Annotated in this window: 55 protein-coding genes (1 of these 55 only partly in view); 37 read left to right on the plus strand and 18 right to left on the minus strand. The window is 58.4% G+C overall.

The genetic code is table 11. The features are described 5' to 3' along the window. The 4 genes from AB4P96_RS09020 to AB4P96_RS09035 form a co-directional block, all read right to left on the minus strand. Positions 1-371: the 5' portion of a hypothetical protein gene (locus AB4P96_RS09020; RefSeq protein ID WP_098467248.1), read on the minus strand. 61 nt of this gene lie to the left of the window's left edge; the window shows 371 of its 432 coding nt (coding positions 1-371); it begins with the start codon at positions 369-371; its stop codon lies beyond the left edge, outside the window. Then, the gene (locus tag AB4P96_RS09025) at positions 368-784 is read right to left on the minus strand and encodes a DUF5681 domain-containing protein (RefSeq protein WP_395600692.1); all 417 of its coding nucleotides are present in this window, start codon (positions 782-784) and stop codon (positions 368-370) included. Before AB4P96_RS09025 ends, AB4P96_RS09020 begins: the two co-directional genes overlap by 4 nt. 2,666 nt (positions 785-3,450) lie before the next feature. After that, the gene (locus AB4P96_RS09030; RefSeq protein ID WP_395600693.1) at positions 3,451-4,305 is read right to left on the minus strand and encodes a GIY-YIG nuclease family protein; all 855 of its coding nucleotides are present in this window, start codon (positions 4,303-4,305) and stop codon (positions 3,451-3,453) included. Positions 4,306-4,413: 108 nt separating this feature from the next. Beyond that, the gene (locus AB4P96_RS09035; RefSeq protein WP_395600694.1) at positions 4,414-5,448 is read right to left on the minus strand and encodes a hypothetical protein; all 1,035 of its coding nucleotides are present in this window, start codon (positions 5,446-5,448) and stop codon (positions 4,414-4,416) included. 601 nt (positions 5,449-6,049) lie between these two features. Here AB4P96_RS09035 and AB4P96_RS09040 point away from each other — a divergent pair. Next, positions 6,050-6,415, plus strand: coding sequence for a hypothetical protein (locus tag AB4P96_RS09040; RefSeq protein WP_395600695.1), 366 nt, complete (start codon positions 6,050-6,052; stop codon positions 6,413-6,415). 477 nt (positions 6,416-6,892) lie between these two features. Here the strand turns inward: AB4P96_RS09040 and AB4P96_RS09045 are convergent, their stop codons facing one another. From AB4P96_RS09045 to AB4P96_RS09055, 3 genes are all read right to left on the minus strand, one after another. Beyond that, on the minus strand, positions 6,893-7,297 hold the full coding sequence (locus AB4P96_RS09045; RefSeq protein WP_071490530.1) for a hypothetical protein: 405 nt from the start codon (positions 7,295-7,297) through the stop codon (positions 6,893-6,895). 64 nt (positions 7,298-7,361) lie between these two features. Next, positions 7,362-7,598, minus strand: a complete 237-nt coding sequence (locus AB4P96_RS09050; RefSeq protein WP_172312926.1) for a helix-turn-helix domain-containing protein — start codon at positions 7,596-7,598, stop codon at positions 7,362-7,364. A 136-nt stretch (positions 7,599-7,734) separates the two neighbouring features. Further along, on the minus strand, positions 7,735-7,935 hold the full coding sequence (locus AB4P96_RS09055) for a helix-turn-helix domain-containing protein (protein ID WP_161776283.1): 201 nt from the start codon (positions 7,933-7,935) through the stop codon (positions 7,735-7,737). A 162-nt stretch (positions 7,936-8,097) separates the two neighbouring features. Here AB4P96_RS09055 and AB4P96_RS09060 point away from each other — a divergent pair, with 162 nt between their 5' ends. Next, the gene (locus AB4P96_RS09060; RefSeq protein ID WP_071490527.1) at positions 8,098-8,595 is read left to right on the plus strand and encodes a hypothetical protein; all 498 of its coding nucleotides are present in this window, start codon (positions 8,098-8,100) and stop codon (positions 8,593-8,595) included. On the opposite strand, the gene AB4P96_RS09065 is transcribed toward AB4P96_RS09060, so the two are convergent. Then, positions 8,592-9,803: a tyrosine-type recombinase/integrase gene (locus AB4P96_RS09065; protein WP_395600696.1), complete on the minus strand. Its 1,212-nt coding sequence runs from the start codon at positions 9,801-9,803 to the stop codon at positions 8,592-8,594. The two genes, AB4P96_RS09060 and AB4P96_RS09065, sit on opposite strands and share 4 nt — an antisense overlap. A gap of 451 nt (positions 9,804-10,254) precedes the next feature. Here AB4P96_RS09065 and AB4P96_RS09070 point away from each other — a divergent pair, with 451 nt between their 5' ends. Further along, the gene (locus tag AB4P96_RS09070; RefSeq protein WP_017138393.1) at positions 10,255-11,646 is read left to right on the plus strand and encodes an MFS transporter; all 1,392 of its coding nucleotides are present in this window, start codon (positions 10,255-10,257) and stop codon (positions 11,644-11,646) included. A 61-nt stretch (positions 11,647-11,707) separates the two neighbouring features. On the opposite strand, the gene AB4P96_RS09075 is transcribed toward AB4P96_RS09070, so the two are convergent. The 4 genes from AB4P96_RS09075 to flgA form a co-directional block, all read right to left on the minus strand. Beyond that, positions 11,708-12,457: a flagellar brake protein gene (locus AB4P96_RS09075; protein WP_017138392.1), complete on the minus strand. Its 750-nt coding sequence runs from the start codon at positions 12,455-12,457 to the stop codon at positions 11,708-11,710. Positions 12,458-12,553: 96 nt separating this feature from the next. Beyond that, positions 12,554-13,024, minus strand: a complete 471-nt coding sequence (locus AB4P96_RS09080; RefSeq protein WP_017138391.1) for a flagella synthesis protein FlgN — start codon at positions 13,022-13,024, stop codon at positions 12,554-12,556. Positions 13,025-13,072: 48 nt separating this feature from the next. Beyond that, a complete protein-coding gene (flgM, locus tag AB4P96_RS09085) occupies positions 13,073-13,399 on the minus strand; it encodes a flagellar biosynthesis anti-sigma factor FlgM (protein WP_017138390.1) in 327 nt (108 codons plus the stop codon). Between the two features lie 159 nt (positions 13,400-13,558). After that, the gene (flgA, locus tag AB4P96_RS09090) at positions 13,559-14,317 is read right to left on the minus strand and encodes a flagellar basal body P-ring formation chaperone FlgA (protein WP_026013793.1); all 759 of its coding nucleotides are present in this window, start codon (positions 14,315-14,317) and stop codon (positions 13,559-13,561) included. A 95-nt stretch (positions 14,318-14,412) separates the two neighbouring features. Here flgA and AB4P96_RS09095 point away from each other — a divergent pair, with 95 nt between their 5' ends. Together AB4P96_RS09095 and cheR are read left to right on the plus strand one after the other, a co-directional pair. Further along, positions 14,413-15,345, plus strand: a complete 933-nt coding sequence (locus AB4P96_RS09095; RefSeq protein WP_017138388.1) for a chemotaxis protein CheV — start codon at positions 14,413-14,415, stop codon at positions 15,343-15,345. Positions 15,346-15,389: 44 nt separating this feature from the next. After that, complete coding sequence (gene cheR / locus AB4P96_RS09100; protein ID WP_017138387.1) at positions 15,390-16,217, plus strand: protein-glutamate O-methyltransferase CheR; 828 nt, start codon at positions 15,390-15,392, stop codon at positions 16,215-16,217. Positions 16,218-16,305: 88 nt separating this feature from the next. Here the strand turns inward: cheR and AB4P96_RS09105 are convergent, their stop codons facing one another. Continuing rightward, complete coding sequence (locus AB4P96_RS09105) at positions 16,306-17,085, minus strand: hypothetical protein (RefSeq protein ID WP_170039839.1); 780 nt, start codon at positions 17,083-17,085, stop codon at positions 16,306-16,308. Between the two features lie 325 nt (positions 17,086-17,410). Here AB4P96_RS09105 and flgB point away from each other — a divergent pair, with 325 nt between their 5' ends. The 5 genes from flgB to AB4P96_RS09130 all read left to right on the plus strand — a co-directional run bounded on the left by flgB (position 17,411) and on the right by AB4P96_RS09130 (position 21,651). Beyond that, entirely contained in the window at positions 17,411-17,818 is a 408-nt protein-coding gene (gene flgB, locus AB4P96_RS09110) for a flagellar basal body rod protein FlgB (protein ID WP_003214246.1), read from the plus strand. Positions 17,819-17,821: 3 nt separating this feature from the next. Further along, positions 17,822-18,274: a flagellar basal body rod protein FlgC gene (gene flgC, locus AB4P96_RS09115; RefSeq protein ID WP_017138385.1), complete on the plus strand. Its 453-nt coding sequence runs from the start codon at positions 17,822-17,824 to the stop codon at positions 18,272-18,274. Positions 18,275-18,290: 16 nt separating this feature from the next. Then, positions 18,291-19,022: a flagellar hook assembly protein FlgD gene (gene flgD / locus AB4P96_RS09120; protein WP_017138384.1), complete on the plus strand. Its 732-nt coding sequence runs from the start codon at positions 18,291-18,293 to the stop codon at positions 19,020-19,022. A gap of 31 nt (positions 19,023-19,053) precedes the next feature. Continuing rightward, the gene (gene flgE, locus AB4P96_RS09125) at positions 19,054-20,364 is read left to right on the plus strand and encodes a flagellar hook protein FlgE (protein WP_017138383.1); all 1,311 of its coding nucleotides are present in this window, start codon (positions 19,054-19,056) and stop codon (positions 20,362-20,364) included. Positions 20,365-20,550: 186 nt separating this feature from the next. Further along, positions 20,551-21,651: a hypothetical protein gene (locus AB4P96_RS09130; RefSeq protein ID WP_395600697.1), complete on the plus strand. Its 1,101-nt coding sequence runs from the start codon at positions 20,551-20,553 to the stop codon at positions 21,649-21,651. An 84-nt stretch (positions 21,652-21,735) separates the two neighbouring features. On the opposite strand, the gene AB4P96_RS09135 is transcribed toward AB4P96_RS09130, so the two are convergent. After that, positions 21,736-24,630, minus strand: a complete 2,895-nt coding sequence (locus AB4P96_RS09135; RefSeq protein WP_099548171.1) for a ribonucleoside-diphosphate reductase subunit alpha — start codon at positions 24,628-24,630, stop codon at positions 21,736-21,738. Positions 24,631-25,346: 716 nt separating this feature from the next. Here AB4P96_RS09135 and AB4P96_RS09140 point away from each other — a divergent pair. Continuing rightward, positions 25,347-26,072: a response regulator gene (locus tag AB4P96_RS09140; protein ID WP_017138381.1), complete on the plus strand. Its 726-nt coding sequence runs from the start codon at positions 25,347-25,349 to the stop codon at positions 26,070-26,072. Next, complete coding sequence (locus AB4P96_RS09145; RefSeq protein WP_017138380.1) at positions 26,069-27,679, plus strand: ATP-binding protein; 1,611 nt, start codon at positions 26,069-26,071, stop codon at positions 27,677-27,679. Before AB4P96_RS09140 ends, AB4P96_RS09145 begins: the two co-directional genes overlap by 4 nt. A gap of 89 nt (positions 27,680-27,768) precedes the next feature. Here AB4P96_RS09145 and AB4P96_RS09150 read toward each other — a convergent pair whose 3' ends face one another. Further along, positions 27,769-28,485 (minus strand): 4'-phosphopantetheinyl transferase, encoded by a 717-nt coding sequence (locus tag AB4P96_RS09150; protein WP_017138379.1) that lies wholly within the window; start codon positions 28,483-28,485, stop codon positions 27,769-27,771. Between the two features lie 138 nt (positions 28,486-28,623). On the opposite strand from AB4P96_RS09150, the gene AB4P96_RS09155 reads away from it, so the two are divergent. The 3 genes from AB4P96_RS09155 to AB4P96_RS09165 are packed head-to-tail and all read left to right on the plus strand — an operon-like array spanning position 28,624 to position 30,971. After that, the gene (locus tag AB4P96_RS09155) at positions 28,624-28,932 is read left to right on the plus strand and encodes a hypothetical protein (RefSeq protein WP_236460480.1); all 309 of its coding nucleotides are present in this window, start codon (positions 28,624-28,626) and stop codon (positions 28,930-28,932) included. Positions 28,933-28,950: 18 nt separating this feature from the next. Next, positions 28,951-29,628 (plus strand): response regulator, encoded by a 678-nt coding sequence (locus AB4P96_RS09160; protein ID WP_017138377.1) that lies wholly within the window; start codon positions 28,951-28,953, stop codon positions 29,626-29,628. Beyond that, positions 29,625-30,971 carry an ATP-binding protein gene (locus AB4P96_RS09165; RefSeq protein ID WP_138451490.1) on the plus strand — a complete coding sequence of 449 codons (1,347 nt, stop codon included), beginning with the start codon at positions 29,625-29,627 and terminating at the stop codon, positions 30,969-30,971. The genes AB4P96_RS09160 and AB4P96_RS09165 overlap by 4 nt, the downstream gene beginning before the upstream one ends. 360 nt (positions 30,972-31,331) lie before the next feature. On the opposite strand, the gene AB4P96_RS09170 is transcribed toward AB4P96_RS09165, so the two are convergent. Further along, positions 31,332-32,330: an AraC family transcriptional regulator gene (locus AB4P96_RS09170; protein WP_395600698.1), complete on the minus strand. Its 999-nt coding sequence runs from the start codon at positions 32,328-32,330 to the stop codon at positions 31,332-31,334. Between the two features lie 338 nt (positions 32,331-32,668). Between AB4P96_RS09170 and AB4P96_RS09175 the strand changes: the two genes are divergently transcribed. The 3 genes from AB4P96_RS09175 (at position 32,669) to AB4P96_RS09185 (ending at position 35,712) form a co-directional block, all read left to right on the plus strand. Beyond that, positions 32,669-34,000 (plus strand): dicarboxylate/amino acid:cation symporter, encoded by a 1,332-nt coding sequence (locus AB4P96_RS09175; protein WP_017138374.1) that lies wholly within the window; start codon positions 32,669-32,671, stop codon positions 33,998-34,000. A 138-nt stretch (positions 34,001-34,138) separates the two neighbouring features. After that, the gene (locus AB4P96_RS09180; RefSeq protein ID WP_017138373.1) at positions 34,139-35,125 is read left to right on the plus strand and encodes an XdhC family protein; all 987 of its coding nucleotides are present in this window, start codon (positions 34,139-34,141) and stop codon (positions 35,123-35,125) included. Continuing rightward, positions 35,125-35,712 carry an NTP transferase domain-containing protein gene (locus AB4P96_RS09185; RefSeq protein WP_395600699.1) on the plus strand — a complete coding sequence of 196 codons (588 nt, stop codon included), beginning with the start codon at positions 35,125-35,127 and terminating at the stop codon, positions 35,710-35,712. The genes AB4P96_RS09180 and AB4P96_RS09185 overlap by 1 nt, the downstream gene beginning before the upstream one ends. Positions 35,713-35,885: 173 nt before the next feature. On the opposite strand, the gene rne is transcribed toward AB4P96_RS09185, so the two are convergent. After that, positions 35,886-39,062 (minus strand): ribonuclease E, encoded by a 3,177-nt coding sequence (gene rne, locus AB4P96_RS09190; protein ID WP_170039847.1) that lies wholly within the window; start codon positions 39,060-39,062, stop codon positions 35,886-35,888. Positions 39,063-39,818: 756 nt separating this feature from the next. Here rne and rluC point away from each other — a divergent pair. Genes rluC through AB4P96_RS09205 form a run of 3 tightly spaced genes read left to right on the plus strand, consistent with a single transcriptional unit; the run spans position 39,819 to position 42,432 of the window. Beyond that, on the plus strand, positions 39,819-40,778 hold the full coding sequence (gene rluC / locus AB4P96_RS09195; RefSeq protein WP_056861649.1) for a 23S rRNA pseudouridine(955/2504/2580) synthase RluC: 960 nt from the start codon (positions 39,819-39,821) through the stop codon (positions 40,776-40,778). After that, positions 40,765-41,424, plus strand: coding sequence for an HAD-IA family hydrolase (locus AB4P96_RS09200; RefSeq protein ID WP_017138370.1), 660 nt, complete (start codon positions 40,765-40,767; stop codon positions 41,422-41,424). Before rluC ends, AB4P96_RS09200 begins: the two co-directional genes overlap by 14 nt. A 24-nt stretch (positions 41,425-41,448) precedes the next feature. Beyond that, positions 41,449-42,432, plus strand: a complete 984-nt coding sequence (locus tag AB4P96_RS09205) for a S49 family peptidase (protein WP_395600700.1) — start codon at positions 41,449-41,451, stop codon at positions 42,430-42,432. Between the two features lie 133 nt (positions 42,433-42,565). Here the strand turns inward: AB4P96_RS09205 and AB4P96_RS09210 are convergent, their stop codons facing one another. After that, positions 42,566-43,144 carry a nucleoside triphosphate pyrophosphatase gene (locus AB4P96_RS09210; RefSeq protein WP_017138368.1) on the minus strand — a complete coding sequence of 193 codons (579 nt, stop codon included), beginning with the start codon at positions 43,142-43,144 and terminating at the stop codon, positions 42,566-42,568. Positions 43,145-43,249: 105 nt separating this feature from the next. On the opposite strand from AB4P96_RS09210, the gene AB4P96_RS09215 reads away from it, so the two are divergent. The 16 genes from AB4P96_RS09215 (at position 43,250) to AB4P96_RS09290 (ending at position 56,678) form a co-directional block, all read left to right on the plus strand. Continuing rightward, the gene (locus AB4P96_RS09215; RefSeq protein WP_005790551.1) at positions 43,250-43,780 is read left to right on the plus strand and encodes a YceD family protein; all 531 of its coding nucleotides are present in this window, start codon (positions 43,250-43,252) and stop codon (positions 43,778-43,780) included. Between the two features lie 13 nt (positions 43,781-43,793). Next, the gene (gene rpmF / locus AB4P96_RS09220) at positions 43,794-43,976 is read left to right on the plus strand and encodes a 50S ribosomal protein L32 (protein WP_004371305.1); all 183 of its coding nucleotides are present in this window, start codon (positions 43,794-43,796) and stop codon (positions 43,974-43,976) included. A 4-nt stretch (positions 43,977-43,980) separates the two neighbouring features. Then, positions 43,981-44,991, plus strand: coding sequence for a phosphate acyltransferase PlsX (gene plsX / locus AB4P96_RS09225; protein ID WP_170039849.1), 1,011 nt, complete (start codon positions 43,981-43,983; stop codon positions 44,989-44,991). A gap of 126 nt (positions 44,992-45,117) precedes the next feature. Further along, positions 45,118-46,056, plus strand: coding sequence for an ACP S-malonyltransferase (gene fabD, locus AB4P96_RS09230; RefSeq protein WP_099548165.1), 939 nt, complete (start codon positions 45,118-45,120; stop codon positions 46,054-46,056). A gap of 21 nt (positions 46,057-46,077) precedes the next feature. After that, positions 46,078-46,821: a 3-oxoacyl-ACP reductase FabG gene (fabG, locus tag AB4P96_RS09235; protein ID WP_015885432.1), complete on the plus strand. Its 744-nt coding sequence runs from the start codon at positions 46,078-46,080 to the stop codon at positions 46,819-46,821. Between the two features lie 192 nt (positions 46,822-47,013). Further along, the gene (acpP, locus tag AB4P96_RS09240) at positions 47,014-47,250 is read left to right on the plus strand and encodes an acyl carrier protein (protein WP_016973676.1); all 237 of its coding nucleotides are present in this window, start codon (positions 47,014-47,016) and stop codon (positions 47,248-47,250) included. Between the two features lie 128 nt (positions 47,251-47,378). Then, complete coding sequence (gene fabF / locus AB4P96_RS09245) at positions 47,379-48,623, plus strand: beta-ketoacyl-ACP synthase II (protein ID WP_017138365.1); 1,245 nt, start codon at positions 47,379-47,381, stop codon at positions 48,621-48,623. Further along, the gene (pabC, locus tag AB4P96_RS09250) at positions 48,623-49,438 is read left to right on the plus strand and encodes an aminodeoxychorismate lyase (RefSeq protein ID WP_395600701.1); all 816 of its coding nucleotides are present in this window, start codon (positions 48,623-48,625) and stop codon (positions 49,436-49,438) included. The genes fabF and pabC overlap by 1 nt, the downstream gene beginning before the upstream one ends. Before the next feature lies 1 nt (position 49,439). Continuing rightward, on the plus strand, positions 49,440-50,576 hold the full coding sequence (gene mltG / locus AB4P96_RS09255; protein ID WP_099548163.1) for an endolytic transglycosylase MltG: 1,137 nt from the start codon (positions 49,440-49,442) through the stop codon (positions 50,574-50,576). A 19-nt stretch (positions 50,577-50,595) separates the two neighbouring features. Next, positions 50,596-51,228, plus strand: coding sequence for a dTMP kinase (tmk, locus tag AB4P96_RS09260; protein ID WP_017138363.1), 633 nt, complete (start codon positions 50,596-50,598; stop codon positions 51,226-51,228). Continuing rightward, a complete protein-coding gene (locus AB4P96_RS09265) occupies positions 51,221-52,210 on the plus strand; it encodes a DNA polymerase III subunit delta' (protein ID WP_099548162.1) in 990 nt (329 codons plus the stop codon). The genes tmk and AB4P96_RS09265 overlap by 8 nt, the downstream gene beginning before the upstream one ends. A 63-nt stretch (positions 52,211-52,273) precedes the next feature. Then, the gene (locus tag AB4P96_RS09270) at positions 52,274-53,059 is read left to right on the plus strand and encodes a TatD family hydrolase (protein ID WP_017138361.1); all 786 of its coding nucleotides are present in this window, start codon (positions 52,274-52,276) and stop codon (positions 53,057-53,059) included. Between the two features lie 446 nt (positions 53,060-53,505). Continuing rightward, a complete protein-coding gene (locus tag AB4P96_RS09275) occupies positions 53,506-54,174 on the plus strand; it encodes a TetR/AcrR family transcriptional regulator (protein ID WP_017138360.1) in 669 nt (222 codons plus the stop codon). Positions 54,175-54,314: 140 nt separating this feature from the next. Further along, the gene (locus AB4P96_RS09280; protein WP_017138359.1) at positions 54,315-55,283 is read left to right on the plus strand and encodes a GTP 3',8-cyclase MoaA; all 969 of its coding nucleotides are present in this window, start codon (positions 54,315-54,317) and stop codon (positions 55,281-55,283) included. 209 nt (positions 55,284-55,492) lie between these two features. Next, a complete protein-coding gene (locus AB4P96_RS09285; RefSeq protein ID WP_017138358.1) occupies positions 55,493-56,098 on the plus strand; it encodes a DUF4823 domain-containing protein in 606 nt (201 codons plus the stop codon). A 19-nt stretch (positions 56,099-56,117) separates the two neighbouring features. Continuing rightward, positions 56,118-56,678, plus strand: a complete 561-nt coding sequence (locus AB4P96_RS09290; RefSeq protein ID WP_395600702.1) for a DUF1285 domain-containing protein — start codon at positions 56,118-56,120, stop codon at positions 56,676-56,678. Positions 56,679-56,731 lie beyond the last annotated feature (53 nt).

Below are 56,731 nucleotides of genomic sequence, written 5' to 3' on the forward strand. Positions count from 1 at the left end.
ATGTCCTGCCCGTCTGCCTTTGGCGGGAAAATCCAGGCTCCAGGACTTGGGAATGGCCGCATATCCATCACGCCTACTGGAGCAGGGCGGCGGAGGCTTTCGATTGCTCGGACGTGGAGAATGAACGCCTCTGCCAGATTGGCCGCGTCATAGCTGTTCATGGTGCGCAATGGGAAGTGCATGACCGTCTGTACGCCCTGGACTGGATAGTTGAACGAATGGCCCACTGTCTCGGGGTAATCCATCTCCCCCTCAACCGCGTCAACCCTGCAGTCCACCACCGTCAACATAACGAGCACTGTCTCTTCGTCTTCGGTGCCGATCTTCTCTGCAATTCGCTTGAGCTCGGCCCGCATCCACTTAATGCTCATTGCCGCATTCCCTCCATCTGTTCGCGGAGTTCTGCGACGGCCTTCTGTAGCTCGGCAACCTCGATGACTCGGGCAACAGCGCCTAGCCCCTCGATCAATGCCTTGCCCTGGTCGGGCGGTAGCTCGCCAGCGGCAACTGCGCGAAGGATTGATTTGGCTGCGCTGGGCAGGTCGGTGTCGTCCAGGTCGAAGCACACTGTCTCGGCAGTTGGCTTGATTGGCGGCACCAGGCGCTCAAGGATCAAACGGCAAGCCTGCATATCGCCCTTCTTGGCCGCTGTCAGAACCTTCTTTGTCACGGCGTCTGCACCTTCAGCGAGTCGGGCGCGCAGCTCCTGCGTTTGGCCAGAGCGACCACCGGGATTACCTGACTGCCCCGGCTTCCATTTGCCGGCTTTATCGCGATCAGTCATGCGCTGGGCGATTCCATGGCAATGACCGGTTTGTTTTCAGCGAGCGCTATCAGCAGGGCGGATGCTTGAACGCTTCCGTCGGCGGCGGCTTCGCGAAGGCGACCCCAAGCGGCAGCAACTTCAGAGCGAGTTGGTTTGTGCTGGCGTCCTCGGGCGGGCTTAGCTGTGTTCATAGATGCGGCCTCGAATGGGGTTTGAGTGGCTCAAAAACTCACATTAGGCATGATCTGATCATTTATCCAGTGCTTTTTAGGTGCACCTAAGATGCTACACGGAACGGGATTGAATGGGACTGAAATAGTTGGTTTTTGCAGGATTGGAGAGGAGGATTTTGTTGCATTAAGTCGGTGGTAGCCAAAATGATACAGAGCCGGGTTTCCGGCTCAGTCCGACCTCAGATTGAGGATGGCGCGGGGAGGGCTGACATCCCATTTCGGTAGGTCAAGTTCCCGCGCCACGTTTTGCGAGATATGAAAACGTGGCGCGGATTTGATACATCCATATCTGGATGATCCACCACTGGTGGAATACCCCTCATCGGTAGGATTTGCGAACCACAGAGAAATCCTCGGCAGTTCGTAGCCCAGGCAGAGTGAGAGAATTCCACTTCGGTATGAATGGTTTAACGGTAAGCAAGGATCACATTTGAGCGAAGGTGTTGCTGTCATCGCAACACCTGCTCCAGCCTGCTGTCAGGAGAAGCGGTAGCCAAGCAGACCAAACGGTCCGAGTCGGCTCATTTGGTCTGTCTCACCAGTGTGGATGCGACCGACTCGTCTCACTCGGCAACGCAGGAGTTCTTGCCCTAGCCCCATTTAGAATCTGGCTGCAAGACGATTTTTGTTGCGTGATGTCATATGGCCTGCATTATTATTACGGATCAATCTTGGACGATCGGATGCGGAATTAGATGAATACTGAGCAGGCAGGGGAAGTTGCGGCCGTTGGCGTAGGAGCCGCAACTGGTGCGGGTCTCGGCGCCGCATACGGCGTTGGTGTAATCGGTGTTGCGGCAGCGGAGGCAGCTGCGGCCACAGCGGTTGCTGCAGGAGCATCAGCAGCAGCAACAACGGCAACCATTGCGGCTGCCGGGGGAGGTGCCGTGGCTGCGGGCGGGACAGGTATGGCGGGAGGAGTTGTAGCCATCGCAGGCACAGCGGCGGGTACTGCGATACTTCCCATTGTCGCTTGCGCGGTTGGCGGTGCAGCGATTCTCGGGGGAATTGGCTGGGGCGCTTACAAGCTTGGGCAAAAGCTTCTTAAAGAGTAATCCCACTTCTTCCCGTAGGTGGCGATCCGGCACCAACTTCATACACCAAGCTGCTTAATGAGGTCTCCACCCACGGGGCACTGATTTTTGGCGATGTTTCCATCCTGCAGCGGTCGGCGATGATCCGCGAGATGTGAGCACAACTTAGATACCGGCAAATCTTCCGGCATTTAGTAACGCTCGCATCGTTACCTGAGCGTTGACCGGCCTCCTAAATCGGTCGAAAAGGGCGCACTTCAAACGGCTAAAGGTGAGCAACGATCACATCTGCATGAAGATGCTGCTGTCATCGCAACACCTGTTCCAGCCTGCTGTCAGGAGCGACGGCCGGCAAGCAGACCAAACGGTCCGAATCGGCTCATTTGGTCTGTCTCGACGGGGAGGCAGCGGCTCCATCCTGTGCCTTGCGGCGAAGGTATGGTGATGTTGACCACCCCACCGTCTGTTGTTCGCCACACTCTGTGGCGTTTCCGCCACGCTGAGTGAGACCAAATTGTCTCAGTGAGATCAATCCGTCTCACAGCGGGCGTCATGTTCAACTCTGAACGGATAGACGCTCAGGCGGTCCTATTTGTATAGGAAGGCCCGCTCGCACAATGTCTTGGCAATCAACCAGTAGTCGGGTCGTGGTATTCACCTGTTGACTTGATTCAAGATGAGTCGGAAGCTCCCGACTCCTGTGGGTGTGGTGAGCGAAAGCGGATTCACAACCAGCCTGACGAATGGCAAGTGCGAAATTCTACCTATCAGCTAGCATCCCATTGCTGGTCTCATTCCCCTAGGCGGGGTTGCATCATGGAAAACATGACACATACGAAGAGCTCCAAAGAAAACGTCTCATTAGACGTAGAGCGCATGAAAACAGCGCGCAATATGCCTCGTTATGTCATCCCTCAGGGCCTTACTGGGGAGCAGATTCGAGAACATATCTTGGCCGCAGCGAAGCGTGCTGAAGCCAACTTGGGTACTCATGAAGGATGATTGCCATTGCCTTACTCTGCCTCCTACAACGATCTGTTTGCTCTGGAATTCCAGAATTATCCTGAAGATCAACAGAACGCTGTAGTGAGCTTTGTTACGACGTTCATGTCTGTTGGCTTGAGAGATTTTCGCAATTATCCTGGAAAAATTTCTCATTCCTGGAAGGGGCTTGATCCGAAACATCCTGATTTTACCTACACAAGCTCAAATCATCTCTGGCATTATCATCTCGGTTTGCCAAACTATACTACTTCCATTAGTGGGCAATACCTGACTAGCGATATTGTTCTTCATTTTGAGTGGCCTCACAAAGGCGACTCTATCCATCTTGTGGATACTTGCTACCACTACTTGAAGAATAAGTTTTATATACCTGCCCCGAAATATCTAGTGAAGTCCCCATAATTAGCTTTATTTATTTAAGGCTTTCTGTTGCCCAGGCGGGGCGTTTTCTTGTAACTAACAACGGCTTTGGCTTGAGCTCATATGCTTGTAGGAGCCGCTTGGCTGATTTACGGGTTAAGTGTTTTAAGGTTATATCAGCTAAGACCTCTGCCGTTGTTGATGTGGATCGAAGCAAGAGCAAGGTAAATGCTTCAAGCTTGAAGTCATCACTGGCAATCTCAACCTCTTCAATTGTGAGGTAGGCTTTTGTGATGTGCTCCCAAATACAAAGCTCGCGTTCAGGTGTGCGGTCTCTCGTAAAATCTTCTACCCACTCGTGCAGTGCGGTAGGGTAGATGTTGGAAAGTAGCATTGCCACTACTTTTATCCGGTCCACTTGCTCGGGGGTTAACTTACTGACTCCTGGTGGGCTCTGTCTTAGTTTATGAAGCTCGATTTTTACTGATTTTAAACTGTCTTCAGGTAAAGTTATTTTACGCTCAATTTCTTCCGTTGCTTTTCTGTTGGTCTTGTTTTTAACTATTTTTAATATGTAAGGTTTTGGCGGTGTAAGTCCCAGCTTGCTGTTAATGTCTGCGCAAGTTTCATATGCTAATGAAGCTGCTACTGACGGTGCGGATCGAAAGAACTCTCGCCTTCCATTTATCCTAAAGGCCTTAAGGCGTTTGTGAATGGTTGTTTCTGCTAGTTCGCAGTCACCCACTGAGTAGGCAGTGACAATATCGAAAGGTGTTGGCACTCCTGAGGAGCCACTATAAAGCTGCAGTGCTCTCGAGTCGGGCTCTAAAGTGGTTAGTCCAATCTTTACCACGTATGGACCAAAGAGTTCGTTTTGTAGGATGTATATATAACCAGGTGTCGTCATGTGATCTCCGTATCGAACTATTGTTATTTGTCTGCCGTCTTCCGATGGTCCTTGAATTTGCGAAAGGACCGTAATTAAGGTGTCGGAGCACAGGCAAGTCCTATTGTCTTATTTGGGTTTGGGTGCGAGGGAAACTAGTGATTTGGTAACTTCAATAAACTGGTTTTTTTCTAGTTCGACTCTCTTTAGTTCGATAGTAGATTGACCTTTCTCAAGTATGTGGTTTCGTTCGGTTTCGGAAAGTTCTGAAATTACTTTGTGCGATGTATCGTCGCGGTCTAAGAAAAGTGCCGCGTTGAGAGATATGTATTTCAGTTCAAGGTTGGTTAGCTCGTTCTGATAGTATTTGGAGTCGACTAGATTGGATTTGTGAAGGCGTAAGAAAAAATACGCTAAAATCTCAATGGAAATTATTAGTGAGAATCTTGACGCGTAATGGATTGCGATTGCATAGTCGCTAGCTCCAGCTGCTGGTACGCTATCAAAAAATTTCGAGTAGGTTCCAAACGCGCCGGGAAAAACAAATCCAGCTAACCCTAAAATACCTAGGATAGCTAAACATACACCTGTCGTAAGGTAGACAACTCCGCGAAATCCCAGTTTACTGATTTCATACCTGATTCTATTTAAGTTGCTGTTTCTTGAATTGTTGATTATTGAATTGATCTGGTCTCGGCTATGATCTTTTTCAGCCATCTCTTGGAGGATTTCAAGTAACTTTGGATGAGCGTCCCTGATGGCCCTTTCAATCGCGGATGCGTTTGCGGTTTCAGTTTTTTTAGAGTTGATTTTTTGCAGGTTCTCGAATTTATTTTCTAGATCTGCAATTTTTTTATCTTGAGTTTTCCCTGTTTCTGCATGCTGTTTAATGAGGTTTGGATCTTGCTCGAAAAGTTTTCTATCTTTGAAGCCTGTTTGCAAATACCAAAAAAGTACGGAAATAAAGCTTGCTGCGAGAAGTATCGGATAAGTGTACCCAGCAGCTGTTATTTTGAAAGTCTCAACAGCGTGAAAAGGTATATCTACATATGCCTTCAGTATTAAACCCAAGGCTAGCGGTATGAACGTAAAGGAGTAGCGTACTCTTAGTATCTTATCTATCTGGATCTTCTTTTTTATTTCAGCTGAGCTATCGACAGTCATATTTAGCCATCCTTGATTTTTGAGGGCATTATGCCATCAAGAAGAATTTTATGCAGATCCCTTTAACCTTGGTTTCGCTATGAGCTTCTGATCGACCTTGATCACATCAAGCTCAAATCTGCATGGCACATCAGTGGCTTCGACCCAACGTTCTGCGATTATTTGATATCCTTGCCTTGCGTTACCGGTAATGGTGTGCCAGCATGAGTTTCTGTTACCGGTAACTTTGAGGGCCAGATGATAGACAAGACCGAAAGCCCCAACACGCTGCGTCAGCGCGCATTCAAAGAGCGGCAACGCGCAGCTGGCTACAGGAACACTACGATATGGATTCACACAGAGACAGAGGAGGAGGGTAAACAGGCTGCTCGAGACGGCAAGCCACTCAGGCCGATGGAGTCGAAAGACCCCTTAAGCTGGGCGGCAGGCTGGATCAGCGAGATGGGTAATCAGTAACCGGCGGAATATTTCGCCATTTGATCGGCTGAGAAATTAGCCGGTCAGGCCGATGGCTCAGATTTGGGCCATCTCAGAATAGGTGCCAAGCCGCTGCGCTAACAGCGGCCTGGCGATCACACGACGAAGCTTAGAGGCACACGTCATGCAACTTTACCAAAATATCAGTAACGCCCTGAAAGGCCAAGATAAGTCCGAATTTGAAGGGGAGGGCTCGGCACGCATTGAGGCGGAAGACTCTAGTGTTTTACACCTGCCACTCTTCACCGAGAAGCAACGAACCTTAGTGGTTGAGCTCATTTTCGCAGAGCGGCGTTACGCTACCCGGTGGTGGACGCACCTGAGCGAGATGCGGCGGCGTCAGGAGCTACCTGAGTGGGTTGCGGCGGGCATTGGCACTTATGATGAGCATGACCTTCTGCTTGAGAGTAGAAAGGCCGTCAATCAGGCTCTGTTCGGCTCGGATGACTTGGGCGGCGATCAGCAATACCGCGCGGTGGTGTTGGAGTAGGACTGATAGCAACGAAACCTTTGCAGCATCAAGGGCACTACCCCGAAACAGGGTGGTGCCCTTTTTTCATTTGTTGGCCGTTGGTGCCTTCTCGGCGAGATAGATAAGGTCTTTCCTCACTTCCTCGGCGCACGGTCTGCACATTCCGAGCATCGTCCAAGGTCGCCAGTCGAGAACAAGGAAAGTGAAGCCTCCGATGCGCTTACATTTCCCTGCATAACCATGAGTGCAGCGGGCCTGCTGGTAGGTCGTTGGTCCCATCTTAATAACCCCTGGTGGTGGTAATTTATAAAGGGTGGGATTTTTTCCGTTTACGTACTCCTCTGGAGGCCCCGGTTTCATTGAAAGGTACTGGGAAAAAATCCCAGTACTGCACAATTTCAGCAAAATAACCGGACGCAACCGGACAATGAGGGGGTGATGACTGGGAAAAATTCCCAGTACTAGGCGGAAAAATTCCCACCGAAAAACTCGAAATCAGATGAACTTGAAGCGCGGTGGCCCAGGGGAAATCTCGAGCTCCTTCCCTGGGCAGTCGTCAATCGCTGCCCACGTGACCGCATACAGCGCGCAACGGGCCATTCCCTGCTCTCTGCCGCCCTTACGGCTCTCCCTTGTGCGAACGATCAGTCCGGCTTCCATAAGCTCAGAGAGGGCTGAGGCAAGCGTCTTCGCATCCATAGGCTTACCCTTGGCCATCATTGAGGCAGTGCAGGACAGATCCCCGTTATTGCGGCCGTTGTAGTTCCTGGCCAACTTGATCAGCACCGTTACCGCCTTGGTCGACAGATTGTCGAAGGCGTCGCTGACCAAGAGCCGATAGGGAAGCGCCAAAACTCGGCCGCCGCCAAAATCGACTTTGTAGGATTTCTTTCTGGCCATTCAGCGGCTCACAGGCAGGTGCGAGCGCTTGCCCCACAACTGGGGAAAGCGCTGCATATCTGGTTTAGGACGCTTCGCGCATGAGGATGTACTTGGCCACACGATGTGGCGGGCGGCCTGGCTCGGTGGACTGATGCGTCCAATAGGTACGAATCTCGTTGCCTTTCTTTCTGAGGCGGCGGATCGTATTTGGAGGCTGGACTATATCCAGGTCCCTAGCGGCTTCGATGGTCGATACAGGGCCGTTTCTCAGCGCCTCAATCATCTTGCGGTCTTGCTCTGTCGAAGAATGGCGTGTCATAGTTTGGCCTTCACGTTGGTGCTATCCAGTGTGTTTTCGTTAAGGCGGTGCTCGAACACCGCCTTAACGCTCTCTCTATCATTCAGTTCTCTTGATTCACTCCTTTCCGGTCCTCTTTCCTGGGGCATCGCGCTAATCACCGGGCACCTTCCTTCGCTGCTCGTTCGATCCAAACCTTAAGTTCGGTCATCAGAATCAAGCGACGTCTACCAAGCTTGAAGGTTTTGATTTCTCCCTTTGCTATCAACTCATACACACCCGATCGCGAATATCCGACGATCCGAGCTGCGTCTTCGACGCTAACGGACAAGGCTGCTGGTTGTTCTGCTGCAAGCATTTTGGTTCTCCATCGGCCATTGGAATTAAGTGGCCGTGGACCAATCCTATTCCTTGAGAATACTGTACGTCAACTGGTGCTATATGATTTGTATGAACGTATGGACTCGCTCGGACGTACGGATTAGGATTGTCGCTCGATTTATGGCTCGGAGATTTTGAAATGGCCAAGAACAAACCTAACCAAGGATCGCGGAAGACCGAAACACTGACCCTCCGGTTAGATCCAAAGGTCAAATTCACGATCGATGTCATTTCTCGAGTAAAGCGGCAGTCAATTACTGGCGTGGTAGAAGCAGCAGTCGAAGCGTTAGTTTTCGATCTTGATGTTCCATTCCATGATGGTGGGAACACGGAGAATTGGTCGGTTGCTAATGCCGTAACAGAAGTGTGGTCGACTGATGAAAGTGAGCGCTTTGTAAATCTCTGCTATCACCTGCCTAATCTCCTCACATATGAGGAGCAGCGTATCTGGGAGACGATTAAGGCATCCCCTGTTTTCCTAGACAAAGGGCCCGCAAAAATTGGCACTCACTGGCAAGTCGAGGGGGTAGGTCGCCTTGATCGGGCGCAAATTCGAATATTCTGGAGCGACCTTCTCGAGCACGTGGAGGAAAACAAAGAAAGCCGCACCATCGTACCCTTTGAGCCGCCTCTCTAAATCAGCTCTACTGCGGCGGCCTTGGTGCCTGGCGCCAAGTGCGCGTAGCGCAGCGTCATTTTGATATCGGCGTGCCCCAGCAGATCCCGTACCGTGTTGAGCGGTACGCCGGCCATTACAAGGCGTGAAGCGAAGTCGTGACGCATATCGTGCCAGCGGAATCCGTCAATTTGCGCCCGTTCAAGTAACTTGAGCCAGGCGCTTTTGACGTCCTCAAAGCGACCGCCGCCCTGACCTGGGAACACATACGGCGACTTGCTCACCTGCTCCTTCCAGGCTTCCAGCACACCAATGGTCTCCTTGTTCATCGGGATGTGACGCGTATCGCTTGTTTTGGTGGTGGCCCCGGCGACTGTGATTGTCTTCGTGTCGAAGTTCACCGCTGACCATTTCAGGTCGAATAGCTCCCCGCGTCTCATGCCGGTATTCAACGATACCAACACCATTGGCTTCAGATGATCGGTGAAGGGTAGTTGCAGGAGGCTTGGCAGTGGTTCTCTGTGGCGGTCCGTCCGCCAGGTGTTCGCACTCTCGCGCTCGACTCTCATTTCATCCTGTCGAGCGTCCAGGGTGTCGCGTAGACGCTTGGTCTCGTCAGCAGCAAGGTAGCGAATCACCCCCTTTGAATCGACTTTGAGCTGTTTCAGCTTGGCCAGCGGGTGTGTATCGATGTACTCCCACTCAACGGCACGACTGAAAACACCACTGATTGAGCCCATTTTTCTATTCACCGTCGAGGCCTTGTTGCCGGCCTGCATCCATCCGGTGCGGATCTGCTCCAGATCTCGTCCGGTGATCGCGTCCAGGCGCTGGGCCATGATTGGGGCGAAGTTATTACTGAGGGTGTGCTGCGTCTTCTCGTGGCCTTTGTGATGAGCCTTGAACCACGGCATATAGGTGTCTTCAATGAAGTCGCGCAAGGAGGGCAGGGTGGCGCCCCTTCGGCCTTGAGTGACCGCCAGAGGTTCTCCATGTGCTCGGGCTTCTGCGAGGTACTGAGTGGCCTCTGTGCGCGCTAGATCAAGCGTGAGAATGCCGACACGGCCTAAAGTCTTCTTTCGGCCGCGGGCCCAGGTGACGACGTAAGACTTTGCACCTGCCGCAGTAACTCGCACGAATAGGCCGCCGACGGTGGTATCGTGAACTTCATATTCGTGGCCAGTGACCTGCAGTGATCCCAGCAGTTTGGCAGTTAGCTTCTCTTTCAATTTGTTCCCATGGGTGCATGGTGGGTGCAAAAAGAACTATACGGGGTCGTTTTTACGGACACAACCGGACGCTAGGGCCAATAAACGCTGGGCTTCCTCAGTGGTGGCTAGGCTATATATAACCCTCCTAAGGGGAAGGTTGGCCGTTCGAACCGGCCCTGGGACACCATCTTCAAAAGCCCTGCACAGGTTGTCCTGGCAGGGCTTTTTTGTGCGTGCCTGCAACACCGGTCGAACCTTGCCGCCTGTCAGGGTTCACAGCAGGTGCGCAGTGTGTTTCTCGTCGCTTTTGTACGTTGCATATGTACCTTGCATGCGGCCAGGCAGCGTCTGAACGATTAAGCAAAATATTCCCCGGAAAACGGCCCGCTGCGTCTGTCCGCTCCCGGCAACCCCGGACTATCATGCTGATAGCCCTGTCCCTCACTGCAAGGAGCCGCTCGGAACGCCGATGCGCCAGATCTGGAAATCTTTTCGAGCCCTTTATTTCGCCTCCTTGATGATGTTGATCGGGTCCGGCCTGCTCAGCACTTACCTTGCCTTGCGTCTGGCAGCCGACCACGTCGACAGCCTGTGGGTGGGTGCGCTGATGGCGGCCAACTACTTCGGCCTGGTGCTGGGCGGCAAGATCGGGCATCGCCTGATTGCCCGCGTCGGGCATATTCGCGCGTATGCCACCTGTGCCGGGATTGTCGGCGCGGCGGTGTTGGGCCACGGCCTCATCAACTGGCTGCCGGCCTGGATTGTGCTGCGGATGATCGTGGGCCTGGGGATGATGTGCCAGTACATGGTTATCGAAAGCTGGCTCAATGAGCAGGCGGACGCCAAGCAGCGCGGCGTGGTGTTCAGCGGCTACATGATCGCCTCCTATCTCGGGTTGGTATTGGGTCAGTTGATCCTGGTCATGCACCCGCAGCTTGGCCTCGAATTGCTCATGCTGGTGGCGCTGTGCTTTGCCTTGTGCCTGGTGCCGGTGGCCATGACCCGACGCATTCACCCGGCGCCGCTGCACCCTGCGCCTATGGAGCCGCGCTTCTTTATCAAGCGTGTGCCGCAGTCGCTGAGTACGGTGCTGGGCGCGGGGCTGATCGTTGGCTCGTTCTACGGCCTGGCGCCGTTGTATGCCTCGCAGCAAGGCTTGAGCACCGAGCAGGTCGGTCTGTTCATGGGTAGCTGCATCTTTGCCGGTCTGTTGGTGCAGTGGCCATTGGGTTGGTTGTCGGACCGCTATGATCGTGCCTTGCTGATTCGCTGTTTTGCCTTGTGCCTGGCGGTGGCGGCGTTGCCATTGGCCGTGATGACCCAAGTGCCGCTGGAAGTGCTGTTTGTGGCTGGCTTCCTGTGTTCGCTGGTGCAGTTCTGCCTGTATCCGTTGGCTGTGGCGTTCTCCAATGACCATGTGGAAGGTGATCGCCGCGTGTCGCTGACGGCCATGTTGCTGGTGACCTACGGCATCGGAGCGAGTGTCGGGCCGCTGTTGGCGGGTGTGGTGATGAAGCTGTTCGGCAGCCACATGCTGTACGCCTTTTTCAGCCTGTGTGCATTGGTCCTGGTGTGGCGGATCCGGCCGAAGGCGGTGACTAACCTGCATCAGGTGGACGATGCGCCGCTGCATCACGTGGCGATGCCCGACAGCATGTCCAGCTCGCCGCTGGTGGCCTGCCTTGACCCGCGGGTGGATGAAGCGGTGGTGCAGGAGCAAATGCAGAGCGTGGTGCCCGACCCGGAACCTGAAATCGAAACTGACCCGCAACAACCCGCGGATGAACCGGCTTTTGAAGGGCCGCCGGAGCCTCTGGGGCCGGACGAGCATCCCCACGACTTGAGCAGGGCACGCCCCTGAAAGCAAAAACGGGCAGATCCCATCAGGATCTGCCCGTTTTTATTGATACGGCCTTTAAGGCTTAAAGGTCGTCGTCTTTGTCAAAGCGCCGCGCTTCACGCTGCAACTGATACACAAAACGTTCAACCTGGCGCTGAACCAAGCCGCTCATGTTATGGAAGCGCACGCCGGCGAAGGTGGTGTTGATCTTGTCTTCGACGTGCAGGTAACGCAGCTCCACCGAGGTGGTCATGCTGCCAAAGGGCAGGGCGGCGATAAAGCGGTCATAGACCTGGCCCAGCTGCAGGCGATCGGAAATGTCGCCTTCAAAACGCAGCTTGCAGCCGGTGGCGGAGATGTCCAGCAGTTTGCCGCTGATCGGTGCCTTGAGCTTTTCGCCACCCAGCTCGATGCTTACCAGTTGGGCCAGTTTCAACGCTGCCCGAAAGGCATTGCGACGTTGATGGTAGACCACCTCGTCGGGCATGCTGCCGGTGTAGATGCGGTGGCCGCCTTTTTCACTGATGGTCAGTGTGCCGTTGCTTTCCCAGGCGACACGCACACCGTCATGGAAACCTTCAATGCGGAACGGTTCGCCGTTCTCAAGGTAGCGTTCACCGTCGCGGGGGATCATTTCGTCCAGGGCGAGCGTTTTGCTGTCCCGATCTATATCCACCAGATAGCTTTGGAACCGCTGGCTGCGTTCATGGAAAGTGATGATCAGCGGGTCATGGCTTTCTTGCAGCATTCGCAACGTGCTGGCGATTTCCAGAGGCGTGGTGAGCACCTTGGGTGGCTGCGGAGCATCTTCCGCATTAAGGGCGTTGAACACGGTTCTTCCATCTCCAGGCAAAATACGACTACACGCAAGAACCGGCATTTTGCCAGCATGTAGCGCGCCTTGGATAGGGCGCGCTGTAAACCGGTGTCAGGCTTGGCTGCGGGTGCTTGGCTTGACCAGGCGCGAGGTCGACCCTTGGGCGTTGTACAGCGCCGGAGGCTCTCCGCCGTGGAGTATGCGCAACTGGTTGGCGGTCGTAGCCTGCTGCAGCTGGATCGACTGGCCGTTGAGCAGGTTGGCTTCCTGGCACTGGGCCAGCAATTGATTGAGTGCGGTGCTCTGCGCCAGCAACTGATCGCCTACCGAGGAGTGGCTGGCCAGTTGTGCCAGGCCATCATGATCAGCCGGCAGGCCCAGGCTGATGAGAATTTCGCTGCGCTTCTTGCCATGCTGCTCCAGCAGCACGATCAGCGACTGTTTGCGCGCCAGGATTTCCTCCAGCAAGCGCATGTCCCGGCCATAGAGGGCCAGGGATTCTTCTTTGAGCAGCTCGAGCAGAAGTTGCGTCGGCGCCAGATCATCAATGATCAGTTCAAGCAAATGTTCGTCGTGGTGCATGGCTGGCCTTGGGTTTTAAGCGTCCACAAGCCCTGCGCAGGCCTTTGCCTAGCGCTCGGCTTCGAAGTTAAGCAGCTTGCTGGCTACACGGTTGCTGTCGACCTTATAGCTGCCATCAGCGATTGCCTGTTTCAATTCGGCCACGCGGGCTTTATTGACAACCGGTTGATCGCGCAGCGAGTCAGTGACCTTCTGCAACTGTTGAGCCTCATTGCTCAGGTGTACCGATTCCCCGCTCTGGCTGGCGCTGGCCTGTTCTGCCTTGGCGGCAGGTGCTGGCTGGGACTTGGCTTCTACGCCGTCCTTTGCCCCGCTGGTGCGCGTATTGCCCGGCAAAGCCTGGGTGTTATTTAAACGACTGAAATCAATGACCATGTTAAAAAAACCTCTGGGTATTTGGACGCTTGCCATGTTTTCGGCCATACCCGGACAAACTTTAGGCCCGATTGACAATAAACCTGTACAGGTCGACATCCCACGCACAGTGTAGGAAAACCTGGCGTTTCACACCAGTGATCTCACAGCGGTGATCTTCTATAGCGCCACCTCAACCTGGCCCGGCGCGGTCACCTGCGCCTTGATCACACGGTTGGAATTGAGGTTCTTGACCCGGATCTGCTCGCTCATCCCGCCGTTGGACAGCGCCTCCCCCGGCATTTTTACCATCAGCCCGCCGCTACTGGCGGAAATCACCACCTGGTCGCCCTTGCGAATCACCTCAGCCTGTTCCAGATGCACCAGCGTAATGACCTGGTCGGTGACCATTGGTCGGGTAAGTTTCTGCCCGATGGCTTGGTCCACAGCGGTGAGGTAACCCTGGTTGATCAGGCTGATGTCGCGTTCACGCAGGGCCACGTCTTCAAAACCAATGATTCCGGTACGTTTGAGCGGGCGCGTGACGACCACTACGTCGCGGAACAGTTTGACTTGTGCCGGCACAAACACGGTCCAGGGTGAGGCGCCCTCGCAGCGCACTTTTACCGTCACGCGGCCGATGGGCTGGGCCGGGCTTTCGAGGCTGGCCGTCAATTCCTTGTCGCACATAGGCATGCGCAGGCGCGGGTCCAGTTGGTTGACCTGGATTTCGTAACGCCCCGGCGTTTGGGTGGTCGCCAGATAATCTTCTACAGTGAACTCAAGAAAGCCTTGGGTGACGCCGATAAGGAGATCAGGCAAGGTGACATTATCTGCGCGAGCCGTGGTGCCCGAGCCCAAGGCAAGCAAAGCCATCGTTGCGCAGAGCAATCTGCGATACCGTGGGATGCGTCGGAAAACTGTCGTTTTAAGGTTCATAGACCAATAAATAGCAAAGCCCGTGCCGTTTAGTGTTGGGTGAGCGTCGTTGCCCTTGTAGGTATAGCCAAAGGTTTTAGCGTAGGAGTCAAGGCATGGCAGGAGTAATGGACTCAGTAAACCAGCGCACACAGCTGGTAGGGCAGAATCGCCTGGAACTGTTGCTTTTCCGCCTGGACGGCAAGCAGCTGTACGGCATCAATGTGTTTAAAGTGCGGGAAGTGCTGCAGTGCCCCAAGCTGACCATATTGCCTAAATCCAGCCCGGTGGTCTGCGGCGTAGCGAATATCCGAGGCGCGACCATCCCGATTCTCGACCTGGCCATGGCCACCGGTTCCTCGGGGTTGCAGGACCGCGAAAGCCCCTTTGTGATCATCACCGAATACAACACCAAGACCCAGGGTTTCCTGGTGCGCTCGGTGGAGCGCATCGTCAATATGAACTGGGAGGAGATCCATCCGCCGCCCAAGGGCACCGGGCGCGATCACTACCTCACGGCAGTGACGCGGGTCGACAACCAGTTGGTCGAAATCATCGACGTGGAAAAGATCCTCGCCGAAGTCGCACCCACCTCGGAAACCATTTCGGTTGGCGTGGTAGACGCCGAAACCGCACACAAGGCGGTGTCGCTGCGTGTGCTGACGGTGGATGACTCCTCGGTGGCGCGCAAGCAAGTCAGCCGCTGCCTGCAAACGGTCGGCGTGGAAGTGGTGGCCTTGAACGATGGTCGCCAAGCCCTGGATTACCTGCGCAAGCTGGTGGACGAAGGCAAGAAGCCGGAAGAAGAGTTCCTGATGATGATCTCCGACATTGAAATGCCGGAAATGGACGGCTATACCCTCACGGCCGAGATACGTAACGATCCACGCATGCAAAAATTGCATATCATCCTGCATACTTCATTGTCGGGCGTATTCAATCAGGCGATGGTCAAGAAGGTCGGTGCTGATGACTTCCTGGCCAAATTCCGCCCTGATGACCTGGCATCCCGGGTAGTCGACCGGATCAAGGCAGCAGATCACGGCTAGGGGGATTTCCTCCTGGCGGTCACACGATTTAAGAGGCGGTATCATTGTCTACGGGTAATTTGGATTTCGAACAGTTCCGGGTCTTCCTGGAAAAAGCCTGTGGCATATTGCTCGGTGAAAACAAGCAGTACCTGGTATCCAGCCGTCTCAATAAACTGATGGAGCAGCAGGGCATCAAGTCGCTGGGCGAGTTGGTGCAGCGCATCCAGGGCCAGCCGCGCAGTGGGCTTAAGGAAATGGTGGTTGATGCCATGACCACCAACGAAACCTTGTGGTTTCGTGATACTTACCCCTTTGAAGTGCTCAAGAACAAAGTGCTGCCGGAGGCCATCAAGGCCAGTCCCGGCCAGCGCTTGCGTATTTGGTCGGCCGCCTGTTCGTCGGGGCAGGAGCCGTACTCGATCTCGATGTCCATCGATGAGTTCGAGCGCACGAACATGGGCCAATTGAAGGCCGGCGCGCAAATTGTCGCCACCGATTTGTCCGGCACCATGCTCACCAACTGCAAGACCGGCGAGTACGACAGCCTGGCCCTGGGCCGCGGTTTGTCCCAGGAACGCTTGCAACGTTTCTTCGACCCCAAAGGGGCAGGACGCTGGGCGGTCAAGGCGCCGATCAAGAGCCGGGTGGAATTTCGCTCGTTCAACCTGCTCGACAGCTATGCCAGCCTGGGCAAGTTCGACATGGTGTTCTGCCGCAATGTGTTGATCTACTTCTCGGCAGAGGTGAAGAAAGACATCCTGTTGCGTATTCACGGTACGCTCAAGCGTGGTGGTTATTTGTTCCTGGGTGCATCCGAAGCACTCAACGGCCTGCCGGATCATTACCAGATGGTGCAGTGCAGCCCCGGGATCATTTATCAGGCCAAATAAAGGTGGCTTGAGCATAAAAAAAACGGGAAGCCCCGCAAAGGCTTCCCGTTTTTTATGCGCGCCAAGCGCCAGTTTTTACGGGCGGTGGTCAGGGTTTGGGTGTCATTCGGATATTGCCCAAGAATAGAAGATGGTTCCTGCTGGGGATGGTCTCGTTGAAAATACCCAAATGCACGGTGCCGGTACTGCTTGCGGTAAATGTCCCGGTTCCGGTTTGTGTTGATGCGTTGGTTATGTTTTGTACGTTGGCGCCGATTCGGCTGCCGTTAACCGTCAGGTACAGCGTCGAGCCATCTCCGGCGGCTGTACCACCCAGGACGTCAAAGCTGACATCGTAGATGCGCCCAGCGATGACCGATACGGGTTGGGTGATGATGTGAGCCTTGGTTACCTGGCTGCTGGGCAGGTCAACGACCACGCTGCCGTTGACGATGTGCAGCACCCTGCCTGCATAAACTGACTGAGGTACCCAGCCTTGGAAGGTGCCATCGGCGAAATCCCACACTGTGCCAGGAACAGGCACAACGATGCCGCCGGCATCGATGGACACGGTTGCGTTCGGCGCAAAGTACACGTCGCTGCCACGTCGAACGCGTAATATTAAAACAACATTGGTCCCTGACTTACCGACAATGATTGAACGGTGAGTCAGAAAGTTGAGCCCGGCCTCGTCTTTCTCCACCTCAAAGCTCAGGTTGTACGTTCTGCCTCTTTCGCCGATCAAATTTGCGTTGACGAAATCACCCTGCTTGACGGCAAAGGGGCAAAACAATTCAACAGCATTGCCGATCAGCAGTCTGGTCGAGAGGTTTGGAATGGGTAGCGCGTTGTCCTGCAGGACGAATCTGAGGGGGGGAATAGTCAGCATGGTGTGCCTCTGCTTTATGCATGTAGGGGGTCACCCGATGAGGCACGCAAAGACGTAGGCGCAACAACTGTCAGAAATGACAGTGCAGACGAGCGGTCAAGGTATCTGGCGCACTGGGGCAGCCTGTTGAAGGATTGCCACCGGGTGTAAAAGCGGCAACCGCCATTGCCGCTTTACTGGCGCCACGCGGAAGCCCATTGCCGCTTTTCTGGCATTGCCGCCGGCAAACCTTGCGCAAACCCTTGTAATACGGGCCTTCGGCGAATTGGCATGGGCCTTGCTATAACCCAGATACGAAAAGCAGGTCAGCCTAAAGGTTTCCGCCATGAGCATCAGCTTCGATAAAGCGCTCGGTATCCACGAACAAGCCCTGGGCTTTCGCGCCCAACGTGCCGAAGTCCTGGCCAACAACATTGCCAACGCCGACACCCCGAACTACAAGGCTCGGGATTTGGACTTCTCCGCCGTGCTCGCCGCACAGCAGGACAAGACCAAGAACGGCACCTTTGCCTTGAACATGACTAACAGCCGTCATATCGAAGCGCAAGGCCTGGGCAATGGTGACGAGTCGCTGCTGTATCGCACGCCGATGCAGCCGTCGATCGACCAGAACACCGTCGACGCCCAGCTGGAGCAATCGGCCTACGCCGAGAACTCGGTGAACTTTCAGGCCAGCTTCACCCTGCTTAACAGCAAATTCAAAGGGCTGATGTCAGCCCTGCGCGGAGAGTAAGCCATGTCCCTCGCCAGTGTTTTCAATATTGCCGGCAGTGGCATGAGCGCGCAGACCACGCGTTTGAACACCGTCGCCAGTAACATCGCCAACGCCGAGACCGTGTCTTCGAGCATTGACCAGACCTACCGCGCCCGTCACCCGGTGTTCGCCACCATGTTCCAGGGTGGCCAGGCCGGCCAGAGCGGCAGCGGTGATTCGCTGTTCCAGAACCAGGATGCGGCGGGCCAAGGCGTGCAGGTGCTCGGCGTGGTCGAAGACCAGAGCAACCTGGAAGCCCGCTACGAGCCTAACCATCCGGCCGCGAACGAAAAGGGTTACGTGTACTACCCCAACGTCAACGTGGTCGAGGAAATGGCCGACATGATTTCCGCCAGCCGCTCGTTCCAGACCAACGCGGAAATGATGAACACCGCCAAAACCATGATGCAGAAGGTCCTGACCCTGGGTCAGTGATAAGGGGCGCCAAATAATGGCCATTGTTGATACCACTTCTACACCCAACACGGCGGTTCAGGACCTGTTCAACTCCAAGGTCAAGACTGCCACAGACAACAGCGGCCTTGATGGTGCCGCCAAGGCGGCCACGGGCAACCAGGCGCTGGGCAAGGATGCGTTCCTGCAACTGCTGGTGACCCAGCTGAAAAACCAGAATCCGCTGTCGCCTCAGGACAACGGCGCGTTCGTGGCGCAGCTGGCGCAGTTCAGCAGCCTGGAAGGCATCAACACCCTGAACGACTCGGTGAATGCGATCTCCAGCAACTTCAGCTCTTCGCAAGCGTTGCAGGCCTCGTCACTGGTCGGGCGTTCGATCATCACCCAGACCGACAAGGCCATGGTTGATACCAGCAAGAGCATGACCGGCTCGGTGGCGGTGACGGCAGCGACAGGCAACGTCTCGGTAAAAATCACCGACAAAGACGGCAACGTGGTGCGCACTATCGACATGGGCGCCCAAAGCGCCGGCAATTCAAGCTTTATATGGGATGGCAAGAACGACAAAGGTGAAGTCGCCCCCGCCGGCACTTATACCTTCGCGGCCAGCACCAAGAATGACAAAGGCGACTCGGTTGCCCTGTTGACGTCGCTGCCGGCAACGGTCACCAGCGTGACGTTGAGCAAGACCGGCGGCGAAATGCTGCTCAACCTTGCAGGCGGCATGGGCAGCGTCAAGCTGTCGCAAATTCAGACTATCGGTACATAGAGCCGGCTAAATACGGCAGAAGGAGAGAAACATGTCTTTTAACATCGGCCTTAGCGGCCTCTATGCGGCCAACAAACAACTGGACGTGACGGGCAACAACATTGCCAACGTTGCGACCACCGGTTTCAAATCGTCCCGTGCGGAGTTTTCCGACATCTACGCGGCGTCCAAACTGGGCACTGGCCAGAACAGTGTCGGCAGCGGCGTGAACCTGGCGGCGGTGTCCCAGCAATTCACCCAAGGTGACGTCAACAACACCGGCGGCTTGCTGGACATGGCGATCCAGGGCGGTGGCTTCTTCGTGCAGAAGGGCAGTGACGGTTCGCTGGAATACACCCGTAGCGGCACCTTCCGTTCGGACAAAGACGGCTACATCACCAACAACACCGGCACCTCGCGCCTGCAAGGCTACGCCGCGGACGCCGATGGCAACATCATCAAGGGCGCGCTGACCGACCTGCAATTGAACCTGTCGAACCTGCCGCCCAAGGCGTCCACCAAAGTGGACTCCACCAGTAACCTGAACTCTTCCTCGCCGGTGATTGATCAGGCGGCGCACCCGTTCGATCCAACCGAGTCCAGCTCGTTCAGTACCCAGTACAACACTACGCTGTACGACACTCAGGGTAACGCGCACCCGATGGTGCAGTACCTGGTCAAAACGGATTCCAATACCTGGAAGTCCTACACCCTGATCGACGGCCGTAACCCAGACGGTTCGGCACCTACCGGCACAGGCTCGACGCCACCGGTGGCATCGACGTTGAGCTTTGACGGTGCTGGCAAACTCACCGGGATTGTCACCGGGGGCACCTCCAGTACTACCTTGCAGCTGACTGGCTGGGTGCCGGGTACAGTGACCAATGGCGTGTGGACCAAAAACGGCGCGAATGCCAACCCTGGCGGTATTGCCATCAACATGGGCAACATCACCCAGTACAACTCGGCCACCTACCGTAACCCACCGGTCACCGATGGCTATGCCACCGGCCAGATCACCGGTCTGAATATCGACGGTAACGGCGTGCTGTTCGCCACCTTCAGCAACCAGCAGAGCAAGGCCATCGGTCAGCTCTCCCTGGCCAGCTTCAACAACGAGCAGGGTCTGCAGCCGTCGGGTGGCACCACTTGGAAAGAGACCTTCGCCTCGGGCCAGCCGGGTTATGACGCCCCGCAATCCGGCACCTTGGGTTCGATCGTGTCCAAGTCCCTGGAAAACTCCAACGTCAACCTGACCAACGAGCTGGTGGACCTGATCAAGGCCCAGAGCAACTACCAGGCGAACGCCAAGACCATCTCCACCCAGAGCACCATCATGCAGACCATTATTCAGATGACCTGATGCGGTTGGCCTGACACTGCTGTGAATGAAAGCCCCTCTAGCGAGGGGCTTTTTTTTGCCTGCTATTTGGATCAGCAACCATTCCCACCCTTTGCTCAATTGCGAGCTGACAGGCCTTTGTGGAACCGACCTCGCCGTTCTTTCCACTTATCGGACTTAAAGGTGCTGGATCTTAGGGGGCGGGGTATGTGGAATTTGTCGGTGTCTGGCCCTGGGGCTGGAAGTGTGCGTTATGACGTTAGTGGCGCGGGGCAAAACCTGTGGGGCGCTAACCCTACAGAGGAAAAAAAGGATGACGTAGAGGCCGATAAAAAAACCGTCGCCCAGATGCTCAAACAGCTGGATGACGCCGAAAAGGGCAACAAGAACCAAACTGCCCAGGACTTGCGGGACAAGCTCAATGAAAAGCGCAAAGCGCTGGGGGAGGAGAAGTTCAAGGAGATCCTTGAGCAGTTGAAGAAGGACGCGTCCACCGATTTGCTCGCGTTGTTGAAGAGGCTGTTTCCGGATTTATTTGCGGATGAGCCGTCTCCAGCGCCAGCTCCTGGACCGTCACCAGGTGGTGGTGGTGGTGGTGGTGGTGGTGGTGGTGGTGGTGGTGGTGGTGGCAGGGTAAATCCGAAGAATTTCGGCGGTAGCGAACCCATGAGTAATCTACCGATTACCGACGGTTCCAAGCATTTCAACTACAAGCCAGATGCAAGCAACCCAGGTAAAAAGCCGGACAATATCTGGAGTGGTTTCAGCCAAGGCCCTGACGGCAATTGCGTCACCGTTTCCGCGATAAAGGGAGCGATGATGAAGTTTGGTCAAAAACCTACCGACGTCTTCAAGGATGTGAAGGAGACGGGAGGGGGTTACTACGTAAAAATGCGAGACGGTTTCGAGCTTACTTTATCTAAGGGTGAGTTAAGGCATGCAGCCGCTTACGCGCAGTTCAAGGGCGATAATCCGGGCATGATTACCGACGCAAACTTCATGTATGCCGCGAGCGCCAAGCGGGCTCAAATGGAGGGCAATGGCTACGATGACAACCCCAATGCTGCAAAACAGAGTTTCGCTCATGCGATGCAAAGTTTGAACAATGGCGAAATGGGTTGGGAAGCGCTGGACCGGCTTGGCCTGAAAGACCTCTATAGGCGGTCTTCGAGTTCCGAGCTGGCAAGTGGCAAGCTGGGTGTTGTGGATTATGGCCACCATTCAATGGCGGTGATTGGCGGGCGCATTGAATTGTGGGGTGGGCGCGGTGAAGGGCCTCAGGAAGGCAACGCCTACGCATTCGTGTAGCGCAAAAAAAACCGATAAACCCAAATGCATTCAGGTTTATCGGTTTTTTACATCCCGGGCGTTCAAGCCCGGGACTCACTCAGCTTATTGGCAAGCTTCGCAATCCGGCTCATCAATCGCGCAAGCCTTTGGCACGGGTGCCGGGCCGGCTGGAGCAGCCAGCACCGAATCATCACCGTGGTTGCCGCTGGAAACAGCGTTGAGCTTACCGGTGTTGATGGTCGACTTCTCGGTGCTGGTCGCGGCCAGGGCACGGAGGTAGTAAGTGGTTTTCAGGCCACGGTACCAGGCCATGCGGTAGGTCACGTCGAGCTTCTTGCCCGATGCACCGGCGATGTACAGGTTCAGCGACTGAGCCTGGTCAATCCACTTCTGGCGACGACTGGCGGCGTCGACGATCCACTTGGTGTCCACTTCGAAGGCCGTCGCGTAGAGCTCTTTGAGTTCTTGCGGGATGCGCTCGATCTGCTGCACCGAACCGTCGTAGTACTTCAGGTCGTTGATCATGACCGAGTCCCACAGGCCGCGGGCCTTGAGGTCACGAACCAGGTACGGGTTGATCACGGTGAATTCGCCCGACAGGTTCGATTTCACATACAGGTTCTGGTAGGTCGGTTCGATCGACTGCGACACGCCAGTGATGTTGGCGATGGTTGCGGTCGGTGCGATGGCCATGATGTTGGAGTTACGAATGCCTTTCTGCACACGGGCACGTACCGGCGCCCAGTCCAGGGTTTCGTTCAGGTCAACGTCGATGTACTTCTGGCCACGCTGCTCAATCAGGATCTGTTGCGAATCCAGCGGCAGGATGCCTTTGGACCACAGCGAGCCCTGGAACGTCTCGTAGGCGCCGCGCTCGTCGGCCAGGTCGCAGGAAGCCTGGATCGCGTAGTAGCTGACCGCTTCCATGGACTTGTCGGCGAACTCGACGGCAGCGTCCGAACCGTAAGGAATGTGCTGCAGGTACAGCGCGTCCTGGAAGCCCATGATGCCCAGGCCGACCGGACGGTGCTTGAAGTTGGAGTTCTGCGCTTGTGGCACCGAGTAGTAGTTGATGTCGATAACGTTATCGAGCATGCGAACGGCGGTGTTGACGGTGCGTTCCAGCTTGGCGGTGTCCAGCTTGCCGTTGACGATGTGGTTCGGCAGGTTGATCGAGCCCAGGTTGCAAACGGCGATCTCGTCCTTGTTGGTGTTCAAGGTGATCTCGGTGCACAGGTTCGAGCTGTGGACCACGCCCACGTGCTGCTGCGGGCTGCGCAGGTTGCACGGGTCTTTGAAGGTCAGCCATGGGTGACCGGTTTCAAACAGCATGGACAGCATTTTGCGCCACAGGTCTTTGGCCTGGATGGTCTTGAACAGCTTGATCTTGCCTGGGTACTGGGACAGGGCTTCGTAGTACTCGTAACGCTCTTCGAAGGCCTTGCCGGTCAGGTCGTGCAGGTCCGGCACTTCGGACGGCGAGAACAGGGTCCACGGGCCGTCATCGAAGACGCGCTTCATGAACAGGTCAGGGATCCAGTTGGCGGTGTTCATGTCGTGGGTACGACGACGGTCATCACCGGTGTTCTTGCGCAGCTCGATGAACTCTTCAATGTCCATGTGCCAGGTTTCCAGGTAGGCACATACAGCGCCTTTGCGCTTGCCACCCTGGTTCACGGCTACAGCGGTGTCGTTCACTACTTTGAGGAACGGTACAACGCCTTGGGACTTGCCGTTGGTGCCCTTGATGTACGAACCCAGTGCACGCACCGGCGTCCAGTCGTTACCCAGGCCGCCGGCGAATTTGGACAACATGGCGTTGTCGTGGATCGCGTGGTAGATGCCCGACAGGTCATCCGGCACGGTGGTCAGGTAGCAGCTCGACAGCTGTGGACGCAGGGTGCCGGCGTTGAACAGGGTTGGGGTCGACGACATGTAGTCGAAGGACGACAACAGGTTGTAGAACTCAATCGCGCGGTCTTCTTTTTGCTTCTCTTCAATCGCCAGGCCCATGGCCACACGCATGAAGAACACTTGCGGCAATTCGAAGCGGATACCGTCCTTGTGGATGAAGTAACGGTCGTACAGGGTTTGCAGGCCCAGGTAAGTGAACTGCTGGTCGCGTTCGTGGTTGATCGCCTTGCCGAGTTTTTCCAGGTCGAAGGTGGCCAGGATCGGGTTCAGCAATTCGAATTCGATACCCTTGGCGATGTAGGCCGGCAGGGCCTTGGCGTACAGGTCAGCCATTTCGTGGTGGGTGGCGCTGTCGGCCACGCCCAGGAAGCCCAGGCCTTCGGCACGCAGGGTGTCCATCAGCAGGCGCGCGGTCACGAACGAGTAGTTTGGCTCACGCTCAACCAGGGTACGGGCGGTCATCACCAGGGCGGTGTTGACGTCGGTCAGGGCCACGCCGTCGTACAGGTTCTTCAGGGTTTCGCGCTGGATCAGGTCACCGTCGACTTCTTCCAGGCCTTCGCAGGCCTCGGTGATGATGGTGTTCAGGCGGCCCAGGTCCAGCGGAGCAAAGCTGCCGTCGGCCAGGGTGATGCGGATCGATGGGTGAGCTTGCACGGCCGATTCTTCAGCCGGGGAGCGCACGGCACGTTCCTTGGAGCGGGCGTCACGGTAGATCACGTAGTCGCGTGCAACTTTCTGCTCGCCGGCACGCATCAGGGCCAGTTCGACCTGGTCCTGGATTTCTTCGATGTGGATGGTGCCGCCCGACGGCATGCGACGTTTGAAGGTCGCGGTAACCTGTTCGGTCAGGCGGGCAACGGTGTCGTGGATGCGCGACGAGGCAGCAGCGGTGCCGCCTTCAACTGCAAGAAACGCTTTGGTGATGGCGACGGTGATTTTGTCATCGGTATAAGGAACGACAGTGCCGTTACGCTTGATCACACGCAGTTGGCCAGGTGCAGTGGCGGACAGATCCAGGTTCGAATCAGCGGCCTGCGGCACGGAGCCTTGCGGGTTCTCGCGAGTTGTGTCGGTTTGCATGGGGGGTTGTCTCCACATTCTATATTTATTTGGGCACCATCACGGTGCCCACCGTTCCGTCCTGAAGCACTTACAACAGGCCTGGGCCTGGCATAACAACTTCGGGACAGGAGGAAGGGAGCTATTCGCGCCGCTTCCATGCCGAAGTCTTCGGTTCGGGGCTTGAAAGAGCCCTTGGCCGTATTCCTGCCGGGTGACAGTTGCTCGCTGCAAGCACTGCAACACCCGTACCGTTTTCTGCCAATCGGGCTGGAAAACGGTTGCCATCCGCGTGCGCGGTTTGGGCTTTTAAAAAATGCTTTGGTTCAACCAAACAGGAGCAAGAAAGCGCTTGAGTTTCTTGTCTGATTTGTGTTTGGTTTTTTGCTTAAAACCCTACATGTAGGGTTTTTTTAGCGCCGAGGTACAAGATAATGCGTTTTGGGGGGCTTAGCAACGCACTACCTGTGGATAACGCTGTGGGTAAAATGTGTATGAAACGTGGAACACCCGTGTAGGCCGCAGTACTGCTGGATTACGCCGTTTGTCACCGAATATTCCAAGGCAAAAACCGTCTGTTGGTTTTTTGAGGGCGCGAACCCTATCACAAAAAAACGCGATCACCGAATGGATTTCCCGGCTTGTGTTTAAGGGTTGGCCCATGGCTACAATCGGCCTTCATATAGAGGCAGCAGTGTGTTTGCTGCACATGACAATAATGAGAACCGAGGTAGCGCATGGAGCAAGAAGCCTGGCAGATATTGATCGTCGAGGACGACGAGCGACTGGCCGAGTTGACCCGTGATTACCTGGAGAGCAACGGCTTGCAGGTGTCGGTGGAAAGCGACGGCGCCCAGGCGGCGGCGCGCATTGTCGCCGAACAACCGGACCTCGTGATCCTCGACCTGATGCTGCCCGGCGAAGACGGCCTGAGCATCTGCCGCAAAGTCCGCGAGCGCTATGACGGCGTGATCCTGATGCTCACCGCCCGCACCGATGACATGGACCAGGTGCAGGGCCTGGACATGGGCGCCGACGACTACGTGTGCAAACCCGTGCGCCCGCGCTTGTTGCTGGCGCGTATCCAGGCATTGTTGCGGCGCAGCGAGCCGGCACTACCCGCCGCCGTGGAAAGCCAGCGGCGCCTGCAATTCGGCCCGCTGGTGGTGGACAACGCCCTGCGCGAAGCCTGGCTGCATGAGGGCGGCATCGAGCTGACCAGTGCCGAGTTCGACCTGCTGTGGCTGCTGGTGGCGAATGCCGGGCGTATCCTGTCCCGCGAAGAAATCTTTATTGCCTTGCGCGGGATTGGCTACGACGGCCAGGACCGCTCTATTGATGTGCGCATCTCGCGTATTCGACCCAAGATTGGCGACGACCCGATTCACCCGCGTCTGATCAAAACCATTCGCAGCAAAGGCTACTTGTTCGTCCCCGAAGCTGCCGCCGACATGCCGCTGTGAACTCGATCTTCCTGCGCATCTACGGCGGCATGTGCGCGGCGCTGATCCTGGTGGCGTTGCTTGGCGTGCTGGCCCTGCACCTGCTCAATGAAGTGCGCAGCGGCCAGTACCGTGAGCGCCTGGCCCACGGCACCTTTGCGCTGATGGGCGACAACCTGCAACCGATGAGCGCGATCGAGCGCCAGCGCGCCCTGGCGGTGTGGGAGCGCTTGCTCGGCATTCCCCTGGAACTGCGTCCGTTGGCGGACGCGCAGTTGGACCTGACCCAGCGCAACCGCCTGCAACGCGGCCAGGTGCTGGTGGAGCAGACCGGCCCGCATGCCGCGCGCGTGCTGCGCCTGGTCAGTGAACAGTCGCAGCTTGTGCTCACCGGTGAAGTGCAGCAGATCAGCGAGCAGCTGGCGCGTGCGACGATTTACCTGTTGGCTGACGAACTGGTGCGTTTCCCGGTGGCCGAGCAGCCGCAACGCCTGGCGGACATAAAAGAGGCCAAGGGCTTTGGTTTTGAGATGCACCTGATGACGCTGGATCAGGCGGATATGGATGATGACCAGCGCCGCCGGGTTGCGGAAGGCGACACGGTGATGGCCCTGGGCAAGGGCGGCGACTCCATCCGCGTATTCGCCGGCATGGTCGGCACGCCGTGGGTGCTGGAAATCGGCCCCTTGTATCAAATGAACCCGTACCCGCCGCAGTGGCTGATCCTGATCGCGTTGATCAGCCTCACGCTGATCGGTTTGATCGTCTATTTATTGGTGCGCCAGCTTGAGCGCCGCCTCAAAGGTCTGGAGGCGGCGGCCACGCGCATTGCCAAAGGCAACCTGGAAGTGCGCGTACCGGCCCGTGGCGCCGATTCGGTAGGGCGTTTGGCCGCCGCCTTTAATGGCATGGCCGAGCACTTGCAGCAATTGCTGGCGATCCAGCGCGAACTGGTGCGCGCCGTCTCCCACGAATTGCGCACCCCGGTGGCGCGCCTGCGTTTCGGCCTGGAGATGATCGGCGACGCCGCCACCCCAGAGGCGCGGCGTAAATATATGGACGGCATGGACAGCGATATCCAGGACCTCGACGGCCTGGTCGACGAAATGCTCACTTACGCCCGCCTGGAGCAAGGCGCGCCGGAACTGAATTTCCAGCGGGTAGACCTCAGCGCCTTGCTCGATCAGGTGATCGGCGAATTATCGCCACTGCGCCCGCAGGTCAGTGTTGCCCGTGGCATCTGCCTGTCTTCGGCACACTGGGACGATGCCTGGGTCGACGCCGAGCCGCGCTACTTGCACCGCGCCCTGCAAAATCTGGTGGGCAATGCCATGCGCCATGCCCAGGGCCGGGTGCTGATCAGCTATCAAGTGGGGCAGGTGCGTTGCCGCATCGATGTGGAAGATGACGGGCCGGGGGTGCCGGAAAGCGCCTGGGAGCGGATCTTTACGCCGTTCCTGCGTTTGGACGACAGCCGCACGCGAGCTTCAGGCGGACATGGTCTGGGTTTGTCGATTGTGCGGCGGATTATCTATTGGCACGGCGGGCGGGCGTTGATCAGCAAGAGCAACAACCTGGGCGGGGCGTGTTTCAGTTTGAGTTGGCCCAGGGATCAGGACAAGACTTAAGACCGCTATCGCAGGCAAGCCAGCTCCCACATTTTGGATGTATTCGCACATCAAAGGTGGGAGCCGGGCTTGCCCGCGATAGCGATCTATCAGGCGCCGACAGCCACCAGACTCAACAACTGCTCCCCCTCCACCGCAAACTGCCCCTCCAATTCAGTGCCATAACACCACTCAGCAGACAGCTCCGTCAGCAACCGCAACCGCACATGGCCTGCCTGGGACCACTCAAGCACCTCGGCGTGCTCAAAGTAGAAACGCTTGTGCACAATCGGATACAGCGCTTTGAACAGGCTCTCCTTGACCGAAAACGTCAGCGTCACCAGCAGGGCATTCTGCTCGCGCGGCCCCAGTGACATGCGCTGCAATTCGTCGGCGGTCAGAATCTCTCCCGCCAAACGTTCCGCTCGCTCCCGTGACAGCACATTTTCGAGGTCCATCCCCAGCCCGCGCCATTGCGCCTTGTGCCCGACAATGGCCGCTGCATGCCCGGTGCTATGGGTGATGGAGCCGCTGATATGCCCAGGCCACACCGGCGCACGGTCGTCACCGATGGCCGGTACGCAATCGAGCTGATCAAGCTGTTGCAACGCCGCCCGTGCGCACAGGCGACCGGCAAGGAACTCCGCCTGGCGTTTGGCCACCGAGCGCTGGATGCTGGCCGGAGGCGGCACGGCGCTGCGCTGGAAGTCATCGGCGAGCAACAAGGCCGGGTCGAATCGCGTGCTCAAGAACACCGTGCCCGGCAGCGGGATGGGCAGTGGCCAATGGGCATCGAGCGGGGTGCAACAAGCGGGTAGAGGCGTCATGCGCGGTATTTTGCGTCAGTTGGCGCGCCGGTGGATAGTCCGTAACGGTTCAGGCCTGGTTCAGAGCCCGTTCAGGGGGAGTTCAGGGGCGCCTGCGTAGTCTGGCTTCAACAGCCAAAACGCGTAGAGGTAAGCCCCATGACTGCGATCAAAAAGCTGATTCTGGCCTTGAGCATGCTCGGCGCCACTGCCGGGGTTCAGGCTTCGGACGGTGCGTTTGCCGCTTTCGGCAGCGAGAAAACCAGGAAATCCAGCAACCTGATCCAGCGTGTGAGCTTCGAAGAGGTGGCTGGCCAGGCGGCGCCGTGGGGCCAGTCTTTGGGCATGACCACGCCGCAACCGGCCTACCGCCCCGGCTACGAACACCTGACGGGCCAATACAATGGCATTAAACTGCGCCCGCAAGACTTGCAGGGCCGCTATGATATCCCCCTGTCGGACAGTTGAATCGCCTTGGAGAGCCTTATGAAATTGCTGGTCGTGGAAGATGAGGCGCTGCTGCGTCATCACCTGTTCACCCGCCTGACCGACAGCGGCCACGTGGTCGAAGCCGTGGCCAATGCCGAGGAAGCCCTTTACCAGACCGGCCAATTCAACCATGACCTGGCGATTATCGACCTGGGCCTGCCCGGCATGGGCGGCCTGGACCTGATCCGCCAACTGCGCAGCCAGGCCAAGACTTTCCCGATCCTGATCCTCACCGCGCGCGGCAACTGGCAAGACAAGGTCGAAGGCCTGGCTGCCGGTGCCGACGATTACGTGGTCAAGCCGTTCCAGTTCGAAGAGCTGGAGGCGCGCATGAACGCCTTGCTGCGCCGCTCCAGCGGGTTCACCCAGTCGACCATCGTCGCCGGGCCTTTGCTGCTCGACCTCAATCGCAAGCAGGCGTCGCTGGATGAGCAACCGTTGGCGCTGACGGCCTACGAGTACCGGATTCTCGAATACCTGATGCGTCACCATCAGCAGGTGGTCGCCAAAGACCGCTTGATGGAACAGCTCTACCCTGATGACGACGAGCGGGATCCGAACGTGATCGAAGTGTTGGTGGGTCGCCTGCGCCGCAAGCTGGAAGGCCCGGCCGGGTTCAAACCGATCGACACCGTGCGTGGCCTGGGCTACCTGTTCAATGAGCGCTGCCGTTGATTCGCTCGCTACGTGTGCGCTTGATGCTCGCGGCCACCACCCTGGCCGTGCTGTTTATGCTGGGCTTGTTGCCCGCCATGCAAGGCGCGTTCAGCCTGGCGCTGCAGGATTCCATCGAGCAGCGCCTGGCCTCGGATGTCACCACGCTGATTTCCGCCGCGCGGGTCGAAAACAACCGCCTGCTGATGCCGGCGCAGTTGCCGGACGAACGCTTCAACCTCACTGACAGTCGCCTGCTCGGTTACATCTACGACCGTGAGGGGCATCTGGTGTGGCGCTCGCGGGCGACCCAGGAAGAAAACATCAACTACAAGCCGCGCTACGACGGGCGCGGTAATGAATTTGCGCGGATTCGCGAAGCCAATGGCCAGGAGTTTTTCGTGTACGACGTCGAGGTCAAGTTGCTGGGCGGCAAGAGCGCGGCGTTCAGTATCGTGGCGCTGCAACCGGTGCGTGAATACCAACTGACCCTCGAAGGCCTGCAGGAAAACCTCTACCTGGGCTTCGGCGCGGCCTTGCTCGTATTGTTGACGCTGTTGTGGCTGGGCCTGACCTGGGGCTTGCAAGCCTTGCGGCGCTTGAGCCAGGAGCTAGACCAGATCGAAGGCGGCACCCGCGAAAGCCTCACCGAGGAACACCCACGCGAACTGTTGCGCCTGACCGGCTCGCTCAACCGTTTGCTCCACAGCGAACGCGAGCAACGGGCGCGCTACCGCGATTCCCTCGACGACCTGGCCCACAGCCTGAAAACCCCGCTGGCGGTGTTGCAGGGCGTGAGCGAAGACATGGCCCAGCGCCCGGAAGAACGCGGCCAGGCCTGGGTGCTGCAATCGCAGATCGAACGCATGAGCCAGCAGATCGGCTACCAATTGCAGCGCGCCAGCCTGCGAAAAAGCGGCCTGGTGCGGCACCAGGTACGCCTGGAGCCGGTGTTGCAAAGCCTGTGCGACACGTTGGACAAGGTTTACCGCGACAAGCGCGTGACCGTGACTTTTGAATTGCCGCCCGAGTGCGATGTGCCGATCGAGAAGGGCGCCTTGCTGGAAATGCTTGGCAACCTGCTGGAAAACGCCTATCGCCTGTGCCTGAGTGAAGTGCGCATCAGCCTGACGGAGAACCTTGAAGGCACTGAGCTGTGCATCGAAGATGACGGCCCTGGCGTACCGCCCGATCAGCGTGCGCGGATTCTGCAAAGGGGCGAGCGGCTGGACCGCCAGCATCCGGGGCAGGGCATTGGCCTGGCGGTGGTCAAGGACATCATTGAAAGCTACAGCGCGCGGTTGACCCTTGGGGATTCGCCTTTGGGTGGCGCGGCGTTCAGGATTCACTTTCCGGCGGCGTGATCTTTATAGGCCGTGCCGGCCTCATCGCAGCATAGGTACCTACACAACCGGTTAACACGAAGTCTGTGGCAGGTGGGCTGTTGTGGCGAGCAGGCTTGTCGAATCGTCGCACCGCCTGCGTTGGGCTGCGAAGCAGACCCAAATCCAGACGCTGAGTTTTTTCAGGAAAATTGCAGTGTTTTTACTGGGGCCGCTTCGCAGCCCAACGCAGGGCAAGCCTGCTCGCCACAGGCGAAAGTAACTGCTTTTAAAAGTTGCGTAGATCGCAGGCAAGCCAGCTCTCACCTTTTTGATTGTGTGAACTCGATCAAACGTGGGAGCCGGGCTTGCCCGCGAGAGGCCCGCCCAAGCACTGCACCTCTAACTCTCCTGTGCCCGGTAAGCCCCCGGCGTCAATCCGGTCCATTTCTTGAACGCCCGATGAAACGCCGACGGCTCAGAAAACCCCAACTGCTCGGCAATTTCCTGTAACGACAAATCCGCCCGCCCCAAGTGGTAAATGGCGATGTCCCGCCGCAACTCATCCTTGAGCGCCTGAAAACTGGTGCCTTCCTCACGCAAATGCCGGCGCAGGGTTTGCGGGCTGATGTGCAGGTGCTGGGCGACGGCCTCCAGGTCCGGCCAGGGCGTGCGGTCGCGGCTGAGCAAGCGGCGCAGCTGGCTGCTTAAACTGTCGCCCTCATCCGGTCGCGACAACAGGTCAGCGGGCGAGCGCTCGAGAAAGTGCTTGAGGGTGCGCTCGTCCTGCAACAACGGCAGGCTCAGGTAACGGGCGGGAAACACCAGGCTGCTGTTCGGCGCGCCAAATACCTGAGGGCAGGGGAACAGCAGGTCATATTCGCCCGCATGGGCCGGCATCGGATAGCTGAACGTGGCTTGCTGTAGCCGGATGCGCTGGCCGATCAGCCAACTGCCCAGGCGATGCCAGATCACCAGCAGGCACTCGCTGAGAAAGTGGTCCGGGTCCCACAACTGTGAATCGTCCAGGCTCAAGCGGGCCAAATCGCCTTCTCTGGTCAGCAGCCAGCGCGGACCCTGCGGGAATAGGCTATAAAATAATAAGCCGCGTTCCAGAGCCTTCTCCAGGGTGCGGCAGTGAATCAGCGCGTGGCACATCATGGCGAAGGTGCCGCGCTTGCTCGGGCCTTCGGCAAACCCCAGGTATTCGTCGTCCAGCCCCAGCCACAGCATTTGCAACAGCCGGGTAAATTGCTCGGGGGCGATGCGGGCGCGGGGTTCGCTCAGCAGTTCCGGGGTGATGCCCACTTGCAGCAGCAGGCCCGAATAGTCGTAACCCGCGCGGCGCGCACCGCCCAGGGCGGCGCGGGCGTAGTGACTGGCGATGGTACGTTCACGCATGTGAGGGCCTCGTCCATGGAGTGGCGGATGTTAGCCATCACCGGGTGGGGCGACAAGGCGGATATCCGCCAAATTGTAGGACGAGAGGGGATGAGTGGGCGGAATTCCGCCACCTGGCCCCAGTGTCGATGGCGTATTGACTGATCTCGGCCCTGATGTCTAAAGGCCGTCAGCGGTTTTCAGCAAAGTGGCACGGCGTTTGCGATAAGGATTACAGCGCAGGTTTATTCCTACAGACCTCGCAAACAACAAATCCCTCCAGTGCAGGAGGGTTCGCAATTCAAGTGTCGTGGGCAATGGCGGATCTTTGTCACACGGTGCGATTGAGGAACTTTGCAATGACGACTCGTCAGCCAATCTACAAATCCCTGTATTTCCAGGTGATCGTCGCAATCGTTATCGGTATTTTGCTCGGTCACTTCTACCCGCAGACCGGTGTGGCCCTCAAGCCACTGGGTGACGGCTTTATCAAGCTGATCAAAATGGTCATTGCCCCGATCATCTTCTGCACCGTTGTCAGCGGCATCGCTGGCATGCAAAGCATGAAATCGGTGGGCAAAACCGGCGGCTACGCGCTGCTGTACTTCGAAGTTGTTTCCACCATTGCCCTGCTGATTGGCCTGATCGTCGTTAACGTTGTGCAACCGGGCGCCGGCATGCACATCGACGTGGCGACCCTGGACGCCTCTAAAGTCGCGGCCTACGTGACCGCTGGTGCAGACCAGAGCGTGGTTGGCTTTATCCTCAATGTGATCCCGAACACCATCGTCGGTGCCTTCGCCAACGGCGACATCCTGCAAGTGCTGATGTTCTCGGTGATCTTTGGTTTTGCCCTGCATCGCCTGGGTGCCTACGGCAAGCCGGTGCTGGACTTTATCGATCGCTTCGCCCACGTGATGTTCAACATCATCAACATGATCATGAAGCTCGCGCCAATCGGTGCCCTGGGCGCCATGGCGTTCACCATCGGTGCCTACGGCGTAGGTTCCCTGGTGCAGTTGGGCCAACTGATGATCTGCTTCTACATCACCTGCATCCTGTTCGTGGTCGTGGTGCTGGGCGCCATCTGCCGTGCGCACGGTTTCAGCGTGTTGAAGCTGGTTCGCTACATCCGTGAAGAGCTGCTGATCGTTCTGGGTACTTCCTCCTCCGAATCCGCACTGCCACGCATGCTGATCAAGATGGAGCGTCTGGGCGCGAAGAAATCCGTAGTAGGCCTGGTGATCCCGACCGGCTACTCCTTCAACCTCGACGGTACGTCGATCTACCTGACCATGGCTGCCGTGTTCATCGCCCAGGCGACTGACACCCACATGGACATCACCCACCAGATCACCTTGCTGCTGGTGCTGCTGCTGTCCTCCAAAGGCGCTGCAGGCGTGACCGGTTCGGGCTTCATCGTGCTGGCTGCGACCCTGTCGGCCGTAGGCCACCTGCCGGTTGCCGGCCTGGCGCTGATCCTGGGTATCGACCGCTTCATGTCCGAAGCCCGCGCACTGACCAACCTGGTCGGTAACGCCGTTGCCACCATCGTTGTGGCCAAGTGGGTTAAAGAGCTGGATACCGACAAGCTGCACAGCGAGCTGGCGTCCGGCGGCACCGGTATCTCCGACACCCGCCCGGAAGATGACCTGGGCGTGGCTGAAGGCCCTGCTCCTGCTATCAAGTAAAAAATTGCCCAAGGTGTGAACAACACCCAAAGCCTGCAAACGCCCCGACTGGTTCGGGGCGTTTGCGTTTCTGGCGTGGCGCTTTGGGTTTTGCTTGCTTTACAGTAAGTGAATACTTCATTCGCCGTAGGAGACCTGATGGACAGTGTGGATCTTAATGTCCTGCGCAGCGTGCTCGAATGGCGCCGTGCCGGGCACCGAGTAGTTTTGTACAGCGTGGTCCAGACCTGGGGCAGCGCCCCACGCCCGCCGGGGGCGATGTTGGCCTTGCGTGGCGATGGCGTGGTGATCGGCTCCGTGTCGGGTGGTTGCATCGAGGACGACTTGATCGCGCGCTTGCAGGATGGCCGCTTGCCGGAGGATGGCCCGCCGGTGCAGTTGGTGACCTATGGCGTCACCCGCGATGAGGCGGCGCGTTTCGGCCTGCCGTGCGGCGGCACGTTGCGCCTGACTGAGGAACGCGTGGATGAATTTGGCTGGGTCTCGCAGCTGCTGGCGCGCTGCGAAGACCATCAGATCGTCGCGCGTGAACTGGACCTGAGCAGTGGCACGGTGACCTTGAGCGGCGCGGCCAAGACCGACGTCGTGACCTTTGATGGCGAGCGCCTGCGGGCTATCTACGGCCCGCGTTGGCGTTTGTTGCTGATCGGCGCCGGGCAGTTGTCGCGCTACGTGGCTGAAATGGCGCGCCTGCTGGATTTCGAAGTGCTGATCTGCGACCCGCGCGAAGAATTCGTCTACGGCTGGGAAGAGCAGCATGGCCGCTTTGTGCCCGGCATGCCGGATGAGGCGGTGCTGAATATCCAGACGGATGAGCGCACGGCCATCGTCTGCCTGACGCACGACCCTCGATTGGACGATATGGCGCTGCTGACGGCGCTGAACTCATCGGCGTTCTACATTGGCGCCCTCGGTTCGCGGGTCAATACGCAGAAGCGCCGGGAAACCCTGGCGGCGCTGGGGTTGTCGGCGGAGGCGATCGCGCGTCTGCATGGGCCGATCGGACTGCATATCGGTAGTCATACGCCGGCCGAAATTGCTCTGTCATTGATGGCGGAAATTGTCGCGATCAAGAATGGCGTGGCACCGATGCAGAAGAAACCGTTGCCGGTGGAGGCTGAGTAATGGTGACGGCGATTGTGCTGGCGGCGGGGCAGGGCAGTCGCTTTCGCGCTGCGGCCGGTGCTGATCAAGACAAGCTGCTGGCTGATTGCATCGGGCTTGACGGCGTAACGCGGCCAGTGATTGAGCAGGTGTTGATGAATTTGCCAGGGCGCGTTGTAAGGCGTTGGCTGGTCACTTCGCCGGACCGCCTGGCCGTTATTCGCTTGGCCAAGGCGTATGGCTGTGAAGTCTTGCTGCTCGAATCGGCCGGTATGGGTGACAGCATCGCGGCGGCTGTCGCAGCCAGTGGTGAGACCGATGGCTGGTTGGTGGTGTTGGGGGATATGCCGTTTATTCAGCCGTCGACCATTGAGCGGGTGGTTGATGCGGTCCAGGACGATGGCATCAGTGTGCCGGTGCAGGCGGGTAAATACGGGCATCCGGTGGCTTTTGGCCGGGCGCTTGGGCCGCGAATGATGGCATTGAGCGGTGATCGTGGCGCAAAGCCGTTATTCGCCCAGGCGAGTGTGCAGGAGGTGCGAGTGGAAGATCCCGGTGTGCTGTGGGATGTGGACCTGCCGCAAGCATTGAGTTTCAGCGCGGACTAACTGTGGGAGCGGGCTTGCCCGCGATGCAGGCACCTCGGTGTGTCAGACACGCTGCGGTGATGCTATCGCAGGCAAGCCAGCTCCCACCGTTGATCTCCACAAGGCAAAAGTTGAACGCCCATAAAAAAGCCCCGCCTGATCACTCAGGCGGGGCTTTTTAGTGGCGGATGGAATCAGACGAGGGGTTTAGGCTCGTGCTCTGTTTCCAAGGCCTTGTGCTCAACCGGGGCTGGAGCCTCGATCGCTTCGGCAGCCGGTGCGGCAGCGGCTGCAGCAGCGGCGGCTTCAGCTTCCTTGCGGCGACGACGCACTTCACGTGGGTCGTTTGGCGCACGGCCGTTTTCGGTCAGGGCGCTGGCAGGCGCGGCTTCAACCACGGGCGCTGCGACTTCGGCAACCACTGGCGCTTCAATCACGGGTGCAGGCTCAACCACTGGGGCGGGCTCGGCAACCACTTCGGCAATCGGTGCAGGCGCTTCTTCCACCACAGGGGCAGGTGCTGGCGCTTCAACCGGTGCAGCTGGCTCGGCAGTCCACTGGAAAGCGGTCTGTTCTTCGCGAACTTCACGCACTGCCGGGGCGGCTTCCTCGACAACCGGCGCGTCAACGACGGCTTCAACCACTGGCTGAGGCTCGACTACCGGTGCAGGCTCGACAGCAGTCACTTCGACTTCTGGTTGAACGTCGCGCACTGGCGAGGCAACTTCCACTTCCGGAACCACTGGGGCTTCGATCGGGGCAGTGGCTTCGACGACTGGCGCTTCAACAACCGGCGCTTCAACCGCTGGCGTCTCGGCAACCGGTGCTTCTGCAGCAGCCGTTTCTTCAACAGCAGCGGTAGCGCGTTCAGCTTGCTCATGCGCCTGGGCTTCAGCCGGTGCACTGATCACGGTGCTGGCAACTGCGGCGGTCACAGCCAGGCCGGCAGCCAGTTCGGCGCCCGTCGGTTCTGCGGTTGCAGCTTCGCCGTTCTCGCCGGTCTCTTCCGAGCCTTCGATCACATTGCCGTTGGCATCACGCTGACGTTCACGGCGGTTGCTGCGGCGACGCTGGCCACGGGAGCGGCGGCGTGGACGATCGCCTTCGGCGTTGTCCTGACCGTCTTCCTGCAGTTGCTCTTCACCGGTCAGCACTTCTTCTTCGCTGGTGGCAGCGGCTTGCTCGGCACGTGGTTGACGCTCTTCACGCGGTGGGCGCGGCTGGCGCTCTTCACGTGGGGCGCGTTCTTCACGCGGCTGGCGAGCCGGGCGTTCTTCGCTGGCGGCTTCGGCAGCGACGGCAGCTACCGCTGGTGCGGCGTCCAGCGGCTCGCGCAGTTCACGCACACGTTCTTCACGCTCGCCACGTGGCTTGCGGTCTTCACGTGGGGCGCGTGGAGTACGTGGCGCGCGCTCTTCGCGCGGTGCACGTTCTTCACGGGCTACAGTCGGGGTCTCTTCACGGGCTTCGCGAGGTGCACGCTCTTCACGTGGTGCGCGTTCTTCACGCGGTGCACGTTCTTCGCGGGGCTTGCGCTCTTCGTCACGGCGACCGTTGCGGTTACGGCTCTGTTGACGGCCGTTGCGACGTTCTTCGTTGCGGGCCGGGCGCTCGGTGGCCGGTTTTTCAACCACAACCGGCGCAGCAGGCTCTTCTTTACTGGCGAACAGGCTGACCAGTGACTTCACCAGGCCTTTGAACAGGCTTGGCTCAGGCATGGCGGCCGGCGCGGCAACCGGTGCAGCCACTTCGGTCGGTACCGGAGCGTTGGCACGTGCCGGTGCGGTCTTAACGGCCGCTTCCTGGCGAACCAGGGTGCGGGTCGCGGCGGCTGGCTGGACTTCTTCCACTTCGGCAGCGGCAGCAGCGATTTCGTAGCTGGACTGGCCGCTGTGGGCTTCCGGGCTGTCATCACGCAGGCGTTGCACTTCGAAGTGCGGCGTCTCGAGGTGATCGTTCGGCAGGATGACGATGCGGGCACGGGTGCGCAGTTCGATCTTGGTGATCGAGTTGCGTTTTTCGTTAAGCAGGAAAGCGGCCACCGGGATCGGCACTTGCGCGCGAACTTCGGCGGTGCGGTCTTTCAGGGCTTCTTCTTCGATCAGGCGCAGGATCGCCAGCGACAGCGATTCAACGTCACGGATGATGCCGGTGCCGTTGCAACGCGGGCAGACGATGCCGCTGCTCTCGCCCAGGGAGGGACGCAGGCGCTGACGGGACATTTCCAGCAGGCCGAAGCGCGAGATACGGCCGACCTGTACGCGGGCACGGTCAGCTTCCAGGCATTCGCGGACTTTTTCTTCCACGGCGCGCTGGTTCTTGGCTGGGGTCATGTCGATGAAGTCGATCACGATCAGGCCGCCGATGTCACGCAGGCGCAACTGGCGGGCGATTTCTTCAGCCGCTTCCAGGTTGGTCTGCAGGGCGGTTTCTTCGATGTCGCTGCCTTTGGTGGCGCGCGCCGAGTTGATGTCGATGGACACCAGGGCTTCGGTCGGGTCGATCACGATGGAGCCGCCGGAAGGCAGTTCGACCACGCGCTGGAAGGCGGTCTCGATCTGGCTTTCGATCTGGAAACGGTTGAACAGCGGAACGCTGTCTTCGTACAGCTTGATCTTGCTGGCGTACTGCGGCATCACCTGGCGAATGAAGGTCAGGGCTTCGTCCTGGGCTTCAACGCTGTCGATCAGCACTTCGCCGATGTCCTGGCGCAGGTAATCGCGGATGGCGCGGATGATCACGTTGCTTTCCTGATAGATCAGGAACGGCGCGGAACGATCCAGGGAGGCTTCTTTGATGGCGGTCCAGAGTTGCAGCAGGTAGTCGAGGTCCCACTGCATTTCTTCGCTGCTGCGGCCCAGGCCTGCAGTGCGCACGATCAGGCCCATGTCGGCAGGAGCAATCAAGCCGTTCAGCGCTTCACGCAGTTCGTTGCGTTCTTCGCCTTCGATGCGACGGGAAATGCCGCCGGCACGTGGGTTGTTCGGCATCAGCACCAGGTAACGGCCGGCCAGGGAGATGAAGGTGGTCAGGGCAGCGCCCTTGTTGCCACGTTCTTCTTTTTCGACCTGAACGATGACTTCCTGGCCTTCGCTCAGGACGTCCTTGATGTTCACGCGGCCTTCGGGGGCTTTCTTGAAGTATTCGCGGGAGATTTCTTTGAGGGGCAGGAAGCCGTGGCGCTCGGAGCCGAAATCGACAAAGGCAGCCTCAAGGCTTGGTTCGATGCGAGTAATACGGCCTTTATAGATGTTGGCCTTCTTTTGCTCGCGTGCACCGGATTCGATGTCCAGGTCATAGAGGCGTTGGCCATCTACCAGTGCAACACGCAACTCTTCGGGTTGAGTTGCGTTAATCAGCATTCTTTTCATGTTGTACCGTCGGTTTCCGGGCTGCCGGAAACGGCGTTCGGCACACACGACTTCTCACGGTCGGTGTCAGGTGCGTCAAGAGTGGTTGGCCACTCCAGTGTCCAGCAATAACGAGCCAATTGGGCCGGTATCGCGACGGACGCGTCCTGCTTGTTAGCGGTGGTGACAAAGGCACCACTTCAACAAAAGCTAAGGTCAGGAGGAGGAATCAACCGGCGACTGTGGACGAGATGAAGCGTCTTATAAGCCTAATGCTACACGGTCCGACGGTTGTGCATCTCCACCCTACACGTATCCCTGATAATTCGGGTGCTGCCGCGCGCAGAATCCGCAGCGGGTTGGCATTTACCGTGTACTCCAATGGGGAGTCCACGCTCATGGCTAAACAAGACTAGGTGTGGGCGACTGCGCTCTCACTCAGCTCTTAACAGGCGTTGTTTCCGAAGCATTCGCCGTGGTCTGGCTCAAGACTGACTGCACTTTGTGAACTGGCCGTAAATATCGGCGCAGAACGCGAGTATTCACTCTGCTTTCTGCACTCGCTTCAGGCCTCATGTCACCTGCGCTTGTTACAATCCTGAGCCTTCCAGGGTGGCAAAAGCCCCGTAGGACGGCCTCGCGTCCTGATGAATTGCGATGGTCAGGGCCGGCAGTTTGCCGCAAGTCCTCTGTCCAGGCCGCTTTTGGCGGCGTTCGCGACTATAGCAGCAATGATTAAGTGCTTCAATTCCATAAAAAATTGTTATCATCGCCGCCATGACGACTACCGCCCCCCAGACCCCCAGCGTCCAGCTGCTCGAGGTCTCGCCGGAATATGCCGGCCAACGCATCGACAATTTTCTCCTGGCCAGGCTCAAAGGCGTGCCCAAGACCTTGATTTACCGCATCTTGCGTAAAGGTGAAGTGCGCGTGAACAAAGGCCGGATCAAGCCCGAGTACAAGCTGCAGGCGGGCGATATCGTCCGTGTGCCGCCGGTGCGCGTGCCTGAGCGTGACGAGCCGGTGCCATTGGCCCAGGGCCTGTTGCAGCGCCTGGAAGCGTCGATTGTCTTCGAAGACAACAAGCTGATCGTGATCAACAAGCCTTGCGGCATTGCGGTTCACGGCGGCAGTGGCCTGACGTTCGGGGTGATCGAAGCCTTTCGTCAGTTGCGACCCGATGCCAAGGAGCTGGAACTGGTCCACCGCCTGGACCGCGACACCTCCGGCCTGCTGATGATCGCCAAAAAACGCAGCATGTTGCGTCACCTGCACACCGCCTTGCGTGGCGATGGCGTGGACAAGCGCTACATGGCATTGGTGCGTGGTAACTGGGCCAGCTCCATCAAGAGCGTGCGTGCGCCGCTGCAGAAGAGCAACCTGCGCTCCGGCGAGCGCATGGTCGAAGTGGACGAGGAGGGCAAAGAAGCCCTGACCCTGTTCAAGGTGCTGCGCCGCTTCGGTGACTTCGCCACTATGGTCGAGGCCAAGCCGGTGACCGGGCGTACCCACCAGATTCGCGTGCACACCCTGCACGCGGGCCACTGCATCGCCGGTGACACCAAGTACGGCGATGAGGATTTCTCCAGGGAAATTCGTGACCTGGGCGGCAAGCGCCTGTTCCTGCACGCCTACATGCTCACCGTGCCGCTGCCCGATGGCGGCGAGCTGAAGTTGCAGGCGCCGGTCGATGAGATGTGGGCCAAGACCGTGGAGCGTTTGAGTGTCGCACCCTGACTACAAGCTGCTGATTTTTGATTGGGACGGCACGCTGTGCAATTCCATTGGGCGCATCGTCGACTCAATGCACGCGGCGTCGACCCGTTCGGGTTTCGAGTTATGCACTGATCTGGCGGTAAAAGGCATTATCGGCCTGGGCCTGCCCGAGGCGATCCGTACCTTGTACCCCCGGATCAGCGATGCGCAACTGGTGACCTTTCGTGATCATTACGCTGATCACTACATCGCGCTGGAGGCCACGCCTTCGCCGCTGTTTGACGGCGTAAGGCAATCCCTGGAAGCGTTTCGCGCCGAGGGTTATCACTTGGCCGTGGCCACCGGCAAGGCCCGTCGCGGGTTGGATCGGGTGCTCAAGGCTCACGGGTTTGAAGATTATTTCAGTATCACCCGTGCAGCGGATGAAACCGCCAGCAAACCTCACCCTCTGATGCTGGAGCAGATCCTGGCGCATTGCGGCGTAGCGCCGCGTCAGGCGTTGATGGTGGGTGACGCTTCCTTCGACCTGATGATGGCACGCAATGCTGGCATGGACAGCGTGGCGGTCAGCTACGGTGCTCAGGCAGCCGAAGCCTTGCAGGCATACGAGCCCAGGCTGACGATTGATCATTTTTCTGAACTGCAAGCCTGGCTCAGTCGGGCCTGATAAGTCTTTGCTGGGGTTAATGGCATGAGTGACGAGTGGAAAGCGCCCGAAAAGGCCGAAAGCGGTGATGATAAAAGCTGGAAGTTGTTGGAGAAGACCCTGCTGGCCAGTGTTCAGGAACAGCGCCGTGCACGGCGTTGGGGGATTTTCTTCAAGCTGCTGACGTTTATCTGGCTTATCGCCATGCTGGCGTTGTTCAGCCCGCTGGTGGACATGGAAAAAAGCGCCACCCGTGGCAACAACTACACCGCCTTAATCGACGTGAACGGGGTGATTGCCGATAAGGAGTCCGCCAGCGCCGATAATATCGTCGGCGGCCTGCGTGCAGCCTTCGAAGATCCCAAGGTCAAGGGCGTGATCCTGCGCATCAACAGCCCAGGCGGCAGCCCTGTGCAGTCTGGCTATGTGTATGACGAGATTCGCCGCCTGCGCGGGCTGCACCCGGATATCAAGCTGTACGCGGTGATTTCCGACCTGGGCGCCTCGGGTGCCTATTACATCGCCAGCGCTGCTGACCAGATCTATGCCGACAAGGCCAGCCTCGTCGGTTCCATTGGTGTGACAGCGGCCGGTTACGGCTTTGTCGGCACCATGGAGAAGTTGGGGGTGGAGCGTCGCACCTACACCTCGGGTGAGCACAAGTCTTTCCTGGACCCGTTCCAGCCACAAAAGGCCGATGAAACCCAGTTCTGGCAGGGCGTGCTCGACACCACCCATCGTCAGTTCATTGCCAGCGTGAAGCAGGGGCGCGGCGATCGTCTGAAAGACAAAGACCATCCGGAGCTGTTCTCCGGCCTGGTGTGGTCCGGTGAGCAAGCGTTGCCATTGGGTTTGATCGATGGCTTGGGCAGTGCCAGTTCGGTGGCGCGCGATGTGATTGGTGAGAAGGAGCTGGTGGACTTCACTGTTCAGGAATCGCCGTTTGATCGCTTCTCCAAGAAACTCGGCGCCAGTGTGGCGCAGAAGCTGGCCTACTACATGGGCTTCCAGGGCCCGACGCTGCGCTGAAATATCAGCTTTGTGGTAGTTCAAAATGTGGGAGCGGGCTTGCCCGCGATAGCGCCGGGTCAGTCGACATTGAAAGTGACTGGCCCACCGCTATCGCAGGCAAGCCAGCTCCCACAGTGGTTTTGGGGTGGGCCTAGGGGATTTGCACGCCTTCAGCCAGGAGCATGTCCACCAGTCGAATCAGTGGCAGGCCGATCAGGCTGGTCGCGTCCGGCCCTTCGGTACTCTGAAACAGGCTCACACCCAGCCCTTCGGCCTTGAAGCTGCCTGCGCAGTCATAAGGCTGTTCCACACGCAAATAACGCTCGATGCGTTCTACATCCAGTTCGCGCATCTGCACGGTAAACGGCACGCAATCTACCTGGCAGTGGCCCGTCTCACTGTTGAGCAGCGCCAGGCCAGTTAAAAAACTCACGCGTTTGCCGCTGGCTGCCAGCAATTGCTCGCGGGCGTTTTCAAAGGTATGAGGTTTGCCGATAATGCGGCCATCGAGCGCGGCCACCTGATCCGAGCCGATAATCAGGTGCCCTGGATGACTGGCGGCGAGGGCGCGGGCTTTCTCTTGCGCCAGGCGCTTGACCAGCTCAATGGCCGATTCATTTGCGCGATGGCTTTCGTCGATATCCGGCGAGCTGCAGATGAACGGTAGGTGCAGGCGGGCCAGCAATTCCCGGCGATAAACCGAGCTGGAAGCGAGTAATAAAGGCAGCATGGGTGTCTCCTCGAGGCAGCCGCCGATTCTAGCGGGGCGACCAGCTGACGCACAGGGCTGAATTTCCTTTGACATGGCTGGGTGCATCCCTATAATGCTGCGCCTATGTTGAATGACCCGATTCCACCTCACGTTGACCCGCGCAAATTGGCTGATCGTGGCACCACCCTTCAAGGTGAAGTGCTGCTGGCCGATTTGGAGAGACTCTGCGACCCGCTTTCCGACACTGTCGGTACGGTGCAGGCTAAATTCGTTTTTGAACGAGATGAACGTAAGTCTGTGGTAATCCACAGCTTTATCGACACCGAAGTCAAAATGGTTTGCCAGCGTTGTCTTGAGCTGGTCACCCTGCCGATCCACAGCGAATGCAGTTATGCTGTGGTGAAAGAGGGTGCGAATACCCAGTCGTTGCCGAAAGGTTATGACGTGCTGGAACTGGGCGAAGATCCTTTGGATCTGCATGCACTGATCGAGGAGGAGCTTTTGCTCGCCTTGCCCATTGTGCCTGCTCATCATCCGGAAGAATGCCAGCAGCCGGAGGGCCTTGATGACGAGGCCGAGCCGAGCGAGGACGAGGTAACGCGGTCCAACCCGTTCAGTGTATTGGCGCAGTTAAAGCGTGACCCAAACGTTTAGGAGTTAATCAATTATGGCTGTTCAGCAGAACAAAAAATCCCGCTCTGCCCGTGACATGCGTCGTTCGCACGATGCCCTGACGGCAAGCACTCTGTCCGTAGAAAAAACCACCGGTGAAGTTCACCTGCGTCACCACGTATCGCCAGAAGGCGTATACCGTGGCCGTAAAGTGATCGACAAGGGCGCTGACGAGTAATCACTTGTCTGCTCAAGTCATCGCGATTGACGCAATGGGCGGGGACTTCGGTCCCCGCAGCATTGTTCAGGCCTGCATTGCCAGCCTGTCCGCTACGCCCTCGCTGCACCTGACCCTCGTCGGTCAACATTCCCTACTTGAAGAACTGATTGCCAGCCATCCGGCGGTGGATCGCGCGCGCCTGACAGTTACTGCGGCCAGCGAAACCATCAGCATGGATGAAAAGCCCGCGGCGGCCTTGCGTGGCAAGCCCGACTCTTCAATGCGGGTGGCCCTTGGGTTGTTGCGTGATGGCAAGGTGCAAGCCTGTGTCAGTGCCGGCAATACCGGGGCGTTGATGGCGTTGTCGCGGCATGTGCTCAAGACGTTGCCGGGGATTGATCGGCCAGCGATGGTGGCGGCGATTCCGACGCAGAAAGGCTATTGCCAACTGCTGGACCTGGGTGCAAACGTCGATTGCAGTGCCGAGCACCTGCTCCAGTTCGCGGTGATGGGCTCGGTGGCCGCTGAGGCGTTGGGTGTGGTCCGGCCACGTGTGGCGTTACTCAATATCGGCACCGAGGACATCAAGGGTAATCAGCAGGTCAAGCTGGCTGCGACTTTGTTGCAGGGCGCACGGGGCTTGAACTACATCGGTTTTGTCGAAGGTGACGGCTTGTACCGAGGCGAGGCGGATGTAGTGGTGTGCGACGGTTTTGTCGGCAATATCCTGCTTAAGTCCAGCGAAGGCCTGGCGACTATGATTGCCACGCGTATCGAGGCCTTGTTCAAGCAGAACCTGGCCTCACGCATGGTCGGCGCGCTGGCGTTACCGTTGATGCGCCGCCTGCAGGCCGACCTGGCACCGGCACGGCATAATGGCGCGAGTTTTCTGGGGCTGCAGGGCATTGTGGTAAAAAGCCACGGCTCTGCAGGTGTGCAGGGCTTTCAAAGTGCGATTGCGCGGGCATTGATCGAGATCCAGGAAAACCTGCCGCAACGCTTGCAAGGGCGTCTTGAGGATCTGTTGCCTTAGGCGAATCGGCCCGGGAGTGCTTAAATGTGACCGGCCAGTTCAATTGACCATCCAATCTGTCAGTTTCGTTCGCGCCCACCTTCGGTGCGAGCATTTTTGACGACCAGATCATTAGGGGCTTGTTACATGTCTACATCCCTCGCATTCGTCTTTCCAGGGCAGGGTTCGCAGTCCCTCGGTATGTTGGCCGAGCTGGGCGCGCAACATCCACTGATCCTGGAAACTTTCAAGGAAGCTTCCGATGCCCTGGGTTACGACCTGTGGGCACTGACCCAGCAAGGGCCGGAAGAGCAACTCAATCAAACCGATAAAACCCAGCCGGCGATCCTGACCGCCTCGATCGCCCTGTGGCGCTTGTGGCTGGCCGAAGGCGGTGCGCGCCCGGCCTACGTCGCCGGTCACAGCCTGGGCGAGTACAGCGCCTTGGTGGCCGCCGGCAGCCTGACCCTCTCTGAAGCGGTCAAGCTGGTCGAGCGTCGTGGTCAGCTGATGCAAGAAGCTGTTCCGGCCGGGCAGGGCGGCATGGCCGCTATCCTCGGCCTGGACGACGCTGTGGTGATCGAAGCCTGTGCCGAAGCGGCCCAGGGCGAAGTGGTCAGCGCGGTGAACTTCAACTCCCCTGGCCAGGTGGTCATCGCTGGCGCCAAGGCCGCTGTCGAGCGCGCCATTGAAGGCTGCAAGGCCCGTGGTGCCAAGCGCGCCTTGCCGTTGCCGGTGAGCGTGCCGTCCCACTGCGAGCTGATGCGCCCGGCTGCCGAGCGTTTTGCCGAGTCCATCGCCGCCATCAATTGGCAAGCGCCGCAGATCCCGCTGGTGCAGAACGTCAGTGCGGCCGTTGCCGCCGACCTCGACACCCTCAAGCGCGACCTGCTGGAGCAGCTTTACAAGCCGGTACGCTGGGTTGAGTCGGTACAGACCCTGGCTGCCAATGGTGCCACTGAGTTGGTCGAGTGCGGCCCGGGCAAAGTCCTGGCCGGCCTGAACAAGCGCTGCGCCGATGGCGTGTCGACTGCCAACCTCAATACCCCGGATGCCTTCGCTGCCGCGCGCGCGGCACTGGCCTGAAACCCTTTAGGAGAAGCCTGCATGAGTCTGCAAGGTAAAGTTGCACTGGTTACTGGCGCAAGCCGTGGCATTGGCCAGGCGATCGCCCTGGAACTGGGCCGTCAAGGCGCCGTTGTGATCGGCACCGCCACTTCCGCTTCGGGCGCTGAGCGTATTGCTGCCACCTTGAAGGAAAACGGCGTACAGGGCACCGGTCTTGAGCTGAATGTGACCAGCGACGAGTCTGTTGCTGCTGTGCTGGCTGAAATTACTGCACAGTTCGGCGCACCGGCTATTCTGGTGAACAACGCCGGTATCACCCGTGACAACCTGATGATGCGCATGAAAGACGACGAGTGGTACGACGTGGTCGATACCAACTTGAACAGTCTGTTTCGCCTGTCCAAGGGCGTTTTGCGCGGCATGACCAAGGCGCGTTGGGGCCGAATTATCAATATTGGCTCCGTAGTGGGTGCCATGGGCAACGCAGGCCAAGTAAACTATGCCGCGGCCAAGGCCGGTCTGGAAGGTTTCAGCCGTGCATTGGCCCGTGAAGTCGGTTCGCGTTCGATTACGGTCAACTCGGTGGCCCCAGGGTTCATCGACACCGATATGACCCGCGAACTGCCGGAAGCTCAGCGTGAAGCTTTGCTGACCCAGATTCCGCTGGGCCGTCTGGGCCAGGCTCAAGAGATCGCAAATGTGGTCACTTTCCTGGCATCCGACGGTGCGGCATACGTGACTGGGGCTACAATCCCGGTGAACGGCGGGATGTACATGAGTTAAATTGTGACGGATCGCTTCAAAAAAATGTCATACGAGCTGTCTAAAATCCGTTATAAAGCTGCAACTTAATTTATAGGCAGGTGGTCGGTCGGGTACGAGGGTGAAGCTTTCAGTTGAAAAGCTGAAAAGGCTTTCTATACACTTACCCACTGGCCAGCTGCCTGAATTTGTCCATTAGGAGTTAAACAAGGTATGAGCACCATCGAAGAGCGCGTCAAGAAAATCGTTGCCGAGCAACTGGGCGTTAAAGAAGAAGAAGTGACCAACTCCGCTTCCTTCGTTGAAGACCTGGGTGCCGATTCCCTTGACACCGTTGAGCTGGTGATGGCTCTGGAAGAGGAATTCGAGACCGAAATCCCGGACGAAGAAGCTGAAAAAATCACTACTGTTCAAGCTGCTATCGACTACGTTACTGCCCACCAGGCGTAATAGTTTGTAGTCGTCGCTTGCTGTCAGGGAAAAACCGCACTGCTGTAACGGCGTGCGGTTTTTTCTTTAAGCGGTGATGAAAAGTAAGCTGCGAAGCAAAGTGTCGTCATTAGAAAAAGGAGAGTGCTGTGTCGCGTAGACGCGTCGTAGTCACCGGTATGGGTATGTTGTCGCCACTGGGTACGGATGTGCCGAGCAGTTGGCAGGGCATTCTGGCTGGCCACAGTGGTATCGGTCTGATCGAACACACGGACCTTTCAGCCTATTCCACCCGTTTTGGCGGCTCGGTAAAGGGCTTCAATGTCGAGGAATATCTCTCGATCAAAGAATCCCGCAAGCTCGACCTGTTCATTCAATACGGCCTGGCAGCCGGTTTTCAGGCGGTGCGTAATGCCGGCCTGGAAGTCACCGACGCCAACCGTGAGCGCATCGGCGTGGCCATGGGTTCGGGTATTGGCGGTTTGACCAATATCGAAGAAACCAGCCGCACGCTGCACGATTCCGGCCCCCGTCGAATTTCACCGTTCTTCGTGCCGGGCTCGATCATTAATATGATTTCCGGTTTCCTGTCCATCCACTTGGGTGCCCAGGGACCTAACTACGCCATTGCCACGGCGTGCACCACCGGCACGCACTGCATCGGCATGGCGGCGCGTAACATTGCCTATGACGAAGCCGACGTGATGATCGCCGGTGGCGCCGAAATGGCTGCCTGCGGCCTCGGCATGGGTGGCTTCGGCGCGTCCCGTGCGCTGTCGACGCGCAATGACGAGCCGACTCGCGCCAGCCGTCCGTGGGACAAGGGCCGTGATGGCTTCGTACTGTCCGACGGTGCCGGTGCGCTGGTACTCGAAGAGCTGGAGCACGCCAAGGCGCGCGGTGCCACCATCTACGCCGAGTTGATTGGCTTCGGCATGAGCGGTGACGCCTACCACATGACCTCGCCGCCGTCCGACGGTGCCGGTGCTGCGCGTTGCATCACCAACGCTTTGCGCGACGCGAAGGTCAACGCCAACCAGGTGCAGTACATCAATGCCCACGGCACTTCGACCCCGACGGGCGACCTGGCGGAAGCCGAAGCCATCAAGTCGGTGTTCGGTGAGCACGCCTACAAGCTGGCGGTCAGCTCCACCAAGTCCATGACCGGCCACCTGTTGGGTGCGGCGGGCGCGGTCGAGGCGATCTTCAGCGTCATGGCCATCAAGGATCAGGTCGCTCCGCCGACCATCAACCTCGATGAGCCGGACGAAGGCTGCGACCTCAACTTCGTGCCTCACGAAGCGCAGCCGATGCCGATCGATGTGGTGATCTCCAACTCGTTCGGTTTCGGTGGCACCAACGGTTCCCTGGTGTTCCGCCGGTTCGCCGAGTGATGCACAGCTGGGTCGACGGTCAGCCAGCGGACAACGTGCCCCTGAAAGACCGTGGCCTGGCGTATGGCGATGGCCTGTTCGAGACCATCGCCGTCAAGGCCGGGCAGCCGGTGCTGCTCGACCGCCACCTGCAACGCCTGGAGGCGGGTTGCAGGCGCCTGGCCCTGGTTGCGGACCAGACGCTGATCCGCAGCGAAGTGCTGGCCTATGCTGCAGCCATGGGTAATGGCGTACTCAAATTGATCCTCACCCGTGGCGACAGCCTGCGCGGCTATGGCATCAACCCTGGCGTCCCCGTGCGCCGTATCTTGCAGGGCAATCCGCCCGCTGCTTATCCTATGGCCCATGCAACCGATGGCATCCGCCTGTTTGCGTGCGCCACTCGCTTGGCCGAGCAGCCGTTGCTGGCCGGTCTCAAGCACCTTAATCGTCTTGAACAGGTGATCGCCCGCGCCGAATGGCAGGACGCCGAACATGCCGAGGGCTTGATGCTGGATATGTCCGGCCGCGTCATCGAAGGGGTGTTCAGCAATCTGTTTATGGTGCGCAATGGCTTGTTACTAACCGCTGATCTGAATCGTTGCGGGGTTGCCGGTGTCATGCGCGCGGAGATTCTGGCGCAGGCGCAAACCCTGGGCATCCCGGTGGCCGTGGCCGACATCAGCATGGACCAGTTGCAACAGGCCGACGAAGTTTTCGTGTGCAACAGCGTTTATGGCATTTGGCCCGTACGTGGTTGCGCCGGGATGAGCTGGTCGGTTGGGCCGCTCACCCGTAAACTGCAGGGCATTGTTCGCGCGCTATTGGAAATTTGAGTTGATACGAAAACTGGTTTTACTGCTGCAGATCAGCCTGGTCTCGGCAGGCTTGCTGCTGGGCTTCTCGGCCTGGAAGCTCGACTCTGCGCTGAAGCAGCCCCTGAATCTGACCCAGGAACAATTGCTGGATGTACCCGCCGGGGCAACCCCCACGGGCACCTTCAATCGCCTTGAAACCGAAGGCGTGCTGGATGGCGCCTTCTGGTTGCGCCTGTACTGGCGCTTCAACCTCGAGGGCCAGCCGCTGCACAGCGGCGAATACCGCATGACCCCAGGCCTGACTGCCGAAGGCCTGATCGGCTTGTGGCAGCGTGGTGAAGTGGTGCAATACAGCCTGACATTGGTGGAAGGCTGGAACTTCCGCCAGGTGCGTTCAGCGTTGGCCAAACACGAAAAGATCGTGCAGACCCTGTCGGGGCTGAGCGACAACGAAGTGATGGACAAGCTCGGCCACCCTGGCGTGTTTCCCGAAGGGCGATTCTTTCCTGACACCTACCGCTTCGTGCGCGGCATGACCGATGTCGAATTCCTGAAAAAAGCCTACAACCGCCTGGATGATGTACTGGCCCAGGAATGGAGCCAACGCGCCGCCGATGCACCGTATACCGACCCTTACCAGGCGCTGATCATGGCCTCCCTGGTAGAAAAGGAAACCGGTGTGCCGCAAGAGCGCGGCCAGATCGCCGGGGTGTTCGTGCGCCGCCTGAAAATCGGCATGCTGCTGCAGACCGACCCTACGGTGATCTACGGCCTGGGCGAGCGCTACACCGGCAAGCTGACCCGCGCGCACCTCAAGGAAGCCAACCCCTATAACACCTACATGATTGCCGGCCTGCCGCCGACGCCGATCGCCATGGTCGGCCGCGAGGCGATCCATGCCGCCTTGAACCCGGTGGCCGGCAGCAGCCTGTACTTCGTGGCCCGGGGCGATGGCAGCCATATTTTCTCCGATGACCTGGATGCGCATAATGCCGCCGTGCGTGAGTTCCAGCTCAAGCGCCGCGCCGATTATCGCTCCAGCCCGGCACCGGCGGTAAAACCGCCCGAAGACGCGACACCACCGGCCGATGCCGCGCCGGTTGAAAAAACCGCCGAGCCAGCGCCGGACGCCGCTGCGCCGCAAAGCCCGCAATGACTCTGACTAAGGACTGCCTGTGACTGGCTTGTTTATTACCCTGGAAGGCCCGGAAGGCGCCGGCAAAAGCACCAACCGCGATTACCTGGCCGAGCGTTTGCGCGCTGAAGGCATCGAGGTGCTGTTGACCCGTGAGCCCGGCGGTACGCCGCTGGCCGAGCGCATTCGTGAAGTGTTGCTGGCAACAGGTGAAGAACAGATGAACCCGGACACTGAGCTGCTGTTGGTGTTTGCCGCCCGCGCCCAGCATTTGGCCGAAGTGATTCGCCCGGCCCTGGCACGGGGTGCTGTGGTGATTTGCGACCGTTTTACCGACTCCACTTATGCTTACCAGGGCGGCGGGCGCGGCTTGTCCCTTGAGCGCATCGCCAGTCTGGAGGCTTTCGTCCAAGGCGACTTGCGCCCCGACCTGACCCTGCTGTTCGACCTGCCGATCGAAGTCGGCATGGCTCGCGCCAGTGCCCGTGGGCGCTTGGATCGGTTCGAGCTGGAAGGTTCGACATTCTTCAATGCGGTCCGTAGCGCGTTCCTGCAGCGCGCCAAGGCTGAGCCTGCGCGTTACTCCTTACTGGACGCAGCCCAGCCACTGGCGCAGGTACAGCAGGCCATCGATGCTCTGCTGCCCGAACTTCTGGAGCGCGCCCGTGGCTGAAGCCTACCCGTGGCAGGACAGCCTCTGGCAGCAATTGGCCGGGCGCGCCCAGCATGCCCATGCCTATTTGCTGCACGGCCCCATCGGCATCGGCAAGCGCGCCCTGGCCGAGCGCCTGATGGCCAGCCTGCTGTGCAAGCAACCGATCAACCTGGAAGCCTGCGGCGAGTGCAAATCCTGTCTGTTGCTCAAGGCCGGCAGCCACCCCGACAACTACCTGCTCGAACCTGAAGAGGCCGATAAGGCGATCAAGGTCGATCAGGTGCGTGACCTTGTCAGCTTTGTGGTGCAGACCGCACAAATGGGCGGGCGCAAAGTAGTACTGATCGAACCGGTGGAGGCGATGAACATCAACGCCGCCAACGCCTTGCTCAAGAGCCTGGAAGAACCGTCGGGCGACACCGTGCTGTTGCTGGTGAGCCACCAGTCCAGCCGCTTGTTGCCAACCATCCGCAGCCGTTGCGTGCAGCAGGCCTGCCCGCTGCCGAGCGAGGCCATGAGCCTGCAATGGCTGGCGCAGGCGCTGCCGGAATGTTCTGCCGACGAACGGGTCGAGTTGCTGACCCTGGCTGCCGGTTCACCCTTGGCGGCGGTTAAGCTGCAGGCCCAAGGCGTGCGTGAGCAACGCGCACTGGTGGTGGATGGCGTCAAGAAGCTGCTCAAGCAGGAACAGTCCGCCACGCAACTGGCCGAAGGCGCCTGGAAGGATATCCCGTTGCTGTTGCTGTTCGACTGGTTCTGTGACTGGTCGAGCCTGATCCTGCGCTACCAGTTAACCCAGGACGAAAATGGCCTCGGCCTGCCGGACATGCGCAAAGTGGTGCAGTACCTGGCGCAAAAAAGCGCCCAGGACAAGGTGCTGAACATCCAGGACTGGATTTTGGCCCAGCGCCAGAAAGTCCTCGGCAAAGCCAACCTCAACCGCGTGCTGTTGCTCGAAGCACTGCTGGTGCAGTGGGTGGGTTTGCTCGGCCGGCGTTAATTTCCGTGGCCGACGGGTGTATCGTTGGCCAGACACTTTCCATGAATTAAGTCGTACTTTCCTATGCTCGTAGATTCCCACTGCCACCTTGATCGCCTCGACCTCGCCCAACACGGCGGCTCCCTCGACGCCGCCCTGGAAGCGGCACGCCAGCGTGGGGTAGGGCACTTCCTGTGCATCGGCGTGAGCGCGGAGAATGCCGCCGACGTCAAAGCCTTGGCTGATCGATATGCCGATGTCGATTGTTCGGTCGGTATCCACCCGCTGGACCTCAAGCCGGGTGAAGCGCCGGCCCTGGATTGGCTCTTGAGCGAGCTCAACCACCCACGCGTGGTGGCGATTGGCGAAACCGGCCTGGATTACCACTACGAGCCTGAAGCCGCCGAGCTGCAGCAAGCCTCCTTCCGCCTGCACCTGCAAGCGGCCCGGCAGACTGGCAAACCCGTGATCGTCCACACCCGAGGCGCTCGCGCTGACACCCTCACGCTGTTGCGCGAAGCTGCCTTGCCCCAGGCCGGCGTGCTGCATTGCTTTACCGAAGACTGGGACATGGCCAAGGCCGCGCTGGACCTGGGTTTCTATATCTCCCTGTCGGGCATCGTCACCTTCCGCAACGCCGACGCCTTGCGTGACGTGGCGCGTCAGGTGCCGGCCGACCGCCTGCTGGTGGAAACGGATTCGCCTTATCTTGCGCCGATTCCCCATCGCGGCAAGCCAAACCTGCCGGAATACGTGCGTGATGTAGCCGATTACCTGGCGATGCTGCGCGGCGAATCCGTTGAGCGCTTTGCCGAGCAGACCACCGAGAACTTCAAGCGTCTGTTTCCGCTGGCGCACGTGGCCGGTTGAGGCGACCAAATCGCAGGCAAAAAAAACCCGGGTTCTGGGGGGTGAATCCGGGCTAAGACCATTAGGAGTAAAACAAGGGCACACAGTCCGTCGGTACCCAGGTCGACGCGTCACTTGGGGGAGATGTCACGCCGACAGTTCAAGTATTGATCAGTATCCGATTCAGTCCAGTCGCGATTGGTCGTTTTTTAAACAGATTTGGAATACGCGCGCTTCGCTTGAGTTCTCATTGAGCGGATGCACGGCTGTAGTTGTTGCGTATTATTTCTGACTGATACCCGGCCATTCGTTGGCGCGCTGAAACTAAAGTGCGCGGTGGGTTCACATAGGCGTTGCCCAACGACCGTTCAGTCGGGATAATCCCTCGCATCGGGTAAATCGTATCGCCACGTATCCGTGGCCCTGCGTAACCCTCCCTAATTCCGACCTCTGCAGACCTCTTCCTCATGCACAAAGAACCCCGTAAGGTCCGTGAGTTTCGCCGCCGTGAGCAGGAAATTCTCGACACCGCGCTCAAGTTGTTCCTCGAACAAGGTGAAGACAGCGTCACCGTCGAGATGATTGCGGATGCCGTGGGTATCGGCAAAGGCACGATCTACAAACACTTCAAATCCAAGGCCGAGATCTACCTGCGGCTGATGCTCGACTACGAGCGCGATTTGAACGAGCTGTTGCATTCGGCTGATGTGGACAAGGACAAGGAGGCGCTGTCACGCGCCTATTTCGAGTTCCGCATGCGTGACCCGCAGCGCTACCGCCTGTTTGACCGCCTGGAAGAAAAGGTGGTCAAGGGGCATCAGGTGCCGGAAATGGTCGAGGAGCTGCACAAGATCCGCGCCTCGAACTTCGAGCGCCTCACCCTGCTGATCAAGGGCCGCATCAGCGAAGGCAAGCTGGAAGACGTACCGCCGTATTTCCACTACTGCGCCGCCTGGGCATTGGTACATGGCGCCGTTGCGCTGTACCACTCGCCGTTCTGGAGCAATGTGCTGGAAGATCAGGAAGGTTTCTTCCAGTTCCTGATGGACATTGGCGTACGCATGGGCAACAAGCGCAAGCACAGCACTGAGCTGCCGAGCGCTGAGCCCAAGAGCGGCGACGCTCCCGCTGTTTAAGCTATTCCCGACAGTGATGGCGCAATGATTTGCTGCCGCTTGCAGTACCCCAGGAATATACTCAGGCAAGGACGCTTGCTAAAAGCTGATTTTTCAGTCAGCTTTTAGCGCGCCTGAACCATCCTCTGCCGGAGTGTTCCATGATCGTTGATCGTCAAGGCAGGCGATTTCGCAATTTGCGGATCAGCCTGACCTCAGCCTGCAATTACGCGTGTACCTACTGCGTGCCAAACGGCAAGCGGCTGGTGGCTGCCCAGGACGAACTCTCGGCCGAGGCCATGGCGCGTGGCGTTGCCTATCTGATCGAAGCTGCCGGCATCGAGCGTTTGCGCATCACCGGCGGTGAACCGCTGGTCAGCCCCAAGCTGGAAGCCTTCATGGGCGCCGTGGGCGGCATGGGCCTCAGTGATATCAGCCTGACCACTAACGGCCAACTGCTGGCGCGCAAGTTGCCACTGCTGGTCGACGCCGGTATTCGGCGCATCAACGTGTCCCTCGATACCCTGGATGCTGACGCTTTCCGCAGCATCGCCCGTGGCGGCGACCTGGCCACCGTGCTCGATGGCATGGACCAGGCCCGCGCCGCCGGCATCAAGATCAAAGTCAATATGGTGCCGCTGCGCGGGCAGAACCTCGACCAGGTGATGCCGCTGCTCGACTACTGCCTGGAGCGCGGCTACGAGCTGCGCTTTATCGAATTGATGCGCATGGGCCACCTGGCCAAGGATTCCAATGCGTTCCTGCAGCAGTTCGTCAGCTTGCAGCAACTGCTCAGCCTGATCGGCGAACATCACGAATACCTGCAAGCCAACGCGCCGATTGATGCCACGGCGGTGCGCTATGAAGTGCCGGGCAAGGGCTTCTTTGGCGTGATCGCAAATGAAAGCGTGCCGTTCTGCCGCACCTGCTCGCGCCTGCGCTTGTCGTCTACCGGTTGGTTGCATGGCTGTTTGTCGTCGAGTAACCGCCATTACGTGGGCGACCTGCTGGACCAGCCACGTCATCAGGCGCTGCCGGCATTGCAAGGGTTGCTGATGAAAGCGCTGGGCGACAAGCAGGAAGTGGCCTTCTCTGGCGGCGCGACGGTCATGAAGATCATCGGCGGCTAACACCGCACACAATCGAATGTAGGAGCAGGCTTTTTGTGGGAGCTGGCTTGCCTGCGATTGCATCACCTCGGTGTACTTGATGTACCTGGGTGTCTGCATCGCAGGCAAGCCAGCTCCCACATTTGGTTATGCATCGTTCTTGAATGGCGCGGATTCTGCATTAAGTGCCCATTCGCCGGTTTTCCGTCACCGGCTTCTGGAGGATTAGGATGCGTAGTCTGGTTTTGTTGCTGGCGTCAGTGGCGCTGAGTGGCTGCATGACCGTCAGCGATATGGCCGAAGGCACCCGCTATCAAATGAGCGACGCCGGGCTGCTGGACCACAGTGATACCCGCCGTACCGCGTCGGTGCGCATACAGCCGGACTCCTTTGTGTTTATTGCCCAAGGCGCTTTTGTACCGCCGGGCAGTGCCTATCCGCGACCTAACGTGGTGGCCGAAGAAGCCTTCAACGGCTTCGTCGAATATTTCCCGATGGTGCGCCGCGCCCGCAAGCCGGAAGGCCTCGAACAAGCCATGGCCGAAGCCCGTGCGGCAGGCGCTCACTACCTGCTCTATTGCCGCTTTGCGGCAGCCGATGACCGTATTGGCAATGCCGATGAGTGGACCGACCAGCAAGCGTTGGACCGTGTCGGCCTGGACAGCGGCGTGATCCAGATCATGTTGATCGAGACCAGCACCCAGTATTTGATTGATACTGCACGCATTCGCAGTCGTGGCGGTTTACTGACGTTCCACGACAACAAGCCAGAAGACTTGATTGCCCGCCCGCTGGCCCAATACGCCCGTGGCCTGTTGGGGATGGGTGATCAATAAAAATCCAGAGGAGAACCCTATGACCGATTCCGCCAAGGCCAATGATCTATTGGCCCAACTGCCCAAGGGCAAGGGGCCGGCGCCGGTACACCTGTGGAACCCGGATTTTTGCGGCAACATCGACATGCGCATCGTCCGTGACGGCACTTGGTTTTACCAAGGCACGCCGATCGGGCGTAAGCCGATGGTCAAGTTGTTCTCCAACATCATTCGCCGCGATGGCGATGAGTATTTCCTGGTCACTCCCGTGGAAAAGGTCGGTATCAGCGTCGATGATGCGCCCTTTGTCGCGGTAACGCTGGAAGTCGAAGGGCAGGGCGAAAGCCAGGTGCTGCGCTTCACCACCAATGTCGACGAGGACATTGAAGCGGGCCTTGAACACCCCTTGCGCGTGGTAATCGACCCGATCACCCAAGAACCCGCGCCCTACCTGCGAGTGCGCACCAACCTTGAAGCCCTTGTGCATCGCAACGTGTTTTACCAGTTGGTCGAACTGGCGGTCAGCCGTCCGATCAACGGTCAGAACTGGCTTGGTGTCTGGAGCGGCGGGGAATTTTTCCGCATTGGCCTCGAACCCTGAGACTGGCTTTTTCATCACCCTGAAATAATTCGCTTGCTGTTGTCGGGCGCTTT

Origin of the sequence: Pseudomonas sp. B19125, from assembly GCF_044218855.1 — a bacterium.
GTDB classification, from domain to species: Bacteria; Pseudomonadota; Gammaproteobacteria; order Pseudomonadales; family Pseudomonadaceae; genus Aquipseudomonas; species Aquipseudomonas edaphica.

Bases quoted from the DNA above. Each gene is read 5' to 3' on its own strand.
- AB4P96_RS09025 (WP_395600692.1), bottom strand. From the start codon at position 784: ATGACTGATCGCGATAAAGCCGGCAAATGGAAGCCGGGGCAGTCAGGT.
- AB4P96_RS09030 (WP_395600693.1), bottom strand. From the start codon at position 4,305: ATGACGACACCTGGTTATATATACATCCTACAAAACGAACTCTTTGGT.
- AB4P96_RS09035 (WP_395600694.1), bottom strand. From the start codon at position 5,448: ATGACTGTCGATAGCTCAGCTGAAATAAAAAAGAAGATCCAGATAGAT.
- AB4P96_RS09040 (WP_395600695.1), top strand. From the start codon at position 6,050: ATGCAACTTTACCAAAATATCAGTAACGCCCTGAAAGGCCAAGATAAG.
- AB4P96_RS09045 (WP_071490530.1), bottom strand. From the start codon at position 7,297: ATGGCCAGAAAGAAATCCTACAAAGTCGATTTTGGCGGCGGCCGAGTT.
- AB4P96_RS09050 (WP_172312926.1), bottom strand. From the start codon at position 7,598: ATGACACGCCATTCTTCGACAGAGCAAGACCGCAAGATGATTGAGGCG.
- AB4P96_RS09055 (WP_161776283.1), bottom strand. From the start codon at position 7,935: ATGCTTGCAGCAGAACAACCAGCAGCCTTGTCCGTTAGCGTCGAAGAC.
- AB4P96_RS09060 (WP_071490527.1), top strand. From the start codon at position 8,098: ATGGCCAAGAACAAACCTAACCAAGGATCGCGGAAGACCGAAACACTG.
- AB4P96_RS09070 (WP_017138393.1), top strand. From the start codon at position 10,255: ATGCGCCAGATCTGGAAATCTTTTCGAGCCCTTTATTTCGCCTCCTTG.
- AB4P96_RS09080 (WP_017138391.1), bottom strand. From the start codon at position 13,024: ATGCACCACGACGAACATTTGCTTGAACTGATCATTGATGATCTGGCG.
- flgM (WP_017138390.1), bottom strand. From the start codon at position 13,399: ATGGTCATTGATTTCAGTCGTTTAAATAACACCCAGGCTTTGCCGGGC.
- flgA (WP_026013793.1), bottom strand. From the start codon at position 14,317: ATGAACCTTAAAACGACAGTTTTCCGACGCATCCCACGGTATCGCAGA.
- AB4P96_RS09095 (WP_017138388.1), top strand. From the start codon at position 14,413: ATGGCAGGAGTAATGGACTCAGTAAACCAGCGCACACAGCTGGTAGGG.
- AB4P96_RS09105 (WP_170039839.1), bottom strand. From the start codon at position 17,085: ATGCTGACTATTCCCCCCCTCAGATTCGTCCTGCAGGACAACGCGCTA.
- flgB (WP_003214246.1), top strand. From the start codon at position 17,411: ATGAGCATCAGCTTCGATAAAGCGCTCGGTATCCACGAACAAGCCCTG.
- flgC (WP_017138385.1), top strand. From the start codon at position 17,822: ATGTCCCTCGCCAGTGTTTTCAATATTGCCGGCAGTGGCATGAGCGCG.
- flgD (WP_017138384.1), top strand. From the start codon at position 18,291: ATGGCCATTGTTGATACCACTTCTACACCCAACACGGCGGTTCAGGAC.
- flgE (WP_017138383.1), top strand. From the start codon at position 19,054: ATGTCTTTTAACATCGGCCTTAGCGGCCTCTATGCGGCCAACAAACAA.
- AB4P96_RS09130 (WP_395600697.1), top strand. From the start codon at position 20,551: ATGTGGAATTTGTCGGTGTCTGGCCCTGGGGCTGGAAGTGTGCGTTAT.
- AB4P96_RS09135 (WP_099548171.1), bottom strand. From the start codon at position 24,630: ATGCAAACCGACACAACTCGCGAGAACCCGCAAGGCTCCGTGCCGCAG.
- AB4P96_RS09140 (WP_017138381.1), top strand. From the start codon at position 25,347: ATGGAGCAAGAAGCCTGGCAGATATTGATCGTCGAGGACGACGAGCGA.
- AB4P96_RS09150 (WP_017138379.1), bottom strand. From the start codon at position 28,485: ATGACGCCTCTACCCGCTTGTTGCACCCCGCTCGATGCCCATTGGCCA.
- AB4P96_RS09155 (WP_236460480.1), top strand. From the start codon at position 28,624: ATGACTGCGATCAAAAAGCTGATTCTGGCCTTGAGCATGCTCGGCGCC.
- AB4P96_RS09160 (WP_017138377.1), top strand. From the start codon at position 28,951: ATGAAATTGCTGGTCGTGGAAGATGAGGCGCTGCTGCGTCATCACCTG.
- AB4P96_RS09170 (WP_395600698.1), bottom strand. From the start codon at position 32,330: ATGCGTGAACGTACCATCGCCAGTCACTACGCCCGCGCCGCCCTGGGC.
- AB4P96_RS09175 (WP_017138374.1), top strand. From the start codon at position 32,669: ATGACGACTCGTCAGCCAATCTACAAATCCCTGTATTTCCAGGTGATC.
- AB4P96_RS09180 (WP_017138373.1), top strand. From the start codon at position 34,139: ATGGACAGTGTGGATCTTAATGTCCTGCGCAGCGTGCTCGAATGGCGC.
- AB4P96_RS09185 (WP_395600699.1), top strand. From the start codon at position 35,125: ATGGTGACGGCGATTGTGCTGGCGGCGGGGCAGGGCAGTCGCTTTCGC.
- rne (WP_170039847.1), bottom strand. From the start codon at position 39,062: ATGAAAAGAATGCTGATTAACGCAACTCAACCCGAAGAGTTGCGTGTT.
- rluC (WP_056861649.1), top strand. From the start codon at position 39,819: ATGACGACTACCGCCCCCCAGACCCCCAGCGTCCAGCTGCTCGAGGTC.
- AB4P96_RS09205 (WP_395600700.1), top strand. From the start codon at position 41,449: ATGAGTGACGAGTGGAAAGCGCCCGAAAAGGCCGAAAGCGGTGATGAT.
- AB4P96_RS09210 (WP_017138368.1), bottom strand. From the start codon at position 43,144: ATGCTGCCTTTATTACTCGCTTCCAGCTCGGTTTATCGCCGGGAATTG.
- AB4P96_RS09215 (WP_005790551.1), top strand. From the start codon at position 43,250: ATGTTGAATGACCCGATTCCACCTCACGTTGACCCGCGCAAATTGGCT.
- rpmF (WP_004371305.1), top strand. From the start codon at position 43,794: ATGGCTGTTCAGCAGAACAAAAAATCCCGCTCTGCCCGTGACATGCGT.
- fabD (WP_099548165.1), top strand. From the start codon at position 45,118: ATGTCTACATCCCTCGCATTCGTCTTTCCAGGGCAGGGTTCGCAGTCC.
- fabG (WP_015885432.1), top strand. From the start codon at position 46,078: ATGAGTCTGCAAGGTAAAGTTGCACTGGTTACTGGCGCAAGCCGTGGC.
- acpP (WP_016973676.1), top strand. From the start codon at position 47,014: ATGAGCACCATCGAAGAGCGCGTCAAGAAAATCGTTGCCGAGCAACTG.
- pabC (WP_395600701.1), top strand. From the start codon at position 48,623: ATGCACAGCTGGGTCGACGGTCAGCCAGCGGACAACGTGCCCCTGAAA.
- AB4P96_RS09270 (WP_017138361.1), top strand. From the start codon at position 52,274: ATGCTCGTAGATTCCCACTGCCACCTTGATCGCCTCGACCTCGCCCAA.
- AB4P96_RS09275 (WP_017138360.1), top strand. From the start codon at position 53,506: ATGCACAAAGAACCCCGTAAGGTCCGTGAGTTTCGCCGCCGTGAGCAG.
- AB4P96_RS09280 (WP_017138359.1), top strand. From the start codon at position 54,315: ATGATCGTTGATCGTCAAGGCAGGCGATTTCGCAATTTGCGGATCAGC.
- AB4P96_RS09285 (WP_017138358.1), top strand. From the start codon at position 55,493: ATGCGTAGTCTGGTTTTGTTGCTGGCGTCAGTGGCGCTGAGTGGCTGC.
- AB4P96_RS09290 (WP_395600702.1), top strand. From the start codon at position 56,118: ATGACCGATTCCGCCAAGGCCAATGATCTATTGGCCCAACTGCCCAAG.